The organism is Nocardioides asiaticus, from assembly GCF_040049175.1.
Classification (GTDB): domain Bacteria; phylum Actinomycetota; class Actinomycetes; order Propionibacteriales; family Nocardioidaceae; genus Nocardioides; species Nocardioides cheoyonin.
This window is the reverse complement of sequence record NZ_JBDZDM010000001.1, coordinates 1,129,437-1,186,746: the sequence shown is the minus strand read 5'-3', so window position 1 is coordinate 1,186,746 and position 57,310 is coordinate 1,129,437. Positions and strand designations below refer to the sequence as shown.

Genomic DNA, 57,310 nt, shown 5'->3' with positions numbered 1-57,310 from the left:
GCGATCGCCGCGCCGCGCGCGTCCAACCAGAACTCCGCGACCACGACGGCCGAGCAGTCGTTCATCGACGCCTACGGCGACGCGCTCGGCGCCTACGGCCACAAGTTCGCCGCGCCCGGTGACCCGGGCACGCTGGCGGCCGAGATCGGCGCGGCCACGGGCATCGAGTTCGACTCCGACGGCCGGCTCACCGTGGCGGCCGAGCCCACCCGGCGCGGTGGCGGGTCCGCGCTGGTGGTCAGCCCCGGAGGCTGAGCCGGCCGACGCCGTACCCTGGGGGCGTGAGCTGGACCGAGATCACCACCCTCGACGCCCTGGTCGACCTCGTCGGCACGCCTCACCCGCGCGTCGCCAACAAGGGCCACGACCACCTGCACGACGTCGACAAGGAGTGGTTGGCCGTCACGCCGTTCTGCGTCCTCGCGACGGCCGACGCGGAGGGCAGCTGCGACGCCAGCCCCAAGGGGGACCCGCCGGGCCAGCTCGTCCACGTCATCGACGACAAGACGATCGCGATCGCCGAGCGGCCGGGCAACCGCCGCGTCGACGGCTACAAGAACATCCTGAGCAACCCCCACGTCGGGCTGAACTTCTTCATCCCCGGCCGCGGCGACACCCTCCGCGTCAACGGCCGGGCGCGACTGGTCTCCGACGCGCCGTTCTTCGACGAGATGGCGGTCAAGGGCAAGCGCCCGCTCCTGGCGATCGTGGTCGAGATCGAGGACGTCTTCTTCCACTGCGCCAAGGCGTTCCTGCGCTCCGGGCTGTGGAAGCCGGAGACCTGGGAGCCGGAGGCGCACGTCCCGCGGCGCGCCGTGGTCGCCAAGCTGGAGGGCGACGACCGGTCCCCCGAGGAGCTCGAGCGCTACTACGGCGAGCAGTACGCCGCGGGGCTCTACTGATGGCCGGCCCGACGAGCTATGCGTTCCTCAAGGGCCACGGCACCGAGAACGACTTCGTCCTCCTGCCCGACCCCGACGGCACTGTCCACGGCGACCTCGCGGCGGAGCGCGTGCGCGCGCTCTGTGACCGGCGTGCCGGCATCGGGGGCGACGGCGTCCTGCGGGTGGTCCGTACGGCGGCGTACGCCCCGGAGTGGGCCGACCGGGCGGAGTGGTTCATGGACTACCGCAACGCGGACGGCTCCCTCTCGGAGATGTGCGGCAACGGCGTCCGCGTCTTCGCGCGCCACCTCCTCGAGGCCGGTCTCGTGGAGCCGTCCGGAGGCGGCGTCCCGGTCGCGACCCGGGCCGGTCTCAAGATCGTGTACGCCGACGGCGACTCGTTCACCGCCGACATGGGCCACCCGAAGCTGCTCGGCACCAGCCAGATCACCATCGCCCACCACTTCTGGTCCGCGCGCCACGTCGACATGGGCAACCCGCACGCGGTCGCGTTCGTCGAGAGCCTGGACGCGCACGGCCCGGTCGGGCCGCTGCTGGACCCGCCGGTCCACGACGAGGAGGAGTACCCCGACGGCGTCAACGTCGAGTTCGTCGTACGCCGCGGCGACCGCCACGTCGCGATGCGCGTCCACGAGCGCGGCAGCGGCGAGACCCGCTCCTGCGGCACCGGCGCCTGCGCCGTCATGGTCGCGGCCGCGGACGACGACGGCGTCGACCGCTCCGAGGACGTCACCTACACCGTCGACGTCCCGGGCGGCACGCTCCGGGTCACCTGGACCACCGACGACCGCGTCCTCCTCACCGGTCCCGCCGTCATCGTCGCCGAGGGCCAGACCGACCTCTGACCGCGGACCGGCGGACGCCCGACCGCCCTAGAGTGCTGCTCATGGATCTGAGTGGAGCTACCGCAATCGTGACGGGCGCGGCGAGCGGCATCGGCGCGGGCTGTGCCCGGGCGCTCGCGGCGAAGGGGGCGACGGTGATCGTCGCCGACCTGCAGAAGGACAAGGGCGAGGCGCTCGCCGAGGAGATCAAGGGACTGTACGTCGAGGTCGACGTGACCAGGACGGAGCAGATCACCGAGGCGGTCAACCGGGCGGCGGAGGTGGCGCCGCTGCGGGCACTGGTCAACTCCGCCGGCATCGGCTGGGCGCAGCGCACCATCGGCCGCGACGGCCAGATCGAGTCGGCCCACGACCTCGACGCCTACAAGCGGGTCATCGCGATCAACCTGATCGGCACCTTCGACATGGCCCGCCAGGCGGCCACGATGATGAGCCGCTGCGAGCCGGACGAGAACGGCCAGCGCGGCGCGATCGTCAACATCGCCAGCGTGGCGGCGTTCGACGGCCAGATCGGCCAGGCGGCGTACTCCTCCTCCAAGGGCGGCATCGTCGGCCTCACCCTGCCGCTCGCGCGCGACCTCGCCGCAGCCGGGATCAGGGTCAACACCGTCGCCCCGGGGCTCATCGACACCCCCATCTACGGCCAGGGGCCGGAGTCGGACGCGTTCAAGGCGAAGCTCGGCGAGAGCGTGCTGTTCCCGCACCGGCTCGGCGCGCCGGAGGAGCTCGCCAGCATGGTCGTCGAGTGCCTGACCAACGACTACATGAACGGCGAGACGATCCGCGTCGACGGCGGCATCCGGATGCCACCTAAGTAAATCGAGCGTTCCGCGACATGTCACCGCGGTGATCCCGGCCGGTCGGCCGGGATCGCTGCGCTTGAGGCGTGCCTCGGGTTGGACGCCGCACCGCCCTCGTCGCCGGACTCGCGCTCGGCGCGGCTCCGGGACTCACCGCAGCAGGGATCGCCTCGCGGCGCCGGCACAAGCCGGTGTACGTCGCCCGCGGTCGGATCGCCCAGCCCCACGCCGCACGCGCGGGGGACGTGACCACGGACTCGGCGGTCGTCTGGGCCCGCGGCACCGCCGAGGGCCGGCTGATGGTGCGGCTGGAGTCCAACGGCCGCCGGGTCGCCTACCTGCGCGGCGGCTGGGCGCACCCGGGCAACGACTTCACCGGCCGCGTCGTCCTCCGGGGCCTCGAGCCCGGCCGTGCCTACGTCGCCACCACCTGGTTCGCCGGCCCCGACGGCACCACCGGCGAGCCGCGTACGACCGCCTTCACGACCGCGTCGGCCGGGCACCGCCGGCAGAGCTTCGCCTGGTCGGCCGACACCTGCGGCCAGGGGTGGGGTATCAACGACGCGATCGGCGGGCTCACCGGCTACCGCGCCGTCCTCGACCTGCGGCCGGACTTCTTCCTCCACGTCGGCGACAACATCTACGCCGACGAGCCGATGCTGGAGCACACCCACGACGGCCACGGCAACGAGTGGACCAACCGGCTCGACGAGTCGGTCGTGAAGGTCGCCGAGACGCTCGCGGACTTCCGCGGGCGGCACCGCTACGTGCTCGACGACGTCAACGTGCAGGCGCTGTACGCCGACGTACCGACCGTGGCGATGTGGGACGACCACGAGACCCTCAACAACTGGTACCCGGGCGAGGTCCTCGACGACCCGCGCTACCGGATCGAGCGGCGCTGCGACGTCCTCGCCGCGCGCGGGCGGCGGGCGTGGCAGGAGTACATGCCGCTCGCGCCCGCCCACCTCGACAGGGCCGGCAGGACCGGCCGGATCTACCGTCGGATCCCGCGCGGGCCGCATCTCGACGTGTTCTGCCTCGACATGCGGAGCTACCGCGACGCCAACGGGTACGACGAGTCGATGGACCCCGAGCGCGGCATCCTCGGCCGCGAGCAGGCCGACTGGCTGCTGCGCGGGCTGACCCGGTCGCGGGCGACCTGGAAGGTGGTCGCCGCCGACATGCCGCTCTCGCTGGCGACCTCGCACGCGGAGGACCGCGACTCGGTCGCGCAGACCGATCCCGGCCTTCCCCTGGGCCGGGAGATCGAGATCGCGGGTCTCCTGTCGGGGCTCAAGCGGAACGGGGTCCGCAACGTGGTGTGGGTGACCGCCGACGTCCACTACACGGCGGCGCAGCACTACTCGCCCGAGCGGGCGGCCTACACCGACTTCGACCCGTTCTGGGAGTTCGTGTCCGGGCCGATCGCGGCGGGGACGTTCAAGCCGAAGGAGCCGGACGCCACGTTCGGCCCCGAGGTGGTCTTCGCGCACGGCAACACCGACGACGGGCTGACGTCGATGAGCCCGGCGGTGGGCAACCAGTACGTCGGCCAGGTCGAGGTCGAGGACGACGCCAGGCTCACGGTGACGCTCCACTCGGTCGGCCAGGGACGGCTGTGGAGCCGAACCCTCGAGCCCGTGCCCTACACTCCTCCCGCTCGGAGGGCTTGAGGGAGCCCCTCGGAGGGAGCACGAGAGGGAAGCCGGTGTCTGGAGCGTCTGGATCGTCGTCGGGGGAGGAGCGTCAGGGGAGCAGCAGCCACAGCCGCGGCCACCGGTCCGGGCGGCGCCGCGCAGCGGGCCTCGGCACGCTGGCGGGCGTGCTCGGCCTCGCCCTCCTTGCGGGGACGGCGGCCGCCGGCGCGACGTACGCCGTCATGCGCGGCTCGTCCGACCCGGCCGCGGCGGCCGACCGCTGCGCCGGCCGGCCGATCACCGTCGCGGTGGCCCCCGAGATCGTCACCGTCGTCAACCGGGCGGTCGAGGCGGCCGGCTGCACCCAGATCACCGTCACCCCGGCGTCGAGCGCGGCGGTCGCGGCGAAGGTCGCAGCCGGCAAGGGCCAGCCGGACGTGTGGATCCCGGAGTCCTCGCTGTGGCTGACCCAGGTGACCGCGGCGCCGCAGGCGCCGAAGACGCTGGTGCGGTCGGTGGCGGCGTCGCCGGTGGTGCTGGTGGCGGGCAGCGGTACGCCGCCGGCCGACTGGGCCACGGCGCTCGCCGACCCCGGGCTCGACCTCGGCGACCCCCTCACCTCGACCACGGCCGCGACGCCGCTCCTCGGCGCGCTCGGTGACGCGGGCGCGAAGCGGACCGCCGAGCTCGTCGTACCCCTCGCCCAGCGGGCCGCCGACCAGCTCGACCACCTGCCCGCCGACCGCACCCGGCTCGCGACGCTCGTCAGCAGCCGGCGCGGCCTCACCGCGGTGAGCGAGCAGGAGTGGCTGACCGGCGGCAGCGAGCTCGCCGCCGCGGCGCCGAAGTCCGGCACCGTGGTCCTCGACTACCCGGCGCTGGTGACCGCGCCCGCGGCCCGCCGTACCGTCGTCCGGCAGACCACCGGCGCCCTCGCCAGGGCGCTCACCGGCAGGGTGGCGCGCACGGCCGCCGCCTCCGCAGGGTTCCGCGACGCCGAGCTGAGCCCGATCAGCGGCGGCGTCGGCACGGTCCGGGCGCTCCACCCCGACGCCACCGTCACCGACTCCGCGCTGCGACAGTGGGCGACGCTGGTCCGGCCGAGCCGGTTCCTGGCGGTCTTCGACGTCTCCGGCTCGATGCTGTACGACGCCGGCGGCGGCAGCACCCGGATGCGGCTCACGATGCAGGCGGCCGAGGAAGGGCTCGGGCTGTTCCCCGACAGCGCCGCGATCGGCCTGTGGGCGTTCTCGCAGGCCGACGACGGCAAGCTCGGCGGCGACCACGAGGAGCTGGTGCCCATCCGCGCGCTGGGGGCGAAGGTCGACGGCGTGACGCAGAAGCAGCTCATCGGCCGGGCGATCGCGCGGATGCCCGGCCTGGCGGGCGGTGGCACGTCGCTCTACGACACGACGCTCGCCGCCTACAAGGCCGCGCAGGCGGCGTACGACCCGACGGCGTCGAACAGCATCATCCTGTTCACCGACGGCGCCAACGACGACCCCGGCTCGATCAGCGGCTCCGACCTGCTCAGCGAGCTGCACCGCCTCGCCGATCCCGAGCGTCCCGTCCGCGTCATCGCCATCGGCATCTCCGCCGACGCCGACAGCGCCGCTCTCGAGGCCATCGCCCGCGCCACCGGCGGCCAGGCCTACATCGCCCGCCGGCCCCAGGACATCGGCACCGTCTTCCGGGACGCCATCGCCGGGCGAGCGTCCTGAGCGTTAAGAAGAGGCGGCCGCTGGCGGGGCACCGTACTCTTGACCACGTATGACGAACGCACATGACTTCTCCGTCGAGACCGACCTCACCGAGGCGCTCGACGCCACCCGCGGCTGGGACGAGGCCGACGAGGCCCCCGACGCCGCGGACGACGGGTTCGAGTCCGGCTACAGCGACGACGACGACCCCGAAGAGACCATCGGCACGATGGAGCTCGCCGAGCGGCACGCGCTGCGGCGGATCGCGGGCCTGCGGACCGAGCTCGAAGACATCACCGAGGTCGAGTACCGCCAGCTGCGGCTCGAGCGGGTCGTGCTGGTCGGCGTCTGGACCGCCGGCACCCAGCAGGACGCCGAGAACTCCATGGCCGAGCTCGCGCTGCTCGCCGAGACCGCCGGCTCGGAGGTGCTCGAGGCCGTCTACCAGCGCCGCCAGGCGCCCGACCCGGCCACCTACATCGGCCGCGGCAAGGTCGAGGCGATCCGCGAGATCGTCCAGATCAGCGGCGCCGACACCGTGATCTGCGACGGCGAGCTCGCACCGAGCCAGCTGCGCAACCTGGAGGACCGGCTCAAGGTCAAGGTCGTCGACCGGACCGCGCTGATCCTCGACATCTTCGCCCAGCACGCGAAGTCCAAGGAGGGCCAGGCACAGGTCGAGCTCGCGCAGCTCAACTACATGAAGCAGCGCCTCCGCGGCTGGGGCGGCAACCTGTCCCGCCAGGCTGGCGGCCGGGTGGCCGGCGGTGCCGGTATCGGCGGCCGCGGCCCCGGCGAGACCAAGATCGAGACCGACCGGCGCCGGATCAACACCAAGATCGCCAAGCTCAACCGCGAGCTGAAGGACATGAAGGGGACGCGCGAGACCAAGCGCGCCGGCCGCCGTCGGCGGCAGATCCCGGCGGTCGCGATCGCCGGCTACACCAACGCCGGCAAGTCCAGCCTGCTCAACCGGCTGACCGATGCGGGCGTGCTCGTGGAGAACGCCCTGTTCGCGACGCTGGATCCCACCACGCGGCGTACGACGACGGCCGACGGCCGCGTCTACACCATGTCGGACACGGTCGGGTTCGTCCGTCACCTCCCGCACCAGCTCGTCGAGGCCTTCCGGAGCACCCTGGAGGAGGTCGCCGACGCCGACCTGATCCTGCACGTCGTCGACGGCTCCCACCCCGACCCCGAGGGGCAGCTGTCCGCCGTACGAGAGGTGTTCGCGGAGATCGGCGCCAGCGACGTCCCCGAGCTCGTCATCGTCAACAAGGCCGACGTCGCCGACCCGCTCGTCGTGCAGCGGATCCTGCGCGCGGAGCCGCACTCGGTCGCGGTGTCCGCGAAGACGGGTGAGGGCATCGCCGAGGCGCTCCGCGCCGTCGAGGCCGACCTGCCGCGGCCGTCGGTGGAGTTCCACGCGCTGCTGCCGTACGCCCGCGGCGACCTCGTCAACAAGCTCCATCAGCACGGCGAGATCGACAGCCTCGAGCACACCGGCGACGGCACCGTCGTCCACGGCCGCGCCAACGCCGACCTGGCCGGCGAGCTGGCGGCCTACGCGATTTCCTGAGGCGTTTCCCTCAATCCCGCTGCGGAGTCCGCCCGCACCGCTCATCATTGAGCCGTGCCTCGTCGGGCCCAACTCCTGGCCTCCCTGCCCGTCGTACTCCTCCTCGTGCTCGCGGGCGTCGTCACGCTGCGCGCGACCGCGTCCGACGCGGTCTCGGAGGCGGGCTGGTGCGAGCGGTACGCCGCCAGCCACGCAGCCGCCGCCGCCCTCCCGCTGACCGGCCAGGGCCGCCGCGTCGTGGTGATCGGCGACTCCTGGTCCTCCGGCTGGCGGCTGGACGACCCCGCCGCCGCCTGGCCCGCGCAGCTGCCCGGCCGGGTGAGCGTCGACGGGTTCCCGGGATCGGGCTTCAGCGAGACCGCCTCGCCGTGCGGGAAGGTCTCCTTCGCCGACCGCGCGGCGACGGCCGGCGCCGGTGCCGACGCGCTCGTGGTCGTCGAGGGCGGCCTCAACGACTTCGACCAGACCTACGACGCCGTACGCCGCGGGTTCGTGCGCCTGGTCGGCGAGCTGCAGGGCGCGGACCTGGTCGTCGTCGGCCCGGCTCCGGCCCCGGCGCGGCTGGCCGGCGCGCGTCGGGTGGACGGATGGCTGCGGTCGCTGAGCGAGGAGTACGCCGTCCGCTACGTCTCGGCGATCTCCCTCGACCTGCCCTACCTGCCCGACGGGCTGCACCCGACCCGGGCCGGGCACCGCGAGTTCGGCGACTTCGTGGCGGCCGCCCTGGCGGGGTGACCGCCCCCGGATTGAGCGCCGGGACGCGCCGGGGACCCCCGTATCCGGCGCTGGCGCGGCGTACCCGTCATCATTGCCTGTCGTGAGGGTGAGGGACGTCGTCGGCTGCGGACTCGCCCTCGTCCTGGCGCTCGGGGCGGTGGCGTGCGACGAGCAGACCCCCGAGTCCCACCTCCAGAAGGCGCTCGGCAGGTGCGCTACCTATCGCCAGCTCTCCTTCGACCGGACCCGGATGGTCACCGGCTCCGGGAGGCGGACCGTCGTCATCGGCGACTCGTGGTCGGTCGGCCGCCACCTGCCCGACCCGTCCCGGTCCTGGCCGAGCGTCCTGCCCGGGCAGGTCCACGTCTACGGCTACTCCGGCAGCGGGTTCTCGGAGAGCGCGATGCGGCGCTGTGGCCACGTCTCCTTCGCCGACCGCGCGCCCGCGGCGGTCGCCGGCGGTGCCGGTCTCGTCGTGGTGGAGGGCGGCATCAACGACGTACGCCGCCCCCGCAAGGCGGTCAGGAGCGGCTTCGACCGGCTGATGCACATCCTCACGCCGTACGACGTCGTGGTGGTCGGTCCTCCGGTCACCCCGATGCGCGGCACGCGCTCGGACCGCATCGACCGGCTCCTGCGCCGCTGGTGCAGCCGCATCGGGGTGCCCTACATCAGCACCCTCGACGTCAAGCTCTCCTACATGTCCGACGGGCTGCACCCGACCGAGGAGGGGCACCAGAAGTTCGGCCGGATCGTCGCCCGGCGGATCGCCGCGGTCGTCCCGAGCAGGCCGTCCTTCACCCGGACCCGGGAGCAACGGCATCCGGCGGATACCGCATTGGGCTGACACCGCTCAGCTCGACGAGCTCGTCGAGGAGCGCGTCGAGCTGCGGGAGCCACGAGAAGTGACCGTCGTCGCCGAGGTGGGCCACGGCGGTCGGGATCGTGGCCGCCAGCCACTCCCCATGCGCGATCGGCACGTTGCGGTCCTCGCGGCCGTGCCACACGATCACAGGGACGGCCACGGCGGCCGGGTCGAAGCCCCACGGCCGGACCTCCGTCATGTTGTCCCGCACGTAGCCGCCGACGCCCTGACGGACGGCGCCGCGGAAGGTCGCGGCGACCCAGTCGGCGTACTCGAGTGTCAGCGCCGCCCGGTCCGCGGCGCAGCCCCGGTCCCCGAACCGCGTCAGGACCTGCTCCCCGGTGATGTCGCGGAACGCCTCCGCCTCCGGCCTGAGCCGGGCGGCGAAGGCATCGTCGCCCGCCCGGGCCTCTCGCCACTCCTCACGCTCGTCGGCGTCCATCCCGGTGAACCAGTCCAGCCCGTCGGCGTCGTACGGCGCGAGGCCGGCCAGGTCGACCGCGCCCAGGCAGCGGCCGCCAAGGAGCGCGGCGCACGCGAGCGCGCGCGAGCCGCCTCCCGACCAGCCCATCGTGACGAACTCGTCGATCCCGAGATGGTCGAGCAGGGCGACGACGTCCTCGACGTCGGCGGTGAGTCGCGGGTCGCGGGCGTCGGAGAGGCGTGGGGTCGAGCCGCCGTACCCCGGGCGGGAGTAGCCGATCAACCGCAGCCCGTGGCGTCGGACGGCCTCGTCGAGCGGCGCGAACGGACACGCGGCGGACGGCGTGCCGTAGTGGAAGAGGAGTGGGGGGCCCGCCGGGTCGCCGCCGGTCAGGACCTCGAGACGGCGGCCGTCGGGGAGTGGCACGTCGAGCATGCCCATGGCCGGGAGAGTACGCCGTCGGGCGACCGCTGTGGAGAGCCTCCGCGGTCTGTCGGTCGCCGCGGATAGGGTGCTCGGGTGTCTGTCGAGACCAGTGCCGGAGCCGACCCCGGGACCAGCCGCGTCTCGGCGGCGCTCGAGGCCGCCGTCGAGGCGCTGGGCGGGGAGCGGCGCGAGGGCCAGATCGCGATGGCCGAGGCGGTCGCGGAGGCGCTCGCGAGCGAGGAGCACCTGCTCGTGCAGGCCGGCACCGGCACCGGCAAGTCGCTGGCCTACCTCGTGCCCGCGCTGATGCACGACTCCCGGGTCGTGGTCGCCACCGCGATGCTCGCGCTGCAGCACCAGCTCGTCGAGCGCGACATCCCGCGCCTCGTCGAGGCGGTCGGCGAGCGGCCGGGCTTCGACACGTCGTACGCCGTGCTGAAGGGGCGCTCCAACTACGCCTGCCTCCACCGGATCCGCGAGGGCGTGCCCGACGACCAGGGCACGCTCGTCGACGTGCCGCTCGGGCCGATGGCGTCGACGGTGATGGAGCTGCGCGAGTGGGCCGAGAAGCAGGCCGAGGACGGCGGCAGCGGCGAGCGCGACAAGGCGCCGCGCCACACCGACCGCGAGTGGCGGCAGGTGAGCGTCACCCACCGCGACTGCCTGGGCGCCGCGAAGTGCCCGTTCGGCGCGGAGTGCTTCGCCGAGCTCGCCCGCGAGAAGGCGCAGCGCAGCCACCTGATCGTCACCAACCACTCCCTGCTCGCCATCGACGCGATCGAGGGAGTGCCGATGATCCCTGACTACGCCGCCGTGGTGATCGACGAGGCCCACGAGCTCGTCGCCCGGGTGACCCAGGCGGCCACCGACGAGCTCTCCGCGGCCGACGTCGAGCGCGCCGCGCGCCGCTCCCAGCGTCACGTCGACGGCGGCGAGGCCGACGACCTCGCCGACGCCGCCGACGCACTGCGGGTCGCCGTGCTCGACAACGACCCGGGCCGGATCGCGACCCTGCCGAGCGACCTCAGCGACGCGCTGGTGCTCGTCCGTGACGCCGCGCGGGCGTGTCTGTCGGCGTACCCCAAGGGCGGTGACGACGACGCCCCCGATGCCGGTCTGCAGCAGGCCCGCGGCAGCGTGCAGGAGGTCTTCCAGGTCGCCGACCGGATGGCGGCCAACGCCGAGTCCGACGTCCTGTGGATCTCCGAGGGCACCGATCGAATCCCTCCGCGGCTGTGCGTCGCGCCGCTCCAGGTCTGGGCGCAGATGCGTGACAAGCTCCTCGCCGACAAGACCGTCGTCTTCACCAGCGCCACGCTCAAGCTGGGCGGCGACTTCGGAGCCGTCGCCGGCTCGCTCGGGCTCAAGGCCTCCGAGCGGGTCGAGACGGGCCCCGACGGCATGGAGCGCACCGAGGACGTGCTGCCGTGGATCGGCCTCGACGTCGGCAGCCCGTTCGACTACGCCCGCCAGGGGATCCTCTACGTCGCCCGCCACCTGCCACCGCCCGGACGCGACGGGCTCGGCGCGGCCCAGCTCGACGAGATCGTGGAGCTGGTCGACGCGGCCGACGGCCGCGCCCTCGGCCTGTTCTCGAGCCGCCGGGCCGCCGAGGCCGCGGCCGAGGTGGTGCGCCAGCGGCTGCCGCACCTGACCACGCTCGCCCAGGGCGACGCCCAGCTCCCCGAGCTCGCCGGCCAGTTCGTCGGCGACCCCCACACGGTGCTGTTCGGCACCCTCAGCCTGTGGCAGGGACTCGACGTGCCCGGTGACACCTGCCAGCTGGTGCTCATCGACCGGATCCCGTTCCCGCGGCCCGACGACCCGCTGATGTCAGCGCGGCAGCAGGCCGTCGACAAGGCCGGCGGCAACGGCTTCATGCAGGTCGCCGCCACTCACGCCGCCCTGTTGCTCGCCCAGGGCGCCGGCCGGCTGATCCGCACCACCACCGACCGCGGCGTGGTCGCGATCCTCGACCCGCGGCTCGCGACCGCCCGTTACGGCTCGTTCCTCAAGGCCAGCCTGCCGCCGATGTGGGCGACGACCGACCCCGGCGTCGTACGCCAGGCGCTCGCCCGGCTGGCCAAGGCCGCCGGCGACTGAGCCGGCGCCAGCCCAAGTCCGGTCTCAGACGCGGCGCGCCGTGTGGACCACGATGTCCGCCTCGACGGCCACCTCGTCGGGCAGGGCGGCCCGCAGCTCGTCGAAGAGCGCCCGTCGGTCACCGCCCGACATCAGGCGGTACGCCGACACGGTGCGCAGATAGCCCAGATGGTCCTCGCGCGCGACGGTGTAGCGGCGCTGGATGACCCGCTGGCGGACGTCCTCGAAGCGTCGGTCGGCGAGCAGATCGTCGCCGGGCCAGTCGAGCCCACCCGTCCCGGTCGTCGGCGGTGGGATCGAGGCACCGCCCGGGAGGTAGCGGGCGGTCAGCTCCGCCTCGGTCGTCGCGAGGCGCTCGTCGGCGATCTCGGCCGGCCCACCGAGCAGCGCGACCGCTCCACCCGGCCGGACTAGGGCCGCCGCGCGGTCCATCCGGGTGGCGGGGTCGGTCCAGTGCCACGCCGCCGCGGCGTACAGCAGGTCGAACGTCCCGAGCCGCGCCGGGTCGAGGTCCTCGAACCTTGCCGACATCGGCCGAACCGGAAGGCCGGCGCACACCCGCGTGAGGACCGCGAGCATGGCCTCGTCGGGCTCTGTCGCGGTGATCTCGATGCCGGCTCGGGCGAACACCCGGGTCGCCTTGCCGGTTCCGGCGCCGACCTCCACAGCCGTGATCACCGCGCCCTCGGCGGCGTCGGCGGCGAGCGTCACGATGGCGTACGGGTAGTCGGGCCGGAAGCGCTCGTACGCCTCGGCGACGGCACCGAAGCTGAGCGCCCGCTCCATCTCGGCCCCGGAAGGGCTACTTCCTGACCAGCCGGCCGACCCAGTGGTCCTTGAGCCCGTTGTACTGCGGGTTGCCGCGGCAGGAGAACGAGGTCCCCTTCCAGCACTTGTAGATGTGCGCGGCGTTGACCATCGTCAGCTCGGCCTTCGTGACGTGGGTGTTGTCGAACGGGACCGACACCGACCCCCAGCCTCGCCGGCCCAGCTTGACCGGGAACCTCTGCAGCTTCCCGCTCTTGCGGTAGACCGTGACGGTCGCCGCCTGCAGGCCCGGGTGGGGCAGGTGGACGGTGACGTGCAGCCGGTAGGCCGGTCGGACGTTCTGCGGCACGAACCGGGTCGAGGCCGATGTCAGGTGGTTGAGGGAGTAGGTCGCCGTCGCCTTCTTGTGGGCCGGCCGCAGTCGCACGGCCTTCGTGACCGGCGCGACCGGGTAGTGCTGCGCCCTCCCCTCGCTGTAACTGCGCTGCGAGTGGTGGTTGGCCTCGGAGAACTGCAGATAGAGCTTGCGCAGGCCGCCGCGCTTCTTCAGCGCCCGGGTGACCGCCTGGATGGAGTAGGCGTTCTTCTTCTTGCCGTGCGTGCTGTCGGCCTGCTGCCAGATGTAGCGGATGAGCACGGGCAGCGGTCCGCTCTTCTTCGGGAACCGCTCGGTGAGGTAGCGGAAGAAGATCCAGTTGCCGTAGACGTTGTAGGTCCCCGCCTTGTCGAGCGCCGTCCGCGGGTGCCGTAGCTGGCCGTAGGGAAGGTACTGCACGTTGTCGTTGATGCCGTCGTAGATCGCGTCCTCGGCCCAGACCGCCGTGCCCTCCATGAGCCAGACGTCCTCGCCGGCGTCGTACCCGAACTGGATGGCGTGGAAGAACTCGTGGGCCGCGGTCACCTTGAGGTTCTCGACCGGGGTGTGCCGGGTGCCGTACTGGCTCCGGGCGTAGTCGTTGTCCAGGACGCAGTACGCCTTCGCGATCGTCGAGCCCTTCGGCGCACCCGCCGGGCTGCCGTCGGGGGAGCAGTACCCGTAGTAGCCCTGGTCGTAGACATCGCGCAGGTAGATGTCGATGTAGTTCTTCTTCCCGCCGGCGTACCCGTCACCGACCGGGCGGCGGTAGCCGGCCTTCTTGTACGTCGTGTAGACGTGCTCCATCACGCCACGGACCGTCTTGACCCAGCTCCAGCTCGACTTGTCGTCGCCGCTGGAGACGTAGTGGATGCAGACCGGCACCTTGGTGCTGCACAGGCGCTTGCCGGCGGTCGGCCGGGCGAGCATCCGGGCGGCCTCGGTCTGGTCGCTCGAGGCCATCTCGTCGCGGTGGACGAAGAGGTTGGTGAGGGCCATGGTGGCGTCCCGGCCGGAGGCGAGCGTCTTCTTCGCCTTGTCCGGCGACTTCTGGGTGAGGACGTTGCGGGCGTGCTCGAGCGCCCGCCTGGCCGCCACGGTCGAGACCGTCCGGCCGTTCCGCGACGCGCCGTGGGTGCCGTCCGGCGCGCTCGGGATCAGCGCCTGGGCGGGCAGCGCCGAGACCGCGGTGCCGGTCGCGAGGAGCAGGGTGAGGAGGGACAGCAGGACGGGGAAGCGATTGAAACGCATCGAGTACCAGACGGTCGGCAACAGGTCCGGCCGACCCTGGACGCCTACCGCGAGGGCTCGCCGGCTCGGCGTCCCGAGAGGTCCTCGTCCGCAGGTGCGGCCTCCAGCAGTGTAGGACGCTGCCCGAAGGCGGAGACGCCCACGACACCCGCGATGATCACGATCCACCCCACGATCACGTCGAGCGTCCAGTGGTTGCCGGTGCCGATGACGGCCAGCGCGGTGAGCAGCGCACCGAGGCAGGCGAGGATCCTGATCACCCAGCTGCGCACGTTGCGCCACACCACGATCGCCACCCACAGCGACCAGCCGCAGTGCAGCGAGGGGAACGCCGCGAGCTCGTTCGTGAGGTCGCCGAGCCCCTTGGGTGCCGACGCGTCGGCACCCCACCAGCCCCGGTCGGTGTGGAGCAGCAGCACGTCGTCGTACAGGTGCGGGAAGAAGCGCGGCGGCGCGGTCGGGAGCATGAGGTAGAGCGCCAGGGCGAGGACCGTGCCGACCAGGAGGGCCCGCCGCGCGGGGAGGTAGCGCTCGCGCCCGCGCGCGTAGAGCCAGATCAGCACCGTGAGGGTGAGGATGTAGTGGGCCGTGGAGTACCAGTAGCAGCTGAGCAGCCCGATGACCTCGTGGTGGACGAAGAACTGGTTGAGGCTGCGCTCGAAGTCGAGGTCGACGACCTTCTCGATCTGCAGCAGCTGTCGGGCACGGCTCTTCGCCTCGGCGATGTTGTCGCTCGCCAGCAGCCGCGACGAGGTGTAGGCGATGTAGAGCACGGTCACGAAGACCAGCTCCCGCACCCCGGCGCGTACGCCGGCGAGCCGCTCCCATAGGGTGCGGTTCACCCTCTGTTCCATGGTGGCGACGGTCGCCTCGACGATCTCCAGGGGAGGCGTACGAGCGTCAGCCCGCTCGCCGCTGGTCCCCTGGTCCCGCACTGTGCCCCCGCTGAAGTCGCTCGATCCTGCACAGACTAGCCGGTGGGCAGCGGGAGGTTGGGAGCCTTTCGGCCCTGGTGTCGGCGGGTTCAGCGGACGGGCGCGTCGACCCGGTGGACCCGCCCACTGCCGCGGGTGGTCGCCCACGACGTCGACCAGCTGACGCCGGCGTTCTTGTCGGCCCGGTCGCCGATGACGTACCAGTCCATCTGCGCCCGCTGTCTGGTCACGTCGAGGATCGAGTAGCCGTGGTCGTCGAAGTCGAGGTAGCGCACGTGCCGGTTGGCACCCATGATGGCTGTCTCCACGGCCCGGCTCGTCGTGTGCGCCGGGGTGCCGGTGATGTCCTTGAGGTTGCTCGAGGTGACCGAGGTGCCGACGAACTCGACCCCGGCGGTGCCGCCCAGCGGATAGATCGCGGAGTCGTAGGGCAGGTCGCACGCCCACCCCGAGTGGATGTCGCCGGTGATGAAGACGACGTCCTCGATCCTGTGGGTGCGGATGTGGTCGAAGAGCTCGGTCCGGTCGGCGGTGTAGCCGTCCCACTGGTCGACGTTGTAGGCGACCCCGTTGTCGGGGAGCAGGCCGGTGACGTCGTTGACCGGACCGATCACGTCCTTCGGCAGCGCGGCGAACGTGACCGGAGCGATCATGACCGGGTTGCCGACCACCTTCCAGGTCGTGGGCGCGTTCCTGAGGCCGGACTTGAGCCAGCTCAGCTGGTCGGTGCCGGTGATCGTGCGGTCCGGGTCGTCGACGGCGGCCAGCCCGTCGGTCGTCTGGTCGACCTGCTTGGAGCGGTAGGAGCGCAGGTCGAGCATGCTCAGCTCGAGCACCGTGCCGAACCTGAAGCGCCGGTAGATCCGGTCGTTCAGGTGGCTCTGGTCGAGGGCGGCGGTCCCGTCGAGGCGCACCGGCATCCATTCGTCGTACGCCTTGTGGGCGTGGGTCTTGCGCGCCTTCCAGTCGTACTCGCCCGGGCTGTTGTTCTCCGCCCCGTTGCGCCACTGGTCGTTGGCGACCTCGTGGTCGTCCCAGGTGACGATCCACGGGAAGCGGGCGTGGAGATCGGCGAGGTCGGGGTCGCGCTTGTACTGCGCGTGCCGGATCCGGTAGTCGGCCAGGGTGTGGACCTCGTGGGCCGGCTGGTGCTTGCGGATGTCGATGTCGTCGGGCCCGTAGCCGTACTCGCCCGGGCCGTACTCGTAGAAGTAGTCGCCGAGGTGGACGATCGCGTGCAGGTCGGTGCGCTTCGCGAGGTGGCGGTACGCCGAGAACCAGCCGGCCTGCAGGTTGGCGCAGGACACGACGCCGAACCGGATCCGGCCGGGGGTCGCCGTCGGTGCGGGCGCGGTGCGGGTGCGGCCGACCCGGCTGTGCTGGCCGGCGTACGAGAAGCGGTAGTTGTACGCCGTCGCGGGCCTCAGCCCGGTGACGTCGAGCTTGACCGTGTGGTCGCGCCACGGGCCGGTCGTGAACGTGCCGTGCTTCACGACGGTCTTGAAGGTCGGCGAGGTGGAGACCTGCCAGCCGACCTTGACGTGCGGGCCCCTGCCCGAGCCCGGCCTGCTGGCGGCGGTCGGCGTCACCCGGGTCCAGATGACGACGGCGTGGGGGAGCGGGTCGCCAGAGGCGACGCCGTGCTGGAAGTGTCGGAGCGCGGCTGCGGCGTCGGCGTACGGCGCCGGGAGGACGGCCGCCCCGACGCCCGCCAGGCCCGCGCCGAGGCCGCCGGCGAGCAGGCGGCGGCGGTCGAGGGGAGTGTGGGTCACGCTCGGAGAACGACGCAGCCGCCGGCGCGTGACGCGCCGGCGGCTGTTGTTCACCCATCGTTGGTCGAGCCCGGACACGAAGTGGCCGGTGTCGAGACCAAGAGAGTCGTCAGAGGCTCCGCAGGACCGCGGTGACCTTGCCGAGGATGGTGGCGTGCGTGCCGTCGATCGGGTCGTAGGCCGGGTTGTGCGGCAGCAGCCAGACCTTGCCGTCCTTGCGCTGAAGGGTCTTGACCGTCGCCTCGCCGTCGATCATCGCGGCGACGATCTCGCCGTTCTCCGCCGTCGGCTGCTGGCGCACGACCACGAAGTCGCCGTCGCAGATCGCCGCGTCGACCATGGAGTCGCCGGAGACGTGCAGGAGGTAGAGCGTGCCGTCGCCGACGAGCTGCTTCGGCAGCGGGAAGACGTCCTCGACCCGCTCCTCGGCGAGGATCGGGCCGCCGGCGGCGATCCGGCCGACGACCGGGACGAGGGTCGCCTCCGGGTTGGCGTCGCCGATGCCGGTCTCGTCGTAGGCCGTCTCCTCGGCCGCCGAGATCGACTTGCGGGCCGCGAGGACCTCGGGCAGGAACACCTCGAGTGCCCGCGGCCGGTGCGGGTCGCGCTTGATGAAGCCCTTCTGCTCGAGCACCTTCAGCTGGTGGGCGACGCTGCTGGTGCTCGTCAGGCCCACCGCCGAGCCGATCTCGCGCATGCTCGGCGGGTAGCCCCGCTTCTCGATGCAGTCGCGCAGGTGAGCCAGGATGCGCTGCTGGCGCGGGGTCAGCCCGGTGGCGTCGGGCGGGCCGTCGGGAAGCTCGCTCACGGCGGTCGTGGACCGCTTGGCGGAGGTGGACGCCGGGGTCGGCTCCTTGGTCGGCTTGGTCATGTGCCCACGGTAGACCGGGCCGTTGCCGACTTCAAACATCTGTTCGAAGCGTGTCGCGATCTGTGGACAACGGGCGGTTCGAACATTTTTTCGGCCCGGGCCCTTGATCTCGTTCGAACAGGTGATCTACTCTCGATCACGTGTTCGATCGAATGCGTGATCGAACGGACGCGATCCGGCGCTCGTCCCGAACTGTCGGTGGCCGTCTGTAGACATCTCGTCGAGCGCACCAGCCACCCCACTTCCCCAGGAGACCGGCGATGACCACGACCACCCTCGACCAGTTCATGGCCCCGGCCCGGCCCGTGGATCGGGCGCCGCGGCGCGGCTCGAGCGTGCGGCTGACCCGCCGCGGCCGCGTGGTGGTGTTCCTCGTCGCCCTCGGTCTGCTGCTCGCGGCGGGGTTCCTCGGCGCCGGCCTCTCCGGCGCCGCCCAGGAGAAGGGCAACGCTGTCCCGACCCACACCGTCGTCGTCGAGCCCGGCGACACGCTCTGGGATCTCGCCTCCGACGCCGCCGACGGCGGCAGCGTCCGCGACATGGAGCAGCAGATCAAGGACCTCAACGGGCTCGACTCCGGCATGCTCGCCGCCGGCCAGTCGCTGCGCATCCCGAACTGACCACACCGCCGGGCTGCCTCCGTCGCCGCTCGGCCACAGACGGCCGTCAGCTGATTCGACCCCGGCTGGCGGCACCTACAGGGGAAGAGAAAGAGGGGCGGGGCGGGAGGACCAGCGTCCGACCGCCCCGCCCCGGCTTTGCAGACGTCATACGTCCCGCGGCGCGCAGTGTCCCCGTCCGTATGACGTTGTTCCTACGTCATACGGGCGGCCACCGCACCGCGAGCCATGCGTCGTCCACACCAGGGGCTCGCGTCGCTGCCCTCCACAGACCGGGTCGACGCAGGCGCGGGCGGTCGGTGGAGTCTTCGATCGTCGTACGCATGACCAAGCCACTCAGCACGCAGAAGCAGGTCGAGCTCGAGCTCGGGATGCTCAAGGAGCGACAGTCGTACGTCGTGTCGCGGCCCCAGCTCTATGCCGCCGGTGTGACTCGCGGCGAGATTCGGCATCACGTGCGGATGGGTCGCTGGCAGCTCATCGGCGACCAGAGCGTGTGCCTCCACAACGGTCCGATCTCCTGGGAGGGCCATTGCTGGGCGGCTGTGTTCCAGGGCGGGCCGCGGGCCTGCCTCGATGGGGCGGCTGCGCTGATCGCCAGCGGCCTGGAGCGGTACGACGAGGAGCGGATCCGTGTCTCGGTGCCGCGCGGCACACGGATCCGGCGTACGCCGCTCTACGACATCCGGCAGACACGCCGCTGGTCGGCCGACGACGTCGTGGAGATCGGGATACCTCGCACCAGACCCGCCATCGCGGCCGTGCGGGCAGCGCTGTGGGCACGGAGCGATCGGCAGGCGGCGTACGTCGTGAGCATCGCCGTCCAACAGGGACTCACCCGGCCCGAGGACATCGGCCGCGAGCTCCTGCGGGTCCGACGCGACAAGCGCCGCTTGTTCCTCCACGTCGTCGTCGGCGACCTGCTCGGTGGTGCTCGGGCCGCGTGACCGGCGAGGGCGCCGGGTCGCGGGACGTCATACGCGCCGCGCGGGCGCAGGTCCCCATCCGTATGACGCTGCATGCCGCGGAAGAGAGAGAGGGGCGGGCCGCCAGCTGGGCGGCCCGCCCCTCGCGCACGGTGTCTGCTCCCACCGTGCCCGGTCGCCGCACGGGCGGCTGGACAGGCCCACCGCCCACAGGAGTTCGGCATCCTGCGGACGGAGCGTGCGACGACGGATCCGGCTACAGCGCGTGGATGCAGCCCCCACCTGCACCGTGCTGAGGAGACAAGCCTGACGCCCGCGGGTCGGCGCGGCTATACGCGAATGCGCGTACGCCCAACGGCCCAGGTCAGTCGGCCCGGTGCCGGTGCGACCCGCTCGGAGAAGGGGCGTCCGTGGGGCGTCCGGCGCCGTCGGAGCCGGTGGACGAGCGACCGTCGGAGCGGCCGGTCTCGGTGTGGATCCGGCCGAGGTGCAGCCCGCCGGTGCCGGTGTGGTGGCCGGCGTAGTGGGCGTCCTGGCCGCTCGGCGCCTCGCCGGCCCGCGGCCGCGGCGGCGTGGGCGAGGCGGAGGTGATGCCGAGCGCTCGTCCCAGGCGGGCCACGAGCATCAGCCCGGCGAAGAGGCAGGCGACCGCACCGACGGCGCAGATGCCGAGGAACCCCCACGCTCGCGAGTCGCCTCCGCGGGCGTCGGCCCCGAAGTCGATCGCGGCGTACACGAGGTAGCCCCAGGCGATCACCAGCAGCGTGATCCCGAGCGCGAGCAGGAGCACCGAGGGCCGGAACGTCCGCCTCTGGCGCGGACCCCGGCGCGTCCCCGCTCGCTTGCCACCCGAGTTCCCCCTCGCTGCCACGGGCGACATTCTTCCCGATCCCGTCCGGGACCGCGGCAGGACACCACGACCGCGGCGAACGAACGCCTCACCCGCCGAGCCGCGGCTGCACGATCGCGAGCGCCGTCGCCTGCTGTACGGCGAGCAGCCGATCGTGCCTACCGAGCTTCTCGTAGGCGTTCTCGAGGTGCTTCGCGACCGTGCGCGGGCTGATCCCGAGCCGGTGGCCGATGGCGGCAGCGGTGAGCCCCTGCGCGAGCAGTTCCAGGGTCTCCACCTCCCGCGGCGTGAGCGAGCGCTCGGGGACGCGGCGCACGGGCGGCCGGTAGATCCGGTCGTACGCCGTCAGGGCCGGCAGCAGCCAGCAGGCCACCGTGATCTCGTCATCGGTGAAGTCGCGGTGGTCCCGCCCGATGACCCAGCCGCGACCGGTGAGGCCCTGGACGGAGACGATGAGGCTCAGCTGGTGCGCGCCGAGCGCGTCAGTGGCGGCGTCGGCAACCCGGCCGTCCGTCGTACGCCGGTAGCGGCCCACGTCGGAGAGCCGCCGCGGGGTGAGGTCGGGCGGGTCGGCGACGTAGCTCGCGACCACGGGGTGCTCGGGGCCGGCCGCGGCGACCCGGTCGGAGAGCCGCTCGTCGGGGACCATCCGGCCGTCGACGAGGACCGTCGACCCGCCGCCGGCGTAGTCGCTCTCGACCCACGCCGTCCGGTCGCCGGGGAGGTAGCGGCCGAGGAGCTCGAGGCATGCCTCGACGTACTCGCGCGCCGTCGCTGCCTCGCCCAGCGCGCGGGTCTCCCGGAGCATCGCCGCGTAGTGCATCCACACCCCTCCCGTGCAGATGAGCCGATCCTTCACTGTGACACCCCTGTGAGGGCCACGTCATGGGCTTTTCGGCCAGGGCCGACCAGGGCCCCGATCCGGGACCGCGACACGCCGGGCCGCGCCGGGTGCCCTTGCGTACGCCGAGGACCCGGCGTACGGTTGCCACAACATCTAGTAGTTACACCGGTGTAGTTCTCCACATCTAGTTCCACAGCCGAGTGCATCTGATGCACAGCGCAGCGGGAATTGCACACAGGTGGCTGCTGGTTCTCCACAAATGGACATGCTTCGTCCACAGCCCGCGCGACGAGACGGCTGTATCGATGGGAAAGGGGGAAATCGTCGTCATGCACTGCCCGTTCTGCCGGCACACCGACACGAAGGTCCTCGACTCCCGCGTCGCCGAGGACGGCGGCTCGATCCGCCGTCGTCGCCTCTGCCAGGCCTGTGACAAGCGGTTCTCGACCGTGGAGCTGATGCAGCTCACCGTCCTCAAGCGCTCCGGCGCCACCGAGCCGTTCGACCGCGCGAAGGCGATCGCCGGTGCCCGCAAGGCATGCAAGGGCCGGCCGGTCACCGAGGACCAGCTCGCCTGCCTCGGCCAGCAGGTGGAGGACGCGCTCCGCAGCGAGGGGTACGCCGAGGTTCCGAGCCACGAGGTCGGGATGGCGATCCTCGCGCCGCTGCGCGAGCTCGACGAGGTGGCCTACCTCCGGTTCGCCTCCGTCTACCGCGCGTTCGAGTCCGCCGAGGACTTCGAGGACGAGATCGCGATGCTCCGCACCGAGCGGGAGCTGCACGCGGTCCGGCCGGACGGCCCCGCCGACGGGCCCGCCGGACCGACCGTCGACCCCGGCGTCGACCCAGCCGTCAGCGGCTGACACAGACCGCCCGGGCAGGCCGTGGGGAAGCGAGCCTGCCCGGGCTTCCAACCTCTCTTCTCCAACTGTGTGTTCTGTTAGGCAAGTCGACAACCGATCAGGGAAAGACAAGGGGAAGTCAATGACCGAGACGGTGAGCGGCGCAGACCAGAAGAGCGGTCTGTCCGGGCGGGGGCTCCACGTCGAGCGGGTGTTCAGCACCGACGGTGTTCACCCCTATGACGAGATCACCTGGGAGCGTCGGGACGTCGTCCAGACGAACTGGAAGACCGGTGAGACCGTCTTCGAGCAGCGGGGCGTCGAGTTCCCCGACTTCTGGTCGGTCAACGCGTCCACCATCGTCACGACCAAGTACTTCCGCGGCGCTCTTGGCACCGACGCCCGCGAGTGGAGCCTCAAGCAGCTCGTCGACCGCGTGGTGAAGAGCTACACCGCGTCCGGCGTCGAGAACGGCTACTTCGCGACCGCGAAGGACGCCCAGGTCTTCGAGGAGGAGATCACCTGGCTCCTCGTGCACCAGTACTTCGCGTTCAACTCCCCGGTCTGGTTCAACGTCGGGACGAGCTCCCCGCAGCAGGTCTCGGCCTGCTTCATCCTGTCGGTCGACGACTCGATGGACTCGATCCTGAACTGGTACAAGGAGGAGGGCTTCATCTTCAAGGGCGGCTCCGGCGCGGGTCTCAACCTGTCCCGCATCCGCTCGTCCAAGGAGCTCCTCTCCAGCGGTGGTACGGCGTCGGGGCCGGTGTCCTTCATGCGCGGCGCCGACGCCTCGGCCGGCACGATCAAGTCCGGTGGCGCGACCCGCCGCGCCGCCAAGATGGTCGTGCTCGACGTGGACCACCCCGACATCGAGGAGTTCGTCGAGACCAAGGCGCGCGAGGAGGACAAGATCCGTGCGCTGCGCGACGCCGGCTTCGACATGGACCTCGGCGGCCGCGACATCACGAGCGTCCAGTACCAGAACGCCAACAACTCCGTCCGCGTCACCGACGAGTTCATGCGCGCGGTCGAGGAGGGCAAGAAGTTCGGCCTGCGCGCCCGCAAGACCGGCGAGGTGATCGAGGAGGTCGACGCCCGCGAGCTGTTCCACAAGATCGCGGTCGCCGCATGGGAGTGCGCCGACCCCGGGCTGCAGTACGACGACACCATCAACGACTGGCACACCAACCCGGAGACCGGCCGCATCACCGGCTCCAACCCGTGCTCTGAATACATGTCGCTCGACAACTCCTCGTGCAACCTGGCCTCGCTCAACCTGCTGAAGTTCCTCAAGGGCGACGACACCTTCGACGCCGAGCGGTTCCAGCAGGCGTGCGAGCTCGTGTTCACCGCGATGGACATCTCGATCTGCTTTGCCGACTTCCCGACCGAGAAGATCGGCGAGACTACCCGCGACTACCGCCAGCTCGGCATCGGCTACGCCAACCTCGGCGCCCTGCTGATGGCGATGGGCCTCGGCTACGACAGCGAGGGCGGCCGCACCATGGCCGCCGCCATCACCTCGCTGATGACCGGCGCCGGCTACAAGCGGTCCGCCGAGCTCGCCGGGGTCGTCGGCCCGTACGCCGGCTACGCCCGCAACGCCGAGGCGCACCAGCGGGTGATGAGGAAGCACCAGGCCGCGAACGACGCCGTACGCTCGATCAACCCGGTCGACCGCAACGTCCTCGCCGCCGCCACGAAGGCCTGGCAGGACGTCGTCGAGCTCGGCAAGACCAACGGCTTCCGCAACGCGCAGGCCTCGCTGCTCGCGCCGACCGGCACGATCGGCTTCATGATGGACTGCGACACGACCGGCATCGAGCCGGACTTCTCGCTGGTCAAGTTCAAGAAGCTGGTCGGCGGCGGCTCGCTGCAGATCGTCAACCAGACCGTCCCGCGGGCGCTGAAGAAGCTCGGCTACCAGCCGGAGCAGATCGAGGCGATCGTCGACTACATCGCCGAGCACGGCCACGTCGTCGACGCCCCCGGGCTGAAGCCGGAGCACTACGAGGTCTTCGACTGCGCGATGGGCAAGCGCGCCCTCAAGCCGATGGGCCACGTCCGGATGATGGCGGCCACCCAGCCGTTCCTCTCCGGCGCGATCTCGAAGACGGTCAACCTGCCGGAGACGGCGACCGTCGAGGACATCGAGAACGTCTACCTCGAGTCCTGGAAGCTCGGCCTCAAGGCGACGGCGATCTACCGCGACAACTGCAAGGTCGGCCAGCCGCTGTCGGGCGGCAAGGGCGACAACAAGGGCAAGGACGCCAACGTCTCGGCCGCGGCCGAGGCGGAGCCCGAGGTCGTCGAGAAGGTCGTGGAGAAGGTCGTCTACGCGCCGACCCGCAAGCGGCTGCCGAAGTCCCGCGTCTCGCGCACCACATCCTTCACCGTGGGCGGTGCCGAGGGCTACATGACCTCCGGTGCCCACGAGGACGGCGAGCTCGGCGAGATCTTCCTCAAGCTCGGCAAGCAGGGCTCGACCCTGGCCGGTGTCATGGACGCGTTCTCGATCGCCGTCTCCATCGGTCTCCAGTACGGCGTCCCGCTGGAGACCTACGTCTCGAAGTTCACCAACCTGCGCTTCGAGCCGGCCGGTCTCACCGACGACCCGGACATCCGGATGGCGCAGTCGCTGATGGACTACGTCTTCCGTCGGCTCGCGCTCGACTACCTCTCGTTCGAGAAGCGCGCCGCCCTGGGCATCTACTCCGCCGAGGAGCGCCAGCGCTACCTCGAGACCGGCTCCTACGAGCCCCTCGAGGAGACCGGCTCCGCCTCGGAGCTGATCGCCCCGGAGCCGTCGGCGCCGTCCCCGTCGATGAAGGTCGAGCAGGTCGACACGACCGAGGCCGAGATCTCCGCCCCGGCGGAGCTGCTCACCCACGAGCAGCTCGACGAGGTCGAGACCCCCGCCGAGGAGGAGACCACCGCGGCCGCCGCACAGGCCCCCAAGTCGGCCCACACCACCGCCGAGCTGCTCGAGCAGATCAGCGGCATGGCCGTCGACAGCCCGCTCTGCTTCACCTGCGGCACCAAGATGCGCCCCGCCGGCTCCTGCTACGTCTGCGAGGGCTGCGGCTCCACCAGCGGCTGCAGCTGAAGACCAGCATCGCCAGTGGCTCACGAGGGCCCGCCCGGTTCGCCGGGTGGGCCCTCGTCGCCTCTGTGCCCGGGTGGCGGTGAGTGAGCAACCGTTCTGGCCATATGGACGGTTGCTCACTCACCGCCGCCCTGATTTCGCCTAGCCCCCCAGGGCATTGGGAGACTGGGGTCGTGGAACCAACGCTTCGAGGTCCGGCGGACGACGGGGTGCGGCGGGTGTACCTACACGTCGGCGCACCCAAGTCGGGCACCACCTACATCCAGGACCGGCTCAGCCGGAACGCCCGGATCCTGCGGCGGCACGGCCTGCACGTGCCGAACCTGTTCCCCTCGCTGACCCCGGCGCGGGCGCAGTTCCGGGCGGCGCTGGACCTGCTGGGGCAGGACTGGGGCGGACCGGAGGGTCACGCGGCGGGGCACTGGGACCGCCTGGTCGAGAAGGTACGCCGTACGCAGGGCGCGGTGCTGATCAGCCACGAGATCTTCGCGCCGGCGCCTGCCGAGGTGATCGACAAGGCAGTGAGCGACCTGGGGCGCGACGCGGAGCTCCACATCGTCTACACCGCGCGCGACTACGGGCGGGCGCTGACCTCGGCGTGGCAGGAGAGCGTCAAGGCGGGGCGCCGGTGGCGGCTGCGGAAGTTCCTCGACCTCGCCCACGAGCACCGCAACTGGTTCGCGAAGGCGCTCGAGCTGCCCGACGTGCTCGAGGCGTGGGGCAGGGACCTGCCGCCGGAGCACGTCCACGTCGTCACCGCGCCGTCCGGCGACGGCGACAGCCCGGCGCTGTGGGAGCGGTTCTGCGAGGTCCTCGGCGTACCCCCGGGCCTCGCCCGACACCGGGCGAGGCGGAGCAATCCGTCCCTGGACGCCGTCGCCACCGAGATCATCCGCCAGCTCAACGTCCGCCATCGGGCGGGACCGAACGCGGACCCGAACCGGGACCGGTACGTCGACGCGCTCATCGACCTGCTGCAGTCACGCAAGTCCGAGCGGATCCCGATCGAGCTGCCGCCGCAGGACCGGCCCTGGGTCACCGAGCGCGCCCGGAGCTGGATCGACTGGCTCGAGGACCACAAGGTCGTCGTCCACGGCGACGTCGAGGACCTGATCCCGTCCGGGTTCCGCCCCGAGGACGCCTGGGTGAACCCCGACCGTCTGCCCCGCAAGGCCGTCCGCGGCCTCGCGCTCGACGCGCTGCACCACGTCGCCGCCAGGAAGCGCGACCTCGCGGCCGTGCCGGACCAGATCGTCACCGGCGTACGCAGCCGGTTCTTCTGACCCCGCACCCCCGAGGAGCGCGCGCGGCGAACGGGCGCTGAGGCGTTCTTGAGTCATTTCCGACCTCTCGGGACCGTCGTGCCGTCCTAGCGTCGAGACATCGCCCGCGGACGACAGCCACGGGCCGACACACTCAGGAGGCGCACATGGGCACGCTCGCGCACAGGCCGGCGGCGGTGACGACGGGGTGGTACGACGCCGAGGACTGCAGCCTCGCCGACTTCCGGGAGGTCGTCGAGGAGAGCATCCGGCTGGAGGACTACCCGTACGCCGACGCGGTCGTCGACAACGTCCTGGTCTACGGTCCCGGCCTCGCCGACCGCGTCGAGGACCCCGCAGCGCGTCGTACGGCGCAGGCGGAGCTGGCCGCGGCGCTGCTCGACGGCCCCGGTGTCGTGGTGGTCAAGCAGGCCTTCGCCCCGCCCGTCGTCGACGCGGCGACCGCCGCCTTCGAGCGGCTCATCGCCGACCAGAAGGCGCGCGGGGGCGCCGTCGGCGACCACTTCGCGAAGCCGGGCACGAACGACCGGGTCTGGGGAGCGCTGGACAAGCTGGCGCTGGCCGACCCGGAGATCTTCGTGTCCTACTACGGCAACGACGTGCTGGCGCTGGTGAGCGAGGCGTGGCTGGGACCCGGCTACCAGGTCACCTCCCAGGTCAACGTCGTCAACCCGGGGGGCCAGGCGCAGCTGGCGCACCGCGACTACCACCTCGGCTTCATGGACCGGGCGCAGGCGGAGGCCTACCCGGCGCAGGTCCACGCCCTCTCGCCGGCCCTCACGCTGCAGGGCGCGGTGGCCCACTGCGACATGCCCGTGGAGTCGGGGCCGACGATGTTCCTCCCGCACTCGCAGAAGTACGGGCCCGGGTACGTCGCCTACCACGACCCCGCCTTCACCGAGTACTTCGAGCGGCATCACGTGCAGCTCCCGCTGGACAAGGGCGACGCGGTCTTCTTCAACCCCGCGCTCTTCCATGGCGCCGGCACCAACCGCACGGCCGACGTACGCCGGATGGCGAACCTGCTCCAGGTCTCCTCCGCGTTCGGCCGGGCGATGGAGGCGGTCGACACGGCCGCCATCTGCAGCGCCGTCTTCCCGATCCTGCGCAAGCGCAGGGCCGACGGGACCGACGTACGCCAGATCAACAACGCGATCGCCGCCGCGGCCGAGGGCTACGCGTTCCCGACGAACCTCGACCTGGACCAGCCGGTGGGCTCCCTGGCGCCGCCGAGCCAGGCCGACCTGCTGCGACAGGCGGTTGAGGAGGACTGGCAGCCTGCCCGGCTCGCCGCGGCGCTGGCCGCCCAGCAGGACCGGCGGCGCGTGCGCGCCTGACGGCCGGGGAGGTCACTCCGGGTCGTCGGGAAGGAGCGACGAGGGCTCGTTGTACGGCGTCACGACCTGGATCTGCGAGGGCAGCGTGGCCGGTCGCCCCGGCAGGATGCCGCGGGCCTGCAGCAGGAGCCGGCAGGCCCGTCGCAGGTCTGCCCGGAGGTCGTGGTGGAGCACGGCCGAGACCTGTCGTGTCCGCAGCAGCCGGCGGTTGTCGCCGTCGAGGTCGTGGGCGATGAAGACCGACGCGGTCCGGCCCAGCTCCGCGAAGGCGGCCAGGGTGGCGACGTTGCCGCCGCCGGGGGAGTAGACCGCGTCGACCGTCGGGTGCGACCGCAGCGCGGCCCGCACCTCCTCCAGCATCGTCTCGTCGAGTCCGTCAGTGTCGGTGACCTCGACGACCCGGCGCTCGGGGGCCAGCTCGCCGAGGGTGCTGCGGAAGCCGACCTCGCGCTCCTCCTCGCCGTGGAAGTCCGAGTGGCTGAGTGTCAGGAGGACCGAGCCGCGTACGCCGGCCCAGTGGGTGACCAGGTAGGCCGCCGTGGACCCTGCCGCGCGGTTGTCCACGCCGGCGTACGCCACCCGCCGGCTGGTCGGCAGGTCGGTGACGAAGGTGACCGTCGGGATGGCCGCGTCCGCCAGTCGTCCCACGGCGGCCGCCACCTCCGGGTGGTCGGGCGCCTTCAGGATCACGCCGTCCGAGCCCTGCCGCCCGACACGGCCGAGCACCTCGGCGGCGGCCGCCGGGTCGCTGTGCTCGGCGAGGTGGGACCGCGCCCGCAGCACCGCCGGCCTCATCAGCCTGAGCTCGGCCTCCAGCGCCGTACGCGAGGCGGAGGCGAACCTGTCGGGCGCCTGCATCACCAGATCGAGGATCACCGGCCGGCTCGACAGGTGGACCTGCGCCCGCTGCCGGTCGAGCTCGGCGATGGCGCGCTCGACCTGGGCCACGGTCTCGGGGCGTACGCCGTCGCGGCCGTGCAGCACGCGGTCGACGGTCGCCCGGCTCAGCCCGGACTGGGCGGCGATGTCGACGACCCGGTTCGGGCGGCGGGGACGACGCACGGTGCTCCCTCGGTGACGGCCCGGCGGTCGGCCGCCGGCCGGGCGATCGGAGATCACAGTGTGGCACGGGATGGGCTAGGTTGTGAGCGCCGTCACAGTGTGGTGTCAGGTCATGGAGGGAGCGGGCCGTGCGTCGTGCGTCGAGATGGTCCATCACCGTCGCCTCGGGAGCGGTCGTGCTCGCCGGGCTCGCAGCGCCGGCGGGGGCGGCGCAGCCGTCGGCATCCCCCGCGGCACCGCCAGCGGCATCACCAGCAGCGGAGGCGACAGCCCCGGGCGCCCCGGGCGCGAGCTCGACGTGGACCACCGGCGCGAAGGACGGCATCGGGACGAGTACGACGACGTCCTCGAAGGTGTGGTTCAGCCTCACCCAGGGCGTGCTGAGCGAGGTGTACTACCCGCGCGTCGACGTCGCCGACAGCCAGGGGCTGCAGCTCGTGGTGACCGACGGGCGGACCTTCACCGACCGCGAGGACACGGACACGACGCACCGGATCCGGCTGCTGGACCCGCACAGCCTCAGCTATCAGCAGGTCAACACCGACAAGCAGCGCCGCTACCGGATCACCAAGACCTACGTGACCGACCCGGCCCGCGACAGCGTGGTCGTGAGCGTGCGCGTCACGAGCCTCGACGGCGGCCGCTATTCGGCGTACGTCCTCTACGACCCCTCGCTCGCCAACTCGGGCAAGCACGACTCGGCGACCACCCACGGCGGCGCGCTGCTGGCCTCGGACACCACCGGCGACACGCCGGTCGCGAGCGCGCTGGTGGCGAGGCCGGCGTTCACCGCCACCTCCAGCGGGTACGCCGGCAGCAGCGACGGCTGGACCGACCTGGCCGACGACCACACTCTCGACCACCGCTACACCAACGCGCCGGACGGCAACGTCGTCCAGCTCGGCCGGCTGGCGAGCACCGGAAGGACCACCAGCGCCACCGTCGTCCTCGGCTTCGGCGCCGACACCGCCACGGCGGAGAGGACCGCCCGGACGACGCTCAGGAGCCCGTTCGGCAGGACCAGCGCGGCCTACCGCAGCGGCTGGTCGTCGTACCTCCGCTCGCTCAAGCGGCCACCGCGCAGCGTCAGCCGGGACCGGTCGCTCGAGACGCAGTACGACGTCGCGGTGATGACCCTCAAAGCGCACGAGGACAAGACCTACCGCGGCGCCAACATCGCGTCGCTGACGGTGCCGTGGGGCGAGGCGGTCAACGCCGACGAGCCGGGCGTGGGCGGCTACCACCTGGTGTGGGCGCGCGACCTCTACCAGGTCGCGACCGCGCAGCTCGCGGCCGGCGACAGCGCTGCGGCCAACCGCAGCCTCGACTACCTCTTCGACGTGCAGCAGAAGCCCGACGGCAGCTTCCCGCAGAACAGCCTGCTGGACGGCACGCCGTACTGGGGCAGCCTGCAGCTCGACGAGGTCGCCTTCCCGATCGTGCTCGCGCAGCAGCTCGGCCGCTCGGACGCGGCGACGTGGGGCCACGTGAAGCGGGCCGCCGACTTCCTCGTCGGGCGCGGGCCCTCGACGCCGCAGGAGCGCTGGGAGGAGGAGGGCGGCTACTCGCCGTCGACGATCGCCGCGGAGATCGCCGGGCTGGTCTGCGCCGCGTCGATCGCGCGGGCCAACGGCGACGACGCCTCGGCCGGGCTCTACCTCGCGACCGCCGACGACTGGCGCCGCCACGTCGCCGACTGGACGTTCACCACCACCGGGCCGCTGGGCGACCACCGCTACTTCGAGCGGATCGACGACAACGGCGACCCGAACGACGGGCACTCGCTCGAGATCAACAACGGCGGCGGGACGTACGACGAGCGTGGGATCGTCGACGCCGGCTTCCTCGACCTCGTCCGCCTCGGCGTACTGCCGGCCGACGACCCCGACGTCCTCGCGTCCCTGCCCGAGGTCGACTCCACGATCCGGGTGGTCACCCCGGACGGGCCGATGTGGTACCGCTACAACCACGACGGCTACGGCGAGAAGCCCGACGGGTCGCCGTACGACGGCACCGGCCAGGGCCGGCTGTGGCCGCTGCTGTCGGGGGAGCGCGGGGAGTACGCGCTCGCGTCCGGGCAGTCCGCCGGCTCCTACCTGCGCACGATGGCGGGCGCCGCGAACGACGGCTACATGATCCCCGAGCAGGTGTGGGACGAGCCGTCCACCTCGGACTTCACGTTCGGCGAGGGGACCGGCTCGGCGACGCCGTTGGCCTGGTCGATGGCGCAGTACGTCCGGCTCGCGCAGTCCATCGACGCCGGCAAGCCCGTGGAGACGCCGTCGGTCGTGGCGCAGCGGTACGCCGGCGTACAGCCCGCCGGGCCGAGCGTCGAGCTCACCAGTCCCGACGACGGGCTCCAGACCGACGCCGCGACCGTCGAGGTCGCCGGGACGACCGACGCCGCGTCGGTGTCGGTCAACGGCGGCGGGTCGACCGTCGACGCACCGGTCGACTCCGTCGGCCACTTCTCGGTGTCGGTGCCGCTCTCGCTGGGCAGCAACGTCATCACGGTCGCCGCGGTCGGCTCCGACGGAGGGACGACGCTAGTCCGACGTACGGTCGTCTCCACCAGCCTCGGCACCCGCCTCGGCACTGTGTCCGATCCTTCCGGCGACGACGACGGCCCGGGCACCTACGTCTACCCGACCTCCGCCGACTTCGTGCCGGGCGCGTTCGACGTCACCGGCTTCGGGGTCTACGAGGACCCCGAGCAGGTGAACTTCGCGATCACCATCCGCGGCGACCTCACCAGCCCGTGGGGCGGCAACCAGATCTCGGTGCAGCGCTTCGACATCTATCTGCGCACCGGTTCCGGCAGTGGCGCCGTGGCGGCCCTGCCGGGCACCAACGCCGAGCTCGAGGCGCCGTACGACCGCGTGATCACGGCCGACGGCTGGGGCCCCGCCGTACGCGACGGGAGCGGTGCGACGCTCGGTACGCCGACGCTCACCGGCATCGCGGAGACCCACACGCTGGTCGTCTCCGTCCCGCGCGACCTGCTGCCCTCGGACCTGTCGTCCGCGTCGTACGCCCTCACCTCGATGAGCCACGCCGACGAGGCCGGCGGCGAGGGCGTCGGCGGCATCCGGCCGGTCTACGCGCTCGACTACTGGCAGAACCCGCCCGCGGGGATGGAGTGGATCCAGCAGTACCGCTTCGGCGGCGGCGCCGGCCAGTGGACCGGCGACAACGCCGCCAAGGACACCGACACCCCCGACCCGAACGTCCTCGACATCCTCGTCCCCTCCGGTTCCTCCCAGGCTGACGTGCTCGACTGGACCTCGCGCTCGCCCGTCGTGCTGCCCTACGTGCCGCTGGGGTAGCCGCACGAAGCGTTGGTCGAGCCCGGACCGCTGGTCGAGCCGGGCCGTTGGTCGAGCCCGCATCGTTGGTCGAGCCCGGACACGAAGTGGCCGGTGTCGAGACCAACACAGCCGCCCTCGACCCGATGTGCCCAACCCCACGCGGCATTCCCTGACATACCCGAGCGGCTGCTCCGTCTCCTCATCGAGACGACCGCTCCGAACACCGAGGAGGAACGGCCAGACCATCAAGGAGCTGCATCACCATGACCCACCACAACCCCGACCACACCCACCTCGAAGAGGTCTGGGAGTACGACGGCGACCACCTGCTCGAGCACTGGGAGGTCGTTCCCGACGAGGACGTGGATGTCGAGGAAATCATTACCGGCACCCCTACCGCGCCGCCTCTCACGCCGCCTGATTCTTGATTGGCCACGTGACCCCGACATCGGGGCGGCGCCGGCAAATGGCAGGGGGACGTTCTAACCAGCAGCGATTGTCGCCTGTGTGAAGAAGTCCATCGGCATTGGCCGTTCCAGTTCCCAGGTGATGGCGATCGGACGCTCCCCGCTATGCGACACATATCGGGCCGGTCCGAGGAACAGGTACGGCGAGGTGCCGTACTCGTCCTTCTCCTGCTCGCGCACAAACAGAAGAACGGTGCTGGTGCCGTTGATGTAGCGCTGACCGGTGGGCGAGGCCACGGTCGTCGTGGATTGCGACTCCCAATGGAAGAGCGTGGGACTGATCGGGTAGTCGCGGTACATCGTGGTCGGCGAGTAGTCCGCCTCAGACTTCTTCAGAGTGACGAAGAAGATGTCAGTATTCGTCGCGGGCGAGTACGCGACGCCTTGCATGACGCTCGTCGGTTTGCGTTCGAGCGTGGCATAGCCAAGAGCACTGAGGATCTCTTCTCGCTGGTAGCGCGCGTGAACGCGCAGTGGGACATCGGCGAGAGAGCCAACGAGCTCGAGCGACTGGTGCCGTGCCTCGTCGAACGAGATGTCGACCACCGCCGCGAGCTCGGCGCGCGCCGCCGGCTCTGCTTGCAGGGCAGCGAGACCGGCCTCGTACGACGGGTGCCCGCCGCCGTCAGGCCACAGTGAGAAGAAGAGCATCTGCGCAAGCCGCTGTTGTTCAGCAGGTAGTTGGTGATGAGTCCGACCGGTGTCGGCGAGCAAGTGGCGATACGCGCGAGCGCGCAGAGGATCGTCTACGTGCGCAAGCGCTCGAACTCGCTTCAGGAGTTGAGACTCGTACGCGGCACCGCCGGGCGTGGGCAGTCCGGCGTCGCGGCGAAGCTTCGTCCATGAGTACCTGCCCTGCCGGATGATGTCTGGCAACTCGACGCCGGATTCGTGAAGAAACGTACGCAGGTCCATGTCCCCGTATGACCGAAGCTCAGCAACAATCTGCGACCATCGACTTGCCACCTGCGAACGGATGTTTTCCAGAATCGTGGCCTGCGCCTCACGGTCCATCAGGATTTGGGAACCCGCGGGAAGGAACGGGAAGTCGCGCCTGATCTCGCGTTCCAGGCCGGCGCGCGTGAGCCCTGTCAGCGCGCGCAGCTTGCGATCCCAGCGGAACTGCTTGTGTTGCAAGCCGACGAAGTCGAGCACCGTCAGAACTGCCTTGTCGAGCGTGCGACGAAGGCCGCGACCGAGTTGCTGTAGGAAGACCGTGGCGCTCTCAGTTGGTCTGAGGAAGAGCACGGTATCCACTGCCGGGATATCGAGTCCCTCGTTGAAGACGTCGACCGTGAAGATGGCGTTGATTCGCCGTTCGCGGAGGTCGCTCAGCGCCTGCTCGCGCTCGGTTGCCTGCGTTCTGCCGGTGACCGTTCGAGAGGGAATGCCGGCGTCGTTGAACACCTGCGCCATGTATTCGGCGTGCGCGACGGTCACGCAGAAGCCAAGCGCACGCATCGCGCCCGGGTCGATGACTTTGTCCCGAACTGTTTCCAGAATGATGCGGGATCGCACGTCGTCGCCGATGTAGCGGTTGGTGAGCTCGTCGATGTCGTACCGCCCGTTCGCCCACGTCAGGCTGCTGAGATCGGTCCCGTCGGCGACTGCGAAGTAGTGGAAGGGGCAGAGCAGGTCGGCGCCGAGTGCATCCCAAAGTCGGAGCTCGGTGGCAATACGGCCATCGAAGAAGGCGTCCTGGACGTTGACGCCGTCTGCTCGCTCCGGTGTCGCCGTCAGACCGAGCAGCTCGTGGGGCCGAAGCTGGTCGATCAGTCGGCGATAGCTCGATGCCGCTGCGTGGTGGAACTCGTCGATCACCACGATCTCGAACGCATCGCTAGGGATGTTCGCTATGCCGTACGACGACAGGGACTGAATGCTCGCGAAGACATGGTCCCAACGTTCCGGCCGCGTCCCATCGACGTACATCTCGCCGAAGGCGCCGTCACCGAGGACTTCGCGATAGGTGCGAAGCGACTGCGCGAGGATCTCCTTTCGGTGAGCCACGAAGAGAAGGCGCGGTCGCTTTCCGCTGGCGGGGTCCCAAAGGTGCCGATAGTCGAGCGCGGCGATGACAGTCTTGCCAGTGCCCGTCGCGGCTACGACCAGGTTGCGATGACGGTCATGAACGGTTCGCTCTGCATCGATCTCGTCAAGCATTTCCTGCTGGTAGGGGTACGGCGTGACCTCGAGCCCTGAAAGCGAGATTGTCACTCGGTCGGTGCTCCGGCCGCCGGCTTCCGCGAGAGCGTCGTCGAGTCGATCTCCATCGCGGTCCGGGTCGTACAGCTCGTAGCTCGGGTCGCTCCAGTAGGTGTCGAAGGTGGCGGCAAACTTCTGCAGGAGCGACGGCGTCCCGATAGTCGACAGCCGTACGTTCCACTCGACACCATCGAGCAGCGCTGTCTTGGAGAGATTCGACGAGCCGACGTAGGCGGTGTCGTATCCCGTCGCACGACGGAAGAGCCAGGCCTTCGCGTGGAGACGGGTGCGCTGGGCGTCGTACTGGATCTTCACCTCGGCGCCGAACTCGCGCACCAGGCGATCAAGAGCGCGCCGCTCGGTAGCGCCGACGTACGTCGTGGTGATAACACGAAGCGGAGTGTCGCGGAGCTGCGCGTTTCGCAACTGCGGTTCGAGGAGCCGCAAGCCGTGCCACTTCACGAACGCGCACAGCAAGTCGACCTCGTCGGCGGTGTCCATCTCGGCGCGAAGCTCGCCGCCAAGGTTTGGCTCGCCCTTTGTATTAGTCAGCAATGCCGCTTCGCTGAGAGGGGTGCTCGGCCGGCTCTCGAAGGTGCGCACGCCGGGACCTGCCGATGGGGCGATTCGCAGGAGCTGTGAGGCGGGCGGTACGACGGACTCTCCCGCCTCGGCGAGGTCGGCAAGGATGCGATTCACAAGGATGAGGCGCTTTTTCGCGTCACGCTCGCTCGCGAGGGCGCGCTGCGTGATGTCGTAGACATGCCGCGCCAGCACGTGTGGTGCATCCGCGTCGTCGACGGTGCCGGTCAGGAAATGGTCTGGATCGACCTCGGTGAGCAGCTCGCCCAGGCGCTCGGTGATCAACGCTTCGTGCAGCCCGACCTGCAGTGGCTCATGAGTCACGGGTGCAAGCTTTACCGATCCCTCCTCGACCTGCCCAGGAATCGACAAGTTCAGTCGAGGTATCCGAGCCAGAGCCCGTCGCGCGCACGCGTCATTCCGACGTACAGCTCTCGGCGAATCCGTTCGCAGCGTTCGGCGTAGGAGTCGGCGGTCTCGCCGGCCCACGCTGGTGGGTCTGCGCGGCGGAGATTTGGCATGAGGACGTACTTGAACTCGAGGCCTTTCGATCGCTTGATCGTGCCGATCTTGACTCGGTCCGTTGTGACTCCGTCGTACTCCGTCAGCTCTACGTGTGGAATGCCGGCCCTCGTTAGTACTGCCCGGTATCGGTCGACGTCGCGTCGGTGCAGGAGGAGAACTGCAAGGTCGCCCCAGTGTGACGCCCCCGATGCAATGGTCTGACGAAGTTGCCAGACCAGCGCTGTATCGAGCTCGGCTCTGTGACGAGCATCGATCACGATGGGGCGGTTGCCTCGTCGCGCAACTTCAGCATCGCGTGCCCCAGGAACGAGCTCGCCATCAAGGTCGTCGAACGGGGCGCCGGCGACGTGGCGCGTGGCTGCTTGGACGATCTCGTGGGTGTTTCGATAATTGACGCGCAGGACGCTGGCTCGTCCCGCGACGCTGATCCCGGCCTCAGAGAGGTTGAAGCCACCGGGATAGACGGATTGCTGTCCATCTCCCACGAGGAGCAGTGAGTGGGGCACGCCGTCTGCCAACGTTGCGAGAAACTTCAGTCCGACCAGGTTGAGATCCTGGACCTCGTCAACGATCACTGCGCTGTAACGGAAGAGATCGGGGAACTCGTTGACCACGTCGTGAGCCTGAATGAGCAAGTCGTTGAAGTCGTGGATGCCGCATTCCTTGAGGTTGGCCTGGTAGCGCGCGTAGAGATCCCAAACCACTTCTCGATCGTTGGTCGCGAGACGGGTTTTTCGCCCAACCCTCCGCAGGTTCTTGTAGTCGTCGAACGACGTCAGGCCACGTCCCTTGATGACGTGATCGATCTCTTCTCGCCAGTAGGCGGGACGCTCGTCGATGCGTCCCAGCGCCTGTGCCGCGTTGACTAGTCGCCACGCATCGCGAAAGGCGGCATCCGCGCCCTTGGCGTCGATCCTGAGCTTTCGACCAGCAGCATCGAGGACCCTTAGTGCGAGCTGGTGGATGCCAGTGAACTCGATGTTGTCCGCGGCCCGGTCTGACATTCGACGAGCGAGCCCGGAGAGGACGATCGGCAGGGTACGAACGTAGCTGACGAAGAGGACAGGGTTCGATGACCGTTCGGCGATATGGACTGCTCGGTGCAATCCGACGACGGTCTTGCCCGTGCCAGCGGGTCCACGTACTCGCGCCGGTCCACTCCATTGTGATCGGACGAGCTTGTTCTGATCCGGATGCAGGAACGTCATCCATCCCTCGATCGGCTGCTTCATCGCTGCGTCCATGAGTTCTTCCGCGAGCGCCTCCACATCGATGAGGGCGTCTTGCCCTGCGTCAGGGGCGGCAGGCTGGCGCAGCGTCTTGACCTTCAACATCGTCGGCTCAGCCTTCGAGGGCATTTCAGGACAGGCAATCTCGACTTCGGCCGCCATGATGGTCACCTGCTGCGGCTCGAGCCGAGGCCGAAGACTTGCAAGCCACTTCGCGAAGTGCTCATCCCCGACGATTGTCACGCCGTTGAGCGTCACCGGATGCAGCTGGCGGCTCGTAAAGACCATGACCGTTGTGATTGCCGCGAGAGTAAGTCCTGTGTGGTCGACGGCTTCGGCGATGCGCTCGGCGAGAGTGTTGAGCTTCGCGATCTCGTCGTCTTCGCGAGAGTCGCCTCGGTAGATCGAGCCGTCCCGAATCGCTGGCTCGTCCCAATGCTTAGCGTCGACGATGACGATGCCGGCAGGGCCGACCAGAAGAAAGTCGATGTTCGCACGCTTGGAGCCTGGCCAGCGACGATCCTCGAGCACGGTCCACCCGAGCTCGGACAACGGACGCAAGATCCCCGCGAGCCCCTGTTCAGACGAACAGGCGATGGCGTAGTTCCGCGCCTCGCGTCTCTTCAATCGGGCAAGCTCGAATAGTGCGTCGGCGTCATGACTCAGTTGAGTGCTACGTCGTCCCGCTGATGCTCCCGCGGTCATCGATCTCTTGACCTCCCAAGGAGAAGTTAAAGGCGAGGAATGACCGCGTGCAGACAAGTCGCCAAACTCATCCAGTTGCGCGACGGCGCTGTATGTCCAGATGTCCAGCCCTCGGCAACGCACCATCCGACTGGATGGGAGTTGTCCGACGAGACCTCGTCCGTTCGGTCGGGTGTGGATAGTCAGGTCGGGTCATTTCTCTGGGTTCTGCGTACCTCGGGGACGGTCGCAGCCGAGGATCTGAATGGCGCGCCGACGATGGCACGACGCGCTGCTCGAGACAGCCCGGGACAGCATCAGACACGGCGCTCTCGTACGTCTCGTTCTCGGAAGCAATGACCGACCAGCGACAGCGAGGACGTCGTCGCCTGGTCACTCTGGAGACAAGACAAAGTGAGCAAGACGAAGAAGCTGACCGGAGTCGCGGCTGCACTGTTCGCAGTGGCGCTCATCGCCCCGAACGCGCCGGCCGAGGCGGCATCGAAGCCCGCCTGGACGAAGAACTGCACCGCGCTGCACAAGAAGTACCCGCACGGCGTTGGCAGGGTGAACGCGAAGGACAAGACGAGCGGTACGCCGGTCAAGACCTTCAAGAAGTCGAACAAGTTGTTCGCTGCGGCCATGAAGTACAACAAGGGCCTGGACCGCGACAAGGACAAGATCGCCTGCGAGCAGAAGTGACGCAGCCGTCGCTTGACCAGTACCCCGGCTACTTCCCTCCGGCGAAGAAGCCGTTCTGGACCAGAACCAAGACCTCGACCGTGACCGGCATCGCGGCTCTCCTGATCGGCATCGGGATCGGCGCCGCAGGCGGCGAGGACTCCTCAGACACGTCGGCGGCCCCTGACACCGCGACGGTCCAGCAGCAGGTCGACACGGCGGTCGCCGAGAAGACCGCCAGCCTTCAGCAGAAGGTGACGGATCTGCAGACCCGGAACTCCGACCTTCGCGACACCAAGGCGGACCTGCAGCAGCGACTCAAGGACCAGAAGCAGGCCGCTGCGGACAGGCTCCGGACAGTGCGCCAGAACCTGAAGGCCCAGCAGAAGCAGGCGGTCCAGCAGGCTCGCGAAGAGGAGCGCGCGAAGGTCGCGCAGAGCGCGCCGCAGCAGTTCGCCGGCACCGGCAGCTCGACCTCCTCCGGGTCGGCCGGCGGATCGAGTACCGGCGCGACGGACCCACAGTTCGGCACGTGCGGTGAGGCCAACGACGCCGGCTACGGGCCGTACTACGAGGGCACGGACCCGGAGTACGCCTGGTACGAGGACCGCGACGGCGACGGCATCGTCTGCGAGCGGTGAGCGTCTGATGGCTCGGTTCTTCTCGATGCGGATCGCCCCCGGCATCCGGCTGTCCGCCAGCTCGCGTGGGCTCCGCGCCCACGTCGGACCACGGGCCGCCCGGCTCCACGTCGGGGGTGGTCGGACCGGTGTCTCGACCGGTGCCGGTCCGTTCACCTGGTACGAGCCGGTCGGTGGCAGTAGTCGCCGCCGGACGAGCTCAACGCCGGGGTCGGCAACGAGCCGGACGCAGCCGGCGGTTGACCCGACGGCTGAGGTCGCCAAGGCGTTCCGGACGCTGCAGCAGCTTCACAAGACTGCGTTCATCGCGGCGCCGGTCGAGAAGGCTGCCGAACCGCAGCTCCCGAAGTTCGGGCTCCTGGTCGCCACCGCCGAGAAGCAGGAGCTACGAGGCGTCTCGCTGTGGGATCGCCTGGGACGTCGTACCGCGAAGGACCGTGCCCGCGTCGTCGCCGAAGGATGGGCGCGGGACCTGATGACCATCACCGCCAACGCGCGGACTGCCCGTGAGCAGGCGGTCGAGGAGCGGCATCGCAAGCTTGCCTCGAACGAGCCCGCGACGGTCGGCGAGGTCGTGAGCCAGGCGGCGACACGCAATCGGCTCCCGCTCACCGTGAGAGGCGTCGCGGGCAGCACCATCCGGCTCACGGTCCAGGTCCCCGATGCGGAGACGATCCCGGACCGCAAGCCCGCGCGTACGCCGGCCGGCAACCCGACGCTCGCGAGACTCAGCAAGACGGAGGCCAACGAGTGGCACGCACGGCTCGTCGCCGCTCATGCGATTCTCGCCGCCCGGTTGGCGCTGGGGGAGGCGCCGTCGTTGGAGCGGGCCGCGATCGTCGTACGAGATCCTCATGGTGACGCGCTCCTTGCGGTGACGCTGTCTCCGCTCGGTGCCAGTGCAGCCGGGGCCGCGGCCGACGCGTGGCAGGGCATCACGGAGCACGGCGAGGAGCTGCGCTACCAGGTTCGCGGGCGGGTGCGTGAGCTCCAGCCGCTCGACCTGGCGGGGGATGCGCTCTACGCCTGAGACTCCGATGTCGGTGGCGGCCCCTAAGGTCCGCGGCATGGATCTGAGAGACGCGTGGAGCCTCGCGCACGAGCTGCTCGAGCGACATGGCCTGGTGGGATGGACGATCGAGCTGGACCAGGCGAAGCGGCGTGCGGGCGTGTGCAGGCACGGGCGGAAGGTGATCGGGCTGTCGGCGCCGATCACGCGCCTCCATCCGGAGGCGGAGGTGCGCGACACGATCCTCCACGAGATCGCCCACGCGCTGGTCGGTCCCGAGGCGGGGCACGGTCCGGTCTGGGCCGAGACGGCGCGGCGGATCGGCTGCTCGGGGGAGCGGTGCGTCCCCGAGGACGCGCCGCGCGTGCCCGGCGCCTGGGTCGGCGTGTGCCGCGAGGGCCACATGGTCGAGCGGCACCGGCGGCCGGAGCGGGTGCTGATGTGTGGCCGTTGCGACGCTCCCAACGACGTCGACCGCGTCTTCGAGTGGGTCCATCACGGGCGCCCGGCGGCGATGCATCCCAACTACGTCGCCGAGCTGGCCGCGATGCGCGACGGCCGCCGGATGACGATCCTTCCGCCCGGGGCGACGGCGCGGGTCGTTGCGCCCGGTGAGTTCAGCGGGCGGGTCGGGACCGTCGCGAAGGTGGGGCGTACGAGCTATCACCTGCGACTGCCCGAGGGGCTTCTGCGGGTCGTGTTCGCGGCGGTCGAGCCGGCGTGACGAGGACTCGAGGAGGGCCGAGCGGGCCACGGCGCGCCAGTCATTCCGCTTCGCGGGCCGATTGGTCGTCCACCGGCGGCCGCGTCAGTAGGCGATCCGCATCGTCCAGTCGGCGGTGCTGGGGCCGTCGCCGGAGTTGTCGCCCTCCCGGATGACGGCGAAGCCACGGACGTGGCGATAGGTGCCGGTGCCGCCGAGGACGGTGGCGCGGATGGGACCCGGCTTCGTGGTGGCGGTCCAGCCGACGACCACGAGGCCGCCCTTGAACGCGATGGCCGCCTCGCAGGCGGCGGTGGTCGCCGTCGGGCTGCTCCCGCGGCAGGTGGTGACGTCGGAGGCGATCTTCTTCCCGGCCACGGAGTAGTCGTCGTCCAGCGAGACGTAGCCGGTCGGCCAACCCCACGACGACGACTCGATGAGGTGGCCGCTGACCGTGTGATAGCGAGCCGCGGGATGGCCGGCGTCTGCGGCGCCGCCGGTGAGGGCGAGGCCGACGGCGGTGGCGGCTGCGACGGGTACGGCGGCAAGCGCGAGCTTGTTCATCGTCGTACTCCTCTCAGTGCGAGCGCCGGGCGTGCGTACGCCGTACGGAGCCGACGAGCAGGCCGACGGCCATCACGATGGCGACCAGGGTGAGCCCGAGGAACCCGAACCAGCCGATGCCGCCGACGATCTCGCCGGCGCCCTCGTCGGCGTTGCGGAAGATCCCGGAGACGAGGAAGCAGACGACGTCGAGCGCGACGATCGCGCCGAGGATCCTGGGAGCGGTGAGCTTCATGACTGTGCACCTTCTTCTGAGCGGGTGTCCCGGCCCTTCCGGGACTGCGTCGAATCTCCCCGCCAAGCACGGCCGCGGGCATCGGCCCGAGGGTGGCTCTCGCACCGGCGCGGGTCGGTCCGCCGACGGCGTACGTCCACCCACGGGTGGTCAAGACCGCCACCTCTGGGTGGAGGCCGCGGCGGCGGATCGCGACTAGCGTCGGCCCATGCGCGGGTGGCTCGTGCGGTGGATCGACGTCGTATTGGCGGTGGTCGTGCTCGTCCTGAGCGAGGTCGAGCTGTTCGTCGACGACCTCCACCCGCTGGGTGCGGCCGTACCGGCGTCGGCGGTGGCGGCGGCGTCGATCGCCGTACGACGTCGCTGGCCGCTCGTGACCGTGGTCTGCTGCTTCGGCGGGCTGGTCGCCGACACGTGGGCGGGCGTGCCGCTGTCGGACCCGGTGATGCCGATCTTCTGGGTCCTGGCCGCGGAGTACTCCGCGGCTCGTCATCTCCCGTGGCGCGGCGCGATCGTCGGCCTGCTCGTGGGGCTTGCGTTCTTCGCGAGCACGCTTCCGAAGGACAGCTCCGACCTCGGCTTCGGCACCGTACTCGTCACCGCGCCGTGGCTGGTCGGGCTCGCGATGCGTACCCGGGTCGCGGAGACCGAGACCCTGGCCGACCGGGCGGAGGAGCTTGAGCGGCGGCGGGAGGAGGAGGTACGCGCCGCCGGGGCGGCCGAGCGCGCCCGCATCGCACGTGACCTGCACGACGTGATCGCCCACTCGGTCAGCGTGATGGTGCTGCAGGCGGCCGGCGCCGAGCAGGTGATCGCCCGCGACCCGGCCCGGGCGACCGACGCGCTGCAGCGCATCCAGGACCTCGGGCGCGGCGCGCTGACCGAGATCGGTGCCCTGCTCGGCCTGCTCCGGGAGCACGGTGAGGAGATCGGGATGGCCTCGCACCCGGGGGTCGGCGACCTGGACGCGCTGGTCGACGAGGCGCGCTCGGCGGGGCTCCCGGTGGAGCTGCGGATCGAGGGCGTACGCCGCGAGCTGCCGCCCGGGGTGTCGCTCAGCGTCTACCGGGTCGTCCAGGAGGCGCTCACCAACATCCGCAAGCACGCCGGCTCGGCGCCTGCGGTCGTGACGCTCTGCTTCCTGCCGGACGAGGTGCGGGTGCTCGTCGTCGACAGCGGCTCCGGCGCGGCCGCGCCCGGCCCGGGCGGGCGGCAGGGGATCGTCGGGATGCGCGAGCGGGTCGCGGTGTACGGCGGCAGGCTCGACGCGGGGCCGGAGCCGTCGGGCGGGTACGCCGTACGGGCGCGGATCCCGGTGGTGCAGCCGTGATCCGGATCCTCATCGCCGACGACCAGGACCTCGTCCGCGGCGGCATCCGGATGATCCTCGAGTCGCAGCCGGACCTCGAGGTCGTCGCCGAGGCCGCCGACGGCGCCGAGGCGGTCGCGCTCGCCCTGGAGCAGCGGCCCGACGTCGTACTCATGGACATCCACATGCCCGGCACGGACGGGCTCGCGGCGACCCGGGAGCTGGGGCAGCGGGCGCCGCAGGTGCGCGTGCTGATCCTGACGACGTTCGACGATGACGAGTACGTCTATCGCGCGCTGCGCGACGGCGCCGCCGGCTTCCTGCTCAAGACCGCGCCGCCCGCCCGGCTCGTCGACGGCGTACGCACCGTGGTCGCCGGCGAGGCCCTGCTCGCGCCGGCGATCACGCGGCGGCTCATCGAGCAGCACCTGCGCGTGCCGTCGCCGCGGGCGGCGGAGGCGGCGCGGATCGAGTCGCTCACCGACCGCGAGCGCGAGGTGCTCACCCTCATCGCGCGCGGGCTGTCGAACCAGGAGATCGCCGGCGAGCTGTTCCTCTCCGAGACGACCGTCAAGTCGCACATCAACCGGATCCTGCAGAAGGCCGCGCTGCGCGATCGGGCGCAGGCGGTCGTGCTGGCGTACGAGAGCGGGCTGGTGCGGGCGGGGGACTGACCTGGTGTCTCACAGGCCGGCGCCGGACGGGGATACGAGGATCTTGACGGCGGTCTCGTTGCGGTTGATGAGGGTGTCGTAGCCCTCGTCGACCAGGCCGTCGAGGCCGATCCGACCGGTGATAAACGGCGCGAGGTCGACCTTGCCCTGCTCGATGAGGGCGATGGTGGCCGGGTGGCTGTTGACGTAGGCGATGGTGCCGCGTACGTCGATCTCCTTGAGCACCACCTTCTGCATGTCGACCGAGGCGGGGTGGCCCCAGATGGAGACGACGACCAGCTTGCCGGTCGGGCGCAGGCCGTCGAGGAGGGTGTCGAGCGCGGGCTGGACGGACGTGCACTCGAAGCCGACATCGGCGCCGCGACCGTCCGTCAGCGCGCGAACCTCGGCGACGACGTCGGTGGTAGTGGGGTCGAGTACGTGGTCGCCGACGCCGGACTCGGTCGCCTTCTGCCGCCGCAGCGGGCTCGGCTCGCTGATGACGGTCGTGAGGCCGCGAGCCTTGCAGATCGCGGCGGTGAGCAGGCCGATGGGCCCGGCGCCGGTGATGAGCGCGGTGTCGCCGGCGGAGGCGCCGCTGCGCTCGACGGCGTGGTAGCCCACCGACAGTGGCTCGATGAGTGCGGCCTGGTCGAGCGGGACGCTCGGATCGACCTTGTGCACCCAGCGGCGCTTGACCGCGATCTTCTCCGCCAGCCCGCCGCCGTAGCCGCCCAGGCCGATGAAGTTCATGTCAGGCGACAGGTGGTAGTCGCGGCTGTCCGGGCCGGTGTCGACGTCGTCGTGGAGGATGTAGGGCTCCACGACCACGTGGTCACCGATCTTCACGTCGTCGACGCCCTCGCCCACGGCGTACACCACGCCCGACATCTCGTGGCCGATCGTGACCGGCGCGCTCTCCTTGCTGATCGGCTGCGGATGGCCGGCCGGCGGGATGAAGATCGGGCCCTCGGCGTACTCGTGAAGATCCGTGCCGCAGATCCCGCACCAGGCGATGTCGATCCCGACCTGCCCCGGGCCGACGGTCGGCTCGTCGACGTCCTCGATCCGGATGTCGCCGCGGTCGTAGTAGCGAGCTGCGCGCATGGGAGCTCCTTTGCTCGGCCCTGTCTTTCGTGCGAGCCCACTGCGTGCTGGAGTGGTGGTCAAGCGTTGCAGGGCGTTGCAGCGCTGGGCCGTGGATCGCGGGCGGTGCTCCTGCCGAGGGGTCGGGTCGGTTTTGAGCGAACGTTCGCTCAACCGACGAGGACGGGGGTGGCGGTGACGGCTGTGATGTTCTGGGTGGGTCCTTGGATGGTGACGGTGCCGTTGACGTCGCGCCATGCGCCGCCGTCGACGCGGAAGTCGGCGGTGTAGGTGGTGTCGAGGCTGGGCTGGAAGGTGTCCCTGCTCAGGTACTTGTGGCTGATGTCGTGGACGTGGGCGGCCTGGGTGGTGAAGGGCTTGCCGGGGTTGTCGGTGACGGTCCAGTGGCCGTCGCCGAAGTGCCAGGTGTACTGGGAGGCTCTGATGCGGAAGTCGATCCGGTGGCCGAGCAGGTGGATCGTCCTCGTGAACGGCTTCTGGGTGGTGTAGAAGACGGTGTCGAGGTTGACCAGCGTCTTGCCGTGGGGTGGGTCGATCTTCAGCGGCGCCGCCGGAAGCGGCAGGCGCTGGAACGCCTCGAGTATGCGTGTAGTTGTGAGTTGCGGTTGCGGTTGCTGGAGAGTGGGTGACTCGGCTGTGGGGCACCACGTGTGCCTGCCATCAATGCCACTTTCGGTCAGGAACCACGACTGCTGAAGGGTCTGGCCGTCGCCACACGCTTGATACTCATGGCAGATGACATTGCCCAGTGCACAGACAGGGACCTGGTGGTACTCGCCCTCGTGATGCGTCACCGTCTCCGCCCCGGCTGCATCACCTTGTCCGTCCGAAGGGTGCTGATGTTGGCGGTCCTCGGCTGCGCCCCACAGTCCTCCCTTAGCGGTGCCGGCGCACTGGTGCTGGTGGTCTGTGCACGCTTTTGCGGCCTGGTTGTCGACACAGACCAGAAATCCCGCAAGGAGCAGAAGGAGCACTGCGCGCCTCATCGGATCTCCCAGTAGTCAACGACCCACGCCTGGGACGTCGGCTTCAGGACCACGTACGACCTACCAGAACTGGCGCGATAGGAGCGGTCGTTCTTGGTCCCCGGGTAGTCCTCGCGCAACGACGCCAGGTGATACCGGAAGTTGACCGTCATCCACGTCTCCCCGCCGACCGTGGTGGGACCGGCGGTCAGGGCGGAGATCGTGGTCTTACCACCGACGATGCGGCCGCCCTTTTTAGCTGTCGTGCGTAGGCCGTCGGTGCCGCCATCGCATGTGTCGCAGTTGTCATCTGCCAGCGCGACGAGGGGCGCGACGTCTAGGGTCGCTTGGGCGTAGTCGGCGACCTCGAAGTAGTACTTGGTGAATGCCTTCGCCCCCGCGACCGTGTGCCGCTTGGCCGCATCGGGCATCTCCGGCGGCTGCGGCTCGGTGGCAGCGCTAGACGACGCGGACGGCGAGGGATCGGAGGAGTCGGTGAACTTCGGCTTCGGGTCGCCGCCGCCACAGCCGCCGAGCGCGAACGCGGCGCAGAGCGCGAGGGCAGCGCAGAGTGCGAGGGTGGCGAGCGGCGTACGCCTCATCTGCGGTCCGTCCTTCCCGAGCTCGCCGGCGCCCGCGCGCGGCGACGGAGGCAACCTACCCATGACGAAGGCGGACGAACCACCACCGACGCCGAGCCTGTGGACAACGCCGAAGACGCGGCAGCTCGCGGCGCATCAGGAGACCGCCGGCGGGCTACCCTGCCACACATGCCCAGCAGCACGGACTCCACCATCGACGTCGGCCGCCCGACCACCGGCGACGTACTCGATCTCATCCTCGACGACCACCGCCGCTTCGAGCGGCTGCTGCGGCAGCTGCGAGACACGACGCAGGACCGCGATGCCGTACGCCGGGCGTTCGCCGACGTGCACATCGCCCACAGCATCGCCGAGGAGGAGCTGGTCTACCCCGTCCTGCGCTACAAGGCGGAGGACGTCGGCGAGCACGAGGTCCACCACGGGCACGAGGAGCACGCGGAGGGCAACGAGGCGCTGCTCGCGGTCCTCGAGCTGAAGGGCACCGACACGCAGGCGTTCACCGACGCCGTCGAGGAGCTCAGCAACCTGGTCGCCCACCACCTCGCCGAGGAGGAGCTGACGATCAGGACTCGCGAGCGCGCAGGGCGGCGGCGGTGCGGTCGGGGACCTGGAGCTTGCCGAGCACGGCGGAGACGTGGTTGCGGACGGTCTTCTCCGACATCCCCAGGCGCCGCGCGATCTCGTGGTTGCGGCAGCCGACGGCGATGAGCTCGAGCACCTCGCGCTCGCGGACGGTGAGGTCGGGGAAGGCCCGCTCGGCGGGCGAGACCGAGTCCTCCCCGGCGTAGAACGCGGTGATCCGCCGTGCGATCGGTCCGGCGTAGACGGCGTCACCGGCGGCGACGGAGCGTACGGCGGCGAGGATCTGCTCCCCGTCCGACCCCTTCACCAGGTAGCCCCGCGCGCCGGCCCGCAGCGCGGCGAAGACGTGGTCGTCGTCCTCGTGCATGGTGAGGACGAGTACGCCGAGACCCGGGTGGGCGGCGAGCAGCCGCCGGGTGGCGGCGACCCCGTCGAGGTCGGGCATCGAGAGGTCGGTGACGACGACGTCGGGGGAGTGCGCGGCGACCGCGGACCCGCACGGAGCAGTGCTCCGCGTCGGCATGGCGTACGACGTTGGTGAGCGACTCGGCCACGATGCGGTAGGCGGCCTCCTCGGTGCGCGGGGCGAGCAGCGGCAGCGGGTCGGTCGAGAGGCTGAAGGACGGCAGCCCCGGCCGACCCAGGCCGAGGGCGGACGCGGTGTCGCGCACGGCTCCCGCGAGCCCGTGCAGGTCGAGGGCCGAGGGACGCAGGCCGTCGATGACGCGGCGCACCTCGCGTACGGCGACCTCGGCCTCGGCCCGCGTGCGCGCGAGGATCTCGGCCGCCGCGTCGGGTTCGGACCCCACGAGGCCGCCGGCTGCCTCGAGGCCGAGCGCGATCCCCGACAGCGAGGGGCCGAGCCCGTCGTGCAGGTCGCGGCGCAGCCGGTCGCGCTCGGCGAGGGTCGCGTTGGTCACCCGCCGTCGGGCCCGGTCGAGCTCGGCGGTGAGCAGCTGGGAGCGGAGTACGACGGCGAGGTGCGGCGCGAGGGCGGCGACGACGCGCAGGTCGCCGGCGCCGGCGACGACGAGGGCGCCGAGCTCCTGGCCGCCGTGGCGGAGCGGGATCGTGGTGGTGGTGAGGGTGGGTAGGCCGACGGACGCCAGCTCGCGGGAGGAGAGGTCCCGCACGGCGGCGTACGACGCGCCGGCGGCCGACGAGACCGCCTCCAGCATCGACGCGACCGGGTCGTCCGAGGCGACCTCGAGGCCGGCGCCGACGTCGCCGACGAGCGCGAGCGGATCGCGTACGCCGAGGACCAGCCGGTCGACCTGTACCTGCAGCCAGCGCGCCACCGGCAGGACCAGCACCGCGACGACGGCCGAGGCGATGACCAGCGACAGCCGCCGCCCGGGCAGGAGGCCGGCGAGGGCGGTCGTCAGCCCGCCGACGACGAGCGCGACGAGGAGCGTCAGCCCGACGTACACCAGCCCGCGCCGCAGCGCCATCTGGATCCCGAGCAGCCCGTAGCGGAGCACCCCGATCGCGATCGCCACCGGCACGAGCGCGTACGCCGTCACGAAGACCGTCTCCCACGGGCTGAGCACGGTCGCGAGCATCACCGCGATCACGACGAGCAGCCAGAGCAGCTGCTGCCGCTCGGGGTACCGCGCGCGGACGACCCGCACCATCGTCCCCACGAGCACGGTCACCGCCGACAGTGCCAGCATGACGGTGAAGGTCCCGACCAGGGCTACCTCGAGCCAGTCCGGGGCGGTCCAGGGCAGCCGGGTCCCGCGGACGGTGTCGTCGATGGTGCCCTCGATCACCGCCAGCGAGATGGAGCCGAGCAGGGTCGTGGCGAGCGCGAACGACACGTACGCCCGCCAGAACCTCGACGGCGCGCGGCCGGTGGGGTAGAGCGCGGGGAGCACCAGGACCGGCAGCAGCAGCGAGGGCAGCCAGGTCCACGACATCAGCCAGGCGGCGGGAAGCCCGAGCGGGAGCGAGTGGTCGGGGTCGGTGAGGGCGCGGGCCGAGTAGGCGTCCATCGACACGTTGGTGACCTGGAGCAGCGCGGAGACGACCAGGATCCAGCCGATCCAGTTGCGCGGCCGCAGGTGGATCAGCAGCGCGCCGGACAGCGCGAAGCCGACCACTACCAGCGTGGCCGCGACCGTGTCGCCCGTACCGGACTCGAAGGAGACCCGCGGCCGGTCCACGACGCCGCCCGCGAGCGAGAACGGCACCGACGCGAGCAGCAGGATCGCGAGCGCAGCGAGGCCCCACCCGAGAGCCCGGCGGCCGCGGTCGGCGCTCATAGGGGCAGTGTGCGCCGCTTTGCGCGCCGTGTCCCGGGACCGGAGTCCCGGTACGTGCCGGAGGATCTCCCGGCCCGGGCATGGTCCGCGGTCGATCCGTCCCGGCGCGGTGGGGTGGTGCGCTCTGCTCACTGTCGATGAAAGGAGCTCACCGATGAGCACCACCACCACGCCGGCCCGGCCGGCGTTCGTCCACCACCTCGGCGGCCCCCTGGCCGCCTCCCTCGGGGCCTGGATCGCCTGGGCCGTCGCGATGATCGGCAACTGGCAGTCCGGCGACGACAAGGAAGACACCCTCAGCACGCTCGAGCTGCTGGCGTACGTCGGCCTCGGCGTCGCCGTCATCGCCCTCGCCACCTTCCTCGGCGCCCGTGCGCTCGCCGGCGGTCCCGGTCGCGTGGCCGGGACGTCCCTGGGGCTGGCGATCGCCTCGGCCGTCACCTGGATCGGCTTCTGGTCGAGCTGGCCGGTCGTGTTCGCGGGCGTCGCGATCCTGCTGGCGGTCGAGTATCGCCGCCGCGTCGGCGCGTTCTCCGGCCCGGCCGCCTTCGGGCTCGGGCTCGGGATCCTCGCCGGTGCCGCCGCGCTCGTCGTCTGCGTGATCGGGTGATCGTGATGAGGCCGGTCCTGGCCGCCTCGGCGGTGGCGGCCCTCGCCGTACCTCTCGTGGGTACGGCGGCGCCTGTCGCGGCCGCCGCGCAGCACGACGTGATCACCGAGGAGTACGACGAGACCGAGCCCTTCGCCGCCGGGGAGGGGCCATGCGTGGCCTGGGCGGGCACGTTCCACGAGGTCCGCCACGGCGCCTACAAGCTCGTGTCGCCTCCCAACGGACGCGGGGAGACGCACGTCAACGGCAGCGTCGACGGGGCGGTCGAGGTCGTCCCCGACGACAGCCGGCAGCCGTCGTACGCCGGCACCTATCGGGAGAAGGTCGACGCAGTCGTCAGCGGCATCACCGACGACGGGTTCGGGTTCGAGCGGGTCTCGCAGTACCACCTGAAGCCGCGCCTGCACGGCAGCGACGGCAGCCAGATCGTCCTCACGCTGCGCGGCAAGGTGACGGTCAACGGCCGCGGTGTCGTCACGGTCCAGCGGGACGTGATGGAGTGTCGATGAGGAGGGACGTCAAGGAGGCGCGCCGGGCCGTCAACCGAAATTGTCGGTGGCCGTCCCTACCTTGATGACTGCGCCGCTCGGGGGCGCAGTCCCGTCCCTCTTCCCCGCAGGAGTCCTCCTTGAAGCTCAACGCTCTGCTCGACGTGGGCGTCGTGGCCCACGAGGCGGCCGACGAGGTCGCCGTCCTCCTCGACCTCGAGGCGCCCGCGGCGCCGAAGGTCGACGTCCAGCGCCCGCCCGCGACGCTGCAGGTCGTGCTCGACCGCAGCGGGTCGATGTGGGGCGCCCCGCTCGAGGGCGCCAAGGCGGCGCTGAGCGCGCTGGTCCAGCGCCTCGACCCGACCGACAACTTCGGTCTGGTGGCGTTCGACCACCAGGCGCAGGTGGTCGTGCCGACCGGCCCGCTGACCGACAAGGAGGGCGCCGTCGAGCGGATCTCTTCTGTGACCCCGGGCGGGAGCACCGACCTCAGCGCCGGCTATCTCCGCGCCCTGCGCGAGATCAAGCGGGTCGGTGCCGCCGGGGCCACCGTGCTCGTCATCTCCGACGGCCACGTCAACGCCGGGATCGAGGACGCCGACGAGTTCGCCGCCCTCGCCGGCCGTGCCCACGGCAGGGGGGTGGTGACCGCGACGCTGGGCTACGGCGAGGGCTACGACGAGACGCTGCTCGCTGCGATCGCCCGCAGCGGCAACGGCAACCACGTGTTCGCCGCCGACCCCGACGCGGCCGGCGCCGCGATCGCGAAGGAGGTCGACGGGCTGCTCGAGAAGGTCGTCCAGGCGGCGACCCTGACGGTCCGGATGGAGCCCTCGGCCGAGCTGCTGAGGCTCTACAACGACCTGCCGGCCACCCACCTGGGCGAGGGTGTCGTGATGGTCGAGCTCGGCGACCTGTACGCCGGGGAGCGGCGCAAGCTGCTGCTCAAGCTGTCGGTGCCGGCGATGGCCGCGCTCGGCCTGGCGCAGGTGGCGACCATCGAGGTGGGCTACGTCGCCCTGGCGCGGCTCGCGGAGGAGACCGTCGTGGTCCCGATCCACGTCAACGTGGTCCCGGGCGACGAGGCCGCGCAGCGGATCGCCGACCCGGTCGTCCGCAGCGAGGTCCTCTTCCAGGACGCCCAGGAGCACAAGCGCCTCGCGTCCGAGGCGTTCGAGGGCGGCGACGTCGACGCCGGCGAGCGGATGCTCGACCAGACGATGGGGCTGCTCGGCGACGCCTTCGACGTCGCCCCCGACTCGGCCAAGCCCGGGATCGAGCGGGAGCTCGACGAGGTCGCCGGGCTGCGCCGGATGACCCGTTCCCTCGGCTCGTCGTCGATCTCCAAGATCACCCGCGCCTCGTTCCACGAGCAGAACCGCAAGCGCGGCCGGGAGAGCTGACCACCGGCCAGCCGGTCACCAGAGGCGAGCCACACTGGGAAGATGGCGAACCTGTTCGGGACGGACCTGCCGATCGTCGCCGCGCCGATGGCCGGCGGCGCCACCACTACCGCGCTGGTGGAGGCGGTGACGCGGGCAGGCGGGTTCGCGTTCCTTCCGGCCGGCTACAAGTCGCCTGACGACGTCCGTAAGCAGATGGCGGAGCTGGGGGCCGCCGGCCTGGTGTTCGGGGTCAACCTGTTCGTCCCCGACGACGACCCGGTCGACCCCGACGCGTTCGCCGCCTACGCCGAGGAGCTCAGGCCGGAGGCCGAGGCCCTCGGCGTCGTACTCCCTGCCGAGCCGGTCACCGACGACGACCACTGGAGCGAGAAGGTCGACCTGCTGGTGAGCGAGCCGGCGGCGTACGTCTCCTTCACCTTCGGTCTCCCCTCGGCGAGAGAGGTCGCCGCGCTCCGCCGGGCGGGGAGCACGCTGCTGGCGACGGTGACGACGGTGGAGGAGGCGTACGCCGCGAAGGAGCTCGGCCTCGACGGGCTGGTCGCGCAGGGCACGGATGCCGGCGGCCACAGCGGCACCCACGACCCGCGCCGCAAGCTGGTCCCGACCGACACCGGCGAGCTGGTCCGCGCGGTCGCCGAGACCGGGCTGCCGATCGTCGCGGCCGGCGGCGTCCAGGACTCCGTCACGGTGACCTCGCTGCTCCACGCCGGCGCCGACACCGTCGCGGTCGGCACCATGCTGCTGCGCACCGAGGAGTCCGGCGCCTCGTCCACCCACAAGGCGGCCCTGGCCGACCCGCGGTTCACCTCCACCACGATCACCCACGCGTTCACGGGGCGTCCGGCCCGCGGGCTGCTCAACGGCTTCATCGAGCGCCACGAGGAGACCGCGCCCTACGGTTACCCCGCCATCCACCACCTCACCCGCGCCCTGCGCGCCGAGGCCGCCTCCGCGGGTGACCCCGAGCGGCTGCACCTGTGGGCCGGCACCGGCTACCGCTCCGCGCCGACCGGGCCGGCGGCGGACGTCGTACGCCACCTCGGGTCGCTGCTGTGAACCCCGCCGTCGCCCGGATCGTCGCGGGCGGGCAGAGCGGCGTCGACCGGGCGGCGCTCGACGTCGCCGTCGAGCTCGGCATCCCGTACGCCGGCTGGTGCCCCGCGGGCGGCTGGGCCGAGGACCTGACCGAGCCGCCGGGGCTGCTCGCGCGCTACCCCGCGCTGGTGGAGACCGAGACGGCCGACCCCGCGGAGCGGACCGAGCTCAACGTGCGCGACAGCGACGCCACCCTCGTCGTCCGCGCGGCCGACGCGGCGTCGCCCGGCACCGACCTGACGATCGAGCTCGCCGAGAAGCTCGGCCGTCCGTGGCTGGTCACCGAGGGCCGCGCCGACGACGTACGCCTCGTCGAGGTCGCCCTCGCCTGGGTGCGCGGCCTGGCCGCAGACGTCGGTGTCGACCTCGAGACCGGCATCGCCCTCAACGTCGCCGGCCCGCGGGAGAGCGAGCAGCCGGGCGTCTACGACGAGGCTCGGAGGTTCCTGCGCGCGGTCCTCCACCTGCCCTGACCCACGCTGGGGTCGGTGAGGGCGCCCGGGGCGGTCCGTACTGGTCAGGGCGGACCATCCGGATCCGTCTCTTTACCTGCTGACGTCGGGCGCGGCCCGAGGGAGGGTGGGCCGTCCCGGAGGGAGGACCATGGCGGGGGAGTCGGCGGACGAGGTGGCGCGGCGGCAGCGCGAGAAGGCGGAGCGGCTGGTGCGCTCGGCCGAGCGCTACGAGCGCGGGGCCGAGGGCGAGCGGGCGACCGCCGCTGCGCTCGCGTGCCTTCCGTCGGGGTGGACCGCGTTCCACGACGTGCGCTGGCCCGAGCGGAGGCTCGCCAACGTCGACCACGTCGTCGTCGGGCCGGGCGGGGTCTTCGTCATCGACTCCAAGAACTGGTCGGGCACGGTCGCGGTCCGCGCCGGCGTGCTCCGGCACAACGGCTACCGCCGGGAGAGGACGGTCGACGCTGCGGGCGAGGCGGCGCTCGCCGTCGCCCGGCTGGTGGCCGACGTGCCGCCCGAGGCCGTCTACGCGGTCCTCTGCTTCGCCGGGTCCGGCCCGGAGGCGGGATGGGTCGGAGGCGTCGCGGTGTGTACGCCGGCCACGCTGGTCGAGCTGCTCACCACCCGCCCGGTCGCGCTGGCGGAGGAGCAGGTCGCGTGGGCGGCCACCCGCCTCGACGTACTCCTCCAGGGCGCCACCCAGACCTCCCGTCGCCCGCCCGACGTCGTCCGCGGGTCGACCACCTGCGACGGCGCCGGGCCGGCGCCGGGTCGAGCCGCGCCACCACCGACCCCGGCGCCCCGCGAGGCACCCCGCGGGGGGCGGCGCAGGCACCGCGCGCGCCGGAAGCCCCGCCTCGGCCGGCTCGTCGCGGTGGTGGTCGTGACGCTCGTCGCGGTCGGCCTCGTGCGCGAGACCGACGTGGTCCACCGGATCAGCGACGAGGTCGTGCGGATCGGGAACCCCGAGCCGTCGCCCACGCCGCGCTGAGAGCACCGAACCCCCGACTCGACGGGGCAGAACCCCCGACTCAACAGGGCACAACCCCCGACTCGACGGACGGGCCGGGCCCCATGAGAGAGACCCGGCCCGCGACGCGGCGTACGACTCAGAAGCCGTACTTGATCAGCTTGCCGTTGATCGGCGTCGGGTTCTCCTCCTCCGTGCCCGTCAGGGCATCGGTGGTGGCGACGACGCCCCACGGCGTCCACTCGACCGCAGCCGGTGTGTCGGCCTTGGCGAGCGTCGTGATCTTGGCTCCCCACGGCCTCACGAAGATGCGGTCGATCTTGCCGCCGAACATCTCGGTGGCGTAGAGCGTGCCGTTCGGCGCGACCGCGACGCCGGTGGCGCCGAGGAGGCCCGTGACGATCTGCTTGGAGGTGTGCGTGAACGCGTTGACCGCGAAGATGCTGCCGCGCGGCCCGAGCACCGGACCCTCGGGTCCGCCCGGCAGGCTGCTGACGTACAGCTTGCCGAACCTGCCGAGCTCGACGTCGGTCGGGACCGGCTCGAAGTTGAACGTCAGACCGACGAAGCACGGGTCGAGCCCGAGGTTGGTCGCCTCGTCGGCGGTGAGGGTGTGCGGGATCGGCGGCAGCACGGCGACCGTGCTGACGCGACCGAACGGGCTGACCTTGAGGATCGCGTTGGCACCGGCGTCGGCGATGTAGGTCGATCCGCCGACCTGGGCCGTGCCGTAGGCGTGCGAGTCGACCATCCCGGTGTAGCTCGCCGGACCGAAGTCCGCCGTGGGCCACTTCGCCAAGCAGGCCGGGTCGACGGTCGTCGTGAATCCGTAGGTGTTGACCTGGTCGGGGTTCGCGCTGCTCTCGTACGCGTAGATGTCGGCGATCATCCGGGCCCTGCCGCCAGGCAGCAGCTGCATCAGCTGGGTGTCGGACGGCTCACCGGTGGTGGGGTCGCTGTAGGTCAACGTGAACCGGACCGAGAAGCCGCTCACCGAGACGCCGCCGACCTCGACGCCCTGCTCGGGTGCCGTGTAGACGACGGTCGGTGCCTTGCCGGGCCTGATCCGGAGCAGCTGGCCGCCGAAGTTCGAGGTGACGTACGCCGTCCCGTCGTTGGCCACGGCCGTGGTCAGCGGGGTGAACAGGCCTTTCGCGACCACCCACGGCTTGGCGTACCTCTTCTTGAAGGCGTTCTTGACGACCTTCTTGTGGGCCTTGGGCTTGTGGGCCTTGGCCTTCGCCTTCGCATGCGCGCCGGCCTTCTGGGCCTCCGCACCGGGGCTCGTCGCGGCGATGCCGGCACCGGCCAGAGCCAGTACGGCGGCGGACGCCACGAGCCGATGGAACCTGGACATGTCCTTGCCTCCTCATGAGCGACCCGCGACGCCGTCGTCGCCGGTCCCAGCCAGTCTCAGGAGACTCACAGGAACGCCGGAATCCCCTCATCTGGGGAAAAGCCGCCCGCCGTCTCCCATCTTGGGGAGAGGTGTGCTCAGACCGGGGACAGGGTCCCAGGACCGTCGACCCTGGCGAACACGCCGAAGCACGGCTCGCCGGCGCGGTTGAGCGGCCGGTAGGAGGCGAGGGCCTTCAGCACGGGCAGGTCGCGAACTCCGCTGGCAGGGTCCAGGTCGATCACCGCGCAGCGCGGGATGGGCACGCCGACCCGCAGGCGTACGCCGCCGACGCGGAGCTCCTGGCCGAGCCAGCGCTCCTCGGCGTACGGCTCGTCGGTCTCGACGACCAGGGTCGGCCGGAAGCGCGCTGCCTGGGCGACCAGGCCGGGATCGCCGGCGCGCTTGGCGAGGTCGCGGAGCGAGGCGGTGCCCAGGACGGTGACGGCGTCGCCGAAGATCACCCCTCCGCGCGGTGCGGCGGCGAGCCGGACGTCCCGGCCGAGGTGCTGCGAGAAGAGCGCTCCGTGCGGCCCGTCGAGCAGCGCGAGCTCCACGGCGCGGCCCCAGTAGTCGCACGTCACCGTCTCCCCGGTCGGCGACGGCTCGGCGGAGGCGGCCACGCCGTCGGGGAGCACGACGTCGAGCCGTCGTCCCTCGAGCATCGCGGTGACGGCGATGAGCGTCGGGTTCTGGACGGTCTTGAGGACGCGCCGGCGCTCGACGTCGACCAGGCAGAAGCCCCGGTCGCCGACCGCGCCGTCCTCGTCCAGCTCCACGGCGTCGTACGTCTGGTGGCGGGTGCCCTTCACCGGCGCGAACCCGGCGGCGACCGGCGTCGCCTCGATGCTCACGCGATCCGCTCCCGCCGCTCGACCAGCCACTGCGCGCGGGCCTGCGCCTCCTCGAGCGTCGTGCCGTCCGAGACGAGCACCGTCTCGCCGTACTCGTCCAGCACCGGGACCCGGTTGTCCGAGACCCCGACGTAGGCGATCACGTCGTCGGGCTCGCGGCCGTCCTCGCGTACGACGCTGCCGGGGTCGAGCCGTCGGCGCTCGTAGCGCAGCGGGTGGCCCTCCACGCTGTCGAGCAGGTGGAGGTCGTCGGGGAGGACGTAGCCGATCATGTGCGCCTCCCGGTGGTCCTCCCGCGGCGCGAGCGTCGCCGGGATCGCCCCGTCGAGGTGGCGCGGCCCCGCGCACCACACCGCCGCCAGGTCGACCAGGTCGGCCCGCAGGTTGACCGCCGGCAGGCTCGTGCTGTTGCGGAGAACCTTCTGCGGGCTGGCGTTGGAGCCGTAGCCCAGCACCGCCAGCCGCTCCTGCAGCGGCGGGCCGCCCCGCTCTGCCAGCCACGCGTCGAGGCACCCCGCTCCCTCCACCGCCCAGCCCGACGGCGCCTCGTCGTCGGGGGTCACGGTGAGTACGACGCCGTCCCGGTCGAGCACGTAGCACGTAGGACGTCTCCGGTCTCGCGCCGGGGTAGGGCTGCTCCGGGTAGTCGGTCGCGTGCGTCGGCATGTCGTCAAGCATGGCGGATCGGTCCGTTCGGTTTCAGGCGGCCTGGCCAGCGTCGCTGTCAGGGTCTTTACTTTCAGTCGGGGAGACGGTGCGAAAGGAGACCAACATGGCCGCGAACTCACGACGCTTCACCTTCGACGGCGGCGCCGCGACGTATGTCGGGACGTTCCTTCTTGGGCTGCTGATCACGGTGTGCACACTCGGCTTCTGCTATCCGTTCGCG

At 71.1% G+C, this 57,310-nt stretch carries 51 protein-coding genes and 3 pseudogenes (2 of these 54 only partly in view); 32 read left to right on the top strand and 22 right to left on the bottom strand.

Annotation, left to right across the window (positions count from 1 at the left end):
• The 9 genes from ggt to ABLE53_RS05715 form a co-directional block, all read left to right on the top strand.
• Positions 1-255, top strand: the end of a protein-coding gene (ggt, locus tag ABLE53_RS05755) for a gamma-glutamyltransferase (RefSeq protein ID WP_348857741.1). 1,644 nt of this gene lie to the left of the window's left edge; only the last 255 of its 1,899 coding nucleotides appear in the window; its start codon lies beyond the left edge, outside the window; it ends in the stop codon at positions 253-255.
• 26 nt (positions 256-281) lie between these two features.
• Complete coding sequence (locus tag ABLE53_RS05750; RefSeq protein ID WP_348857740.1) at positions 282-902, top strand: pyridoxamine 5'-phosphate oxidase family protein; 621 nt, start codon at positions 282-284, stop codon at positions 900-902.
• Positions 902-1,750, top strand: coding sequence for a diaminopimelate epimerase (gene dapF / locus ABLE53_RS05745; RefSeq protein ID WP_348857739.1), 849 nt, complete (start codon positions 902-904; stop codon positions 1,748-1,750). The genes ABLE53_RS05750 and dapF overlap by 1 nt, the downstream gene beginning before the upstream one ends.
• A gap of 41 nt (positions 1,751-1,791) precedes the next feature.
• Positions 1,792-2,568, top strand: coding sequence for an SDR family NAD(P)-dependent oxidoreductase (locus ABLE53_RS05740; RefSeq protein WP_348857737.1), 777 nt, complete (start codon positions 1,792-1,794; stop codon positions 2,566-2,568).
• A 68-nt stretch (positions 2,569-2,636) separates the two neighbouring features.
• A complete protein-coding gene (locus ABLE53_RS05735) occupies positions 2,637-4,226 on the top strand; it encodes an alkaline phosphatase D family protein (RefSeq protein WP_348857736.1) in 1,590 nt (529 codons plus the stop codon).
• A gap of 35 nt (positions 4,227-4,261) precedes the next feature.
• Positions 4,262-5,911 (top strand): substrate-binding domain-containing protein, encoded by a 1,650-nt coding sequence (locus ABLE53_RS05730; protein ID WP_348857735.1) that lies wholly within the window; start codon positions 4,262-4,264, stop codon positions 5,909-5,911.
• 49 nt (positions 5,912-5,960) lie between these two features.
• Entirely contained in the window at positions 5,961-7,472 is a 1,512-nt protein-coding gene (gene hflX, locus ABLE53_RS05725) for a GTPase HflX (RefSeq protein WP_348857734.1), read from the top strand.
• A 54-nt stretch (positions 7,473-7,526) separates the two neighbouring features.
• A complete protein-coding gene (locus ABLE53_RS05720; protein WP_348857733.1) occupies positions 7,527-8,207 on the top strand; it encodes an SGNH/GDSL hydrolase family protein in 681 nt (226 codons plus the stop codon).
• Positions 8,208-8,289: 82 nt separating this feature from the next.
• Positions 8,290-9,036, top strand: a complete 747-nt coding sequence (locus ABLE53_RS05715; protein ID WP_348857732.1) for an SGNH/GDSL hydrolase family protein — start codon at positions 8,290-8,292, stop codon at positions 9,034-9,036.
• Here ABLE53_RS05715 and ABLE53_RS05710 read toward each other — a convergent pair.
• A complete protein-coding gene (locus tag ABLE53_RS05710) occupies positions 8,987-9,919 on the bottom strand; it encodes an alpha/beta fold hydrolase (RefSeq protein ID WP_348857731.1) in 933 nt (310 codons plus the stop codon). The genes ABLE53_RS05715 and ABLE53_RS05710 overlap by 50 nt on opposite strands.
• Positions 9,920-9,997: 78 nt before the next feature.
• Between ABLE53_RS05710 and ABLE53_RS05705 the strand changes: the two genes are divergently transcribed.
• A complete protein-coding gene (locus tag ABLE53_RS05705; protein ID WP_425474842.1) occupies positions 9,998-12,007 on the top strand; it encodes an ATP-dependent DNA helicase in 2,010 nt (669 codons plus the stop codon).
• A gap of 24 nt (positions 12,008-12,031) precedes the next feature.
• Here the strand turns inward: ABLE53_RS05705 and ABLE53_RS05700 are convergent, their stop codons facing one another.
• From ABLE53_RS05700 to lexA, 5 genes are all read right to left on the bottom strand, one after another.
• Positions 12,032-12,793 carry a class I SAM-dependent methyltransferase gene (locus ABLE53_RS05700; RefSeq protein ID WP_348857730.1) on the bottom strand — a complete coding sequence of 254 codons (762 nt, stop codon included), beginning with the start codon at positions 12,791-12,793 and terminating at the stop codon, positions 12,032-12,034.
• A 16-nt stretch (positions 12,794-12,809) separates the two neighbouring features.
• A complete protein-coding gene (locus ABLE53_RS05695; RefSeq protein ID WP_348857729.1) occupies positions 12,810-14,381 on the bottom strand; it encodes an MXAN_6640 family putative metalloprotease in 1,572 nt (523 codons plus the stop codon).
• Positions 14,382-14,425: 44 nt separating this feature from the next.
• On the bottom strand, positions 14,426-15,235 hold the full coding sequence (locus ABLE53_RS05690) for a phosphatase PAP2 family protein (RefSeq protein WP_348857728.1): 810 nt from the start codon (positions 15,233-15,235) through the stop codon (positions 14,426-14,428).
• Positions 15,236-15,405: 170 nt separating this feature from the next.
• Positions 15,406-17,088: an alkaline phosphatase D family protein gene (locus tag ABLE53_RS05685; protein WP_348857727.1), complete on the bottom strand. Its 1,683-nt coding sequence runs from the start codon at positions 17,086-17,088 to the stop codon at positions 15,406-15,408.
• A 109-nt stretch (positions 17,089-17,197) separates the two neighbouring features.
• The gene (lexA, locus tag ABLE53_RS05680) at positions 17,198-17,959 is read right to left on the bottom strand and encodes a transcriptional repressor LexA (protein WP_348857726.1); all 762 of its coding nucleotides are present in this window, start codon (positions 17,957-17,959) and stop codon (positions 17,198-17,200) included.
• Between the two features lie 260 nt (positions 17,960-18,219).
• Between lexA and ABLE53_RS05675 the strand changes: the two genes are divergently transcribed.
• Together ABLE53_RS05675 and ABLE53_RS05670 are read left to right on the top strand one after the other, a co-directional pair.
• Complete coding sequence (locus ABLE53_RS05675) at positions 18,220-18,579, top strand: LysM peptidoglycan-binding domain-containing protein (protein ID WP_348857725.1); 360 nt, start codon at positions 18,220-18,222, stop codon at positions 18,577-18,579.
• Positions 18,580-18,902: 323 nt separating this feature from the next.
• Complete coding sequence (locus ABLE53_RS05670) at positions 18,903-19,526, top strand: hypothetical protein (RefSeq protein WP_348857724.1); 624 nt, start codon at positions 18,903-18,905, stop codon at positions 19,524-19,526.
• 343 nt (positions 19,527-19,869) lie between these two features.
• On the opposite strand, the gene ABLE53_RS05665 is transcribed toward ABLE53_RS05670, so the two are convergent.
• Both ABLE53_RS05665 and ABLE53_RS05660 read right to left on the bottom strand, forming a co-directional pair.
• Positions 19,870-20,376, bottom strand: a complete 507-nt coding sequence (locus ABLE53_RS05665) for a hypothetical protein (protein WP_348857723.1) — start codon at positions 20,374-20,376, stop codon at positions 19,870-19,872.
• A 67-nt stretch (positions 20,377-20,443) separates the two neighbouring features.
• Positions 20,444-21,214, bottom strand: coding sequence for a helix-turn-helix transcriptional regulator (locus tag ABLE53_RS05660; RefSeq protein ID WP_348857721.1), 771 nt, complete (start codon positions 21,212-21,214; stop codon positions 20,444-20,446).
• Positions 21,215-21,528: 314 nt separating this feature from the next.
• Between ABLE53_RS05660 and nrdR the strand changes: the two genes are divergently transcribed.
• The 4 genes from nrdR (at position 21,529) to ABLE53_RS05640 (ending at position 27,770) form a co-directional block, all read left to right on the top strand.
• Positions 21,529-22,062, top strand: coding sequence for a transcriptional regulator NrdR (nrdR, locus tag ABLE53_RS05655; protein ID WP_348857773.1), 534 nt, complete (start codon positions 21,529-21,531; stop codon positions 22,060-22,062).
• 121 nt (positions 22,063-22,183) lie between these two features.
• Entirely contained in the window at positions 22,184-25,150 is a 2,967-nt protein-coding gene (locus ABLE53_RS05650; RefSeq protein ID WP_348857720.1) for a vitamin B12-dependent ribonucleotide reductase, read from the top strand.
• 218 nt (positions 25,151-25,368) lie between these two features.
• Complete coding sequence (locus ABLE53_RS05645; protein WP_348857719.1) at positions 25,369-26,433, top strand: hypothetical protein; 1,065 nt, start codon at positions 25,369-25,371, stop codon at positions 26,431-26,433.
• A 146-nt stretch (positions 26,434-26,579) separates the two neighbouring features.
• Positions 26,580-27,770: a phytanoyl-CoA dioxygenase family protein gene (locus ABLE53_RS05640; protein WP_348857718.1), complete on the top strand. Its 1,191-nt coding sequence runs from the start codon at positions 26,580-26,582 to the stop codon at positions 27,768-27,770.
• 12 nt (positions 27,771-27,782) lie between these two features.
• On the opposite strand, the gene ABLE53_RS05635 is transcribed toward ABLE53_RS05640, so the two are convergent.
• Entirely contained in the window at positions 27,783-28,832 is a 1,050-nt protein-coding gene (locus tag ABLE53_RS05635) for a LacI family DNA-binding transcriptional regulator (RefSeq protein WP_348857717.1), read from the bottom strand.
• 128 nt (positions 28,833-28,960) lie between these two features.
• On the opposite strand from ABLE53_RS05635, the gene ABLE53_RS05630 reads away from it, so the two are divergent.
• Positions 28,961-32,158 carry a glucan 1,4-alpha-glucosidase gene (locus tag ABLE53_RS05630; RefSeq protein WP_348857716.1) on the top strand — a complete coding sequence of 1,066 codons (3,198 nt, stop codon included), beginning with the start codon at positions 28,961-28,963 and terminating at the stop codon, positions 32,156-32,158.
• Between the two features lie 245 nt (positions 32,159-32,403).
• On the top strand, positions 32,404-32,568 hold the full coding sequence (locus ABLE53_RS05625; protein WP_348857715.1) for a hypothetical protein: 165 nt from the start codon (positions 32,404-32,406) through the stop codon (positions 32,566-32,568).
• 54 nt (positions 32,569-32,622) lie between these two features.
• Here ABLE53_RS05625 and ABLE53_RS05620 read toward each other — a convergent pair whose 3' ends face one another.
• Complete coding sequence (locus ABLE53_RS05620; RefSeq protein WP_425474841.1) at positions 32,623-35,718, bottom strand: DEAD/DEAH box helicase; 3,096 nt, start codon at positions 35,716-35,718, stop codon at positions 32,623-32,625.
• A gap of 50 nt (positions 35,719-35,768) precedes the next feature.
• Entirely contained in the window at positions 35,769-37,775 is a 2,007-nt protein-coding gene (locus tag ABLE53_RS05615; RefSeq protein WP_348857713.1) for a nuclease-related domain-containing DEAD/DEAH box helicase, read from the bottom strand.
• A gap of 471 nt (positions 37,776-38,246) precedes the next feature.
• Here ABLE53_RS05615 and ABLE53_RS05610 point away from each other — a divergent pair, with 471 nt between their 5' ends.
• From ABLE53_RS05610 to ABLE53_RS05595, 4 genes are read left to right on the top strand one after another with little or no spacing between them, the layout of a single operon-like run.
• The gene (locus ABLE53_RS05610; protein WP_348857711.1) at positions 38,247-38,534 is read left to right on the top strand and encodes an excalibur calcium-binding domain-containing protein; all 288 of its coding nucleotides are present in this window, start codon (positions 38,247-38,249) and stop codon (positions 38,532-38,534) included.
• On the top strand, positions 38,531-39,154 hold the full coding sequence (locus ABLE53_RS05605) for an excalibur calcium-binding domain-containing protein (RefSeq protein ID WP_348857710.1): 624 nt from the start codon (positions 38,531-38,533) through the stop codon (positions 39,152-39,154). The genes ABLE53_RS05610 and ABLE53_RS05605 overlap by 4 nt, the downstream gene beginning before the upstream one ends.
• A gap of 7 nt (positions 39,155-39,161) precedes the next feature.
• Entirely contained in the window at positions 39,162-40,184 is a 1,023-nt protein-coding gene (locus tag ABLE53_RS05600; protein WP_348857709.1) for a DUF4236 domain-containing protein, read from the top strand.
• Between the two features lie 37 nt (positions 40,185-40,221).
• Complete coding sequence (locus ABLE53_RS05595) at positions 40,222-40,887, top strand: SprT-like domain-containing protein (RefSeq protein ID WP_348857708.1); 666 nt, start codon at positions 40,222-40,224, stop codon at positions 40,885-40,887.
• 84 nt (positions 40,888-40,971) lie between these two features.
• On the opposite strand, the gene ABLE53_RS05590 is transcribed toward ABLE53_RS05595, so the two are convergent.
• Both ABLE53_RS05590 and ABLE53_RS05585 read right to left on the bottom strand, forming a co-directional pair.
• Complete coding sequence (locus ABLE53_RS05590) at positions 40,972-41,430, bottom strand: hypothetical protein (RefSeq protein ID WP_348857707.1); 459 nt, start codon at positions 41,428-41,430, stop codon at positions 40,972-40,974.
• A gap of 13 nt (positions 41,431-41,443) precedes the next feature.
• Complete coding sequence (locus ABLE53_RS05585) at positions 41,444-41,665, bottom strand: hypothetical protein (RefSeq protein WP_348857706.1); 222 nt, start codon at positions 41,663-41,665, stop codon at positions 41,444-41,446.
• Between the two features lie 208 nt (positions 41,666-41,873).
• Here ABLE53_RS05585 and ABLE53_RS05580 point away from each other — a divergent pair, with 208 nt between their 5' ends.
• Both ABLE53_RS05580 and ABLE53_RS05575 read left to right on the top strand, forming a co-directional pair.
• Positions 41,874-42,995, top strand: a complete 1,122-nt coding sequence (locus tag ABLE53_RS05580) for a sensor histidine kinase (protein WP_348857705.1) — start codon at positions 41,874-41,876, stop codon at positions 42,993-42,995.
• On the top strand, positions 42,992-43,648 hold the full coding sequence (locus ABLE53_RS05575) for a response regulator (protein WP_348857703.1): 657 nt from the start codon (positions 42,992-42,994) through the stop codon (positions 43,646-43,648). The genes ABLE53_RS05580 and ABLE53_RS05575 overlap by 4 nt, the downstream gene beginning before the upstream one ends.
• Before the next feature lie 9 nt (positions 43,649-43,657).
• Here ABLE53_RS05575 and ABLE53_RS05570 read toward each other — a convergent pair whose 3' ends face one another.
• The 3 genes from ABLE53_RS05570 to ABLE53_RS05560 all read right to left on the bottom strand — a co-directional run bounded on the left by ABLE53_RS05570 (position 43,658) and on the right by ABLE53_RS05560 (position 46,364).
• Positions 43,658-44,734, bottom strand: coding sequence for a 2,3-butanediol dehydrogenase (locus tag ABLE53_RS05570; RefSeq protein ID WP_348857702.1), 1,077 nt, complete (start codon positions 44,732-44,734; stop codon positions 43,658-43,660).
• 149 nt (positions 44,735-44,883) lie between these two features.
• On the bottom strand, positions 44,884-45,708 hold the full coding sequence (locus ABLE53_RS05565) for a hypothetical protein (protein WP_348857701.1): 825 nt from the start codon (positions 45,706-45,708) through the stop codon (positions 44,884-44,886).
• 8 nt (positions 45,709-45,716) lie between these two features.
• A complete protein-coding gene (locus ABLE53_RS05560; RefSeq protein WP_348857700.1) occupies positions 45,717-46,364 on the bottom strand; it encodes a DUF6318 family protein in 648 nt (215 codons plus the stop codon).
• A 105-nt stretch (positions 46,365-46,469) separates the two neighbouring features.
• Between ABLE53_RS05560 and ABLE53_RS05555 the strand changes: the two are divergent.
• A pseudogene (locus ABLE53_RS05555) lies at positions 46,470-46,802 on the top strand (hemerythrin domain-containing protein); the annotation flags it as partial.
• 61 nt (positions 46,803-46,863) lie between these two features.
• Here the strand turns inward: ABLE53_RS05555 and ABLE53_RS05550 are convergent.
• The 3 genes and pseudogenes from ABLE53_RS05550 to ABLE53_RS24775 all read right to left on the bottom strand — a co-directional run.
• Entirely contained in the window at positions 46,864-47,190 is a 327-nt protein-coding gene (locus ABLE53_RS05550; RefSeq protein WP_348857699.1) for a LuxR C-terminal-related transcriptional regulator, read from the bottom strand.
• 18 nt (positions 47,191-47,208) lie between these two features.
• A pseudogene (locus ABLE53_RS24780) lies at positions 47,209-47,328 on the bottom strand (DNA-binding response regulator); the annotation flags it as partial.
• A 262-nt stretch (positions 47,329-47,590) separates the two neighbouring features.
• Positions 47,591-48,061: pseudogene (locus tag ABLE53_RS24775) on the bottom strand (histidine kinase); the annotation flags it as partial.
• A gap of 1,240 nt (positions 48,062-49,301) precedes the next feature.
• Here ABLE53_RS24775 and ABLE53_RS05540 point away from each other — a divergent pair.
• The 6 genes from ABLE53_RS05540 to ABLE53_RS05515 all read left to right on the top strand — a co-directional run bounded on the left by ABLE53_RS05540 (position 49,302) and on the right by ABLE53_RS05515 (position 54,192).
• The gene (locus ABLE53_RS05540; protein ID WP_348857697.1) at positions 49,302-49,757 is read left to right on the top strand and encodes a hypothetical protein; all 456 of its coding nucleotides are present in this window, start codon (positions 49,302-49,304) and stop codon (positions 49,755-49,757) included.
• A gap of 5 nt (positions 49,758-49,762) precedes the next feature.
• Positions 49,763-50,266, top strand: coding sequence for a hypothetical protein (locus tag ABLE53_RS05535; RefSeq protein WP_348857696.1), 504 nt, complete (start codon positions 49,763-49,765; stop codon positions 50,264-50,266).
• A 119-nt stretch (positions 50,267-50,385) separates the two neighbouring features.
• Positions 50,386-51,648, top strand: coding sequence for a vWA domain-containing protein (locus ABLE53_RS05530; protein ID WP_348857695.1), 1,263 nt, complete (start codon positions 50,386-50,388; stop codon positions 51,646-51,648).
• 42 nt (positions 51,649-51,690) lie between these two features.
• Positions 51,691-52,707 carry an NAD(P)H-dependent flavin oxidoreductase gene (locus ABLE53_RS05525; protein WP_348857694.1) on the top strand — a complete coding sequence of 339 codons (1,017 nt, stop codon included), beginning with the start codon at positions 51,691-51,693 and terminating at the stop codon, positions 52,705-52,707.
• Positions 52,704-53,219, top strand: coding sequence for a putative molybdenum carrier protein (locus ABLE53_RS05520; protein WP_348857693.1), 516 nt, complete (start codon positions 52,704-52,706; stop codon positions 53,217-53,219). The genes ABLE53_RS05525 and ABLE53_RS05520 overlap by 4 nt, the downstream gene beginning before the upstream one ends.
• Positions 53,220-53,349: 130 nt before the next feature.
• Complete coding sequence (locus ABLE53_RS05515; protein ID WP_348857692.1) at positions 53,350-54,192, top strand: nuclease-related domain-containing protein; 843 nt, start codon at positions 53,350-53,352, stop codon at positions 54,190-54,192.
• A 118-nt stretch (positions 54,193-54,310) separates the two neighbouring features.
• On the opposite strand, the gene ABLE53_RS05510 is transcribed toward ABLE53_RS05515, so the two are convergent.
• From ABLE53_RS05510 to ABLE53_RS05500, 3 genes are all read right to left on the bottom strand, one after another.
• Positions 54,311-55,528, bottom strand: coding sequence for a ScyD/ScyE family protein (locus tag ABLE53_RS05510; RefSeq protein ID WP_348857691.1), 1,218 nt, complete (start codon positions 55,526-55,528; stop codon positions 54,311-54,313).
• Between the two features lie 137 nt (positions 55,529-55,665).
• Positions 55,666-56,421: an MOSC domain-containing protein gene (locus ABLE53_RS05505; protein ID WP_348857690.1), complete on the bottom strand. Its 756-nt coding sequence runs from the start codon at positions 56,419-56,421 to the stop codon at positions 55,666-55,668.
• Positions 56,418-57,014: a hypothetical protein gene (locus ABLE53_RS05500; RefSeq protein WP_348857689.1), complete on the bottom strand. Its 597-nt coding sequence runs from the start codon at positions 57,012-57,014 to the stop codon at positions 56,418-56,420. The genes ABLE53_RS05505 and ABLE53_RS05500 overlap by 4 nt, the downstream gene beginning before the upstream one ends.
• Before the next feature lie 179 nt (positions 57,015-57,193).
• Between ABLE53_RS05500 and ABLE53_RS05495 the strand changes: the two genes are divergently transcribed.
• Positions 57,194-57,310, top strand: the 5' end (the start) of a protein-coding gene (locus ABLE53_RS05495; RefSeq protein ID WP_348857688.1) for a DUF898 family protein. The gene runs 234 nt beyond the window's last position; the window shows 117 of its 351 coding nt (coding positions 1-117); the start codon lies at positions 57,194-57,196; its stop codon lies beyond the right edge, outside the window.

Bases quoted from the DNA above. Each gene is read 5' to 3' on its own strand.
- dapF (WP_348857739.1), top strand. From the start codon at position 902: ATGGCCGGCCCGACGAGCTATGCGTTCCTCAAGGGCCACGGCACCGAG.
- ABLE53_RS05740 (WP_348857737.1), top strand. From the start codon at position 1,792: ATGGATCTGAGTGGAGCTACCGCAATCGTGACGGGCGCGGCGAGCGGC.
- hflX (WP_348857734.1), top strand. From the start codon at position 5,961: ATGACGAACGCACATGACTTCTCCGTCGAGACCGACCTCACCGAGGCG.
- ABLE53_RS05710 (WP_348857731.1), bottom strand. From the start codon at position 9,919: ATGGGCATGCTCGACGTGCCACTCCCCGACGGCCGCCGTCTCGAGGTC.
- ABLE53_RS05700 (WP_348857730.1), bottom strand. From the start codon at position 12,793: ATGGAGCGGGCGCTCAGCTTCGGTGCCGTCGCCGAGGCGTACGAGCGC.
- ABLE53_RS05695 (WP_348857729.1), bottom strand. From the start codon at position 14,381: ATGCGTTTCAATCGCTTCCCCGTCCTGCTGTCCCTCCTCACCCTGCTC.
- ABLE53_RS05690 (WP_348857728.1), bottom strand. From the start codon at position 15,235: ATGGAACAGAGGGTGAACCGCACCCTATGGGAGCGGCTCGCCGGCGTA.
- lexA (WP_348857726.1), bottom strand. From the start codon at position 17,959: ATGACCAAGCCGACCAAGGAGCCGACCCCGGCGTCCACCTCCGCCAAG.
- ABLE53_RS05675 (WP_348857725.1), top strand. From the start codon at position 18,220: ATGACCACGACCACCCTCGACCAGTTCATGGCCCCGGCCCGGCCCGTG.
- ABLE53_RS05670 (WP_348857724.1), top strand. From the start codon at position 18,903: ATGACCAAGCCACTCAGCACGCAGAAGCAGGTCGAGCTCGAGCTCGGG.
- nrdR (WP_348857773.1), top strand. From the start codon at position 21,529: ATGCACTGCCCGTTCTGCCGGCACACCGACACGAAGGTCCTCGACTCC.
- ABLE53_RS05650 (WP_348857720.1), top strand. From the start codon at position 22,184: ATGACCGAGACGGTGAGCGGCGCAGACCAGAAGAGCGGTCTGTCCGGG.
- ABLE53_RS05640 (WP_348857718.1), top strand. From the start codon at position 26,580: ATGGGCACGCTCGCGCACAGGCCGGCGGCGGTGACGACGGGGTGGTAC.
- ABLE53_RS05625 (WP_348857715.1), top strand. From the start codon at position 32,404: ATGACCCACCACAACCCCGACCACACCCACCTCGAAGAGGTCTGGGAG.
- ABLE53_RS05600 (WP_348857709.1), top strand. From the start codon at position 39,162: ATGGCTCGGTTCTTCTCGATGCGGATCGCCCCCGGCATCCGGCTGTCC.
- ABLE53_RS05595 (WP_348857708.1), top strand. From the start codon at position 40,222: ATGGATCTGAGAGACGCGTGGAGCCTCGCGCACGAGCTGCTCGAGCGA.
- ABLE53_RS05590 (WP_348857707.1), bottom strand. From the start codon at position 41,430: ATGAACAAGCTCGCGCTTGCCGCCGTACCCGTCGCAGCCGCCACCGCC.
- ABLE53_RS05585 (WP_348857706.1), bottom strand. From the start codon at position 41,665: ATGAAGCTCACCGCTCCCAGGATCCTCGGCGCGATCGTCGCGCTCGAC.
- ABLE53_RS05580 (WP_348857705.1), top strand. From the start codon at position 41,874: ATGCGCGGGTGGCTCGTGCGGTGGATCGACGTCGTATTGGCGGTGGTC.
- ABLE53_RS05570 (WP_348857702.1), bottom strand. From the start codon at position 44,734: ATGCGCGCAGCTCGCTACTACGACCGCGGCGACATCCGGATCGAGGAC.
- ABLE53_RS05560 (WP_348857700.1), bottom strand. From the start codon at position 46,364: ATGGGTAGGTTGCCTCCGTCGCCGCGCGCGGGCGCCGGCGAGCTCGGG.
- ABLE53_RS05540 (WP_348857697.1), top strand. From the start codon at position 49,302: ATGAGCACCACCACCACGCCGGCCCGGCCGGCGTTCGTCCACCACCTC.
- ABLE53_RS05535 (WP_348857696.1), top strand. From the start codon at position 49,763: ATGAGGCCGGTCCTGGCCGCCTCGGCGGTGGCGGCCCTCGCCGTACCT.
- ABLE53_RS05525 (WP_348857694.1), top strand. From the start codon at position 51,691: ATGGCGAACCTGTTCGGGACGGACCTGCCGATCGTCGCCGCGCCGATG.
- ABLE53_RS05515 (WP_348857692.1), top strand. From the start codon at position 53,350: ATGGCGGGGGAGTCGGCGGACGAGGTGGCGCGGCGGCAGCGCGAGAAG.
- ABLE53_RS05510 (WP_348857691.1), bottom strand. From the start codon at position 55,528: ATGTCCAGGTTCCATCGGCTCGTGGCGTCCGCCGCCGTACTGGCTCTG.